This is a genomic window from Mycobacterium sp. 852002-40037_SCH5390672 (genome assembly GCF_001665875.1).
In the GTDB taxonomy this organism is placed as follows: Bacteria; Actinomycetota; Actinomycetes; order Mycobacteriales; family Mycobacteriaceae; genus Mycobacterium.
The window spans coordinates 55221-111864 of the sequence record NZ_LZTA01000108.1; the positions used below are offsets into that span (position 1 = coordinate 55221).

Consider the following 56644-nt stretch of genomic DNA (forward strand, 5'->3'; position numbering starts at 1 on the left):
TCGGATCCGTTCGGCACTCCCGACGAATTGCGTGCCGCCGCCGCGTTGATCACCGGAACGACCGCCGTCGTCGAGATCGCCAGTGCCCGACACGATCTGCGGTCCAAGACCTTGAACGTGCCGGCGTTGGCCGTCAATGCCGCTCTGCAGCTGCTTGGGCGGACATAGACAGCTGAAACTGGACAGTTTTGACTGTCTAAGTTAGAGTGGTGACGTGGATGGCATCAGCGACTCCGCGGTAGCGGCGGCACGCGACATCAGGGTGGTGTTCAGCCGGCTACGGCGCCGGTTGAAGGATGTCGCGGTCGACGGTTTGACACCGTCACAGACGGCGGTGCTCACCCGGCTGTGGAAAGAGGGCCCGTCTTCGGCCAGCGTATTGGCCGGCGCGGAACAGGTGCGTCCCCAGTCGATGGCCACCATCCTGGCCGCCCTGGGCCAACGCGGGCTCATCGAGCGCAGCCCGGATCCCAACGACGGTCGGCGCCAAGTCGTCTCGTTGACCCCGGCGGGCAAACGGCGCGCCGAAAGCGACCGTCGTGCCCGCGAAGAGTGGCTGGCGCGCGCCATCCAGGAGCGCTATACCGAGGCCGAGCGGCGCGTCATCGTCGACGCGTTGTCGCTACTCGAGCGCTTGACCGAACAATAAAGACGCGAAAGGACGGAAGCTGCAATGGAATTGGGATTGCATTTCATCGACTTTCTGCCGGGAGACCCGGCCAGGCTGGGCCCGACGCTGGCGGACGCGGCCAAGGCCGCCGAACAGGGCGGCGCCACGCTGTTCACCCTGGCCGATCATTTCTTCCAAATGGAAGCCATGGGACGGGCGGAGGATCCGTTCCTGGAGGGATACACGTCACTGGGATTTTTGGCCGGGCAGACGTCGGCCATCGACCTGAGCCTGTTGGTCACCGGAGTCACCTACCGGTATCCGGGACTGCTGGCCAAGGCGGTCACGACGCTGGACGTCTTATCGCAGGGCCGTTCGATGCTGGGGCTCGGCGCGGCCTGGTACGACCGCGAGCACGCCGCCCTGGGCTTTCCGTATCCGCCGGTGAGCCAACGCTTCGAGATGCTCGAAGAAACGCTGCAGATCTGCCGGCAGATGTGGAGCGACAACGACGGCCCGTACGAAGGCGCGCACTACCGGTTGGCCGAGACAATTTGTGAGCCACAACCGATTCGGCGCCCCCCGATTCTGATCGGCGGGGACGGCGAGAAGAAGACGCTGCGTCTGGTCGCGCAATACGCCGACATCTGGAATTCCACGGTGACCGAAGTCGACGGGATCAAGCACAAGATCGAGGTGCTGAAGCGGCATTGCGGCACCGTCGGCCGCGATCCCGGCGAGATCCGCAAGACGGTCGGCTACTTCGTCAATCCCTTCGAGGACCTCGACGGGTATTTCAAGACCGTCGAAGGTTACGCCGAACTCGGCGTCGAGATGGTCAATGCCGGCCCCTTCCCGGGTAATCCGGACCCGGTCGGGTTTGTTCGCCGCCTGGGCGACGAGGTTATCCCCCGGCTCGCCGAAATAGGTTGATCCGGTTGATGATTCGTCAGCCGGGATAGCGGGAGTAACAGGCATCCGCGTTGCCGGTCACGCCGCCGCGGAACGCGGCGATCCGGGTGAACCCGGCCGGCACGCTGGTGCCGTCCGCATCACTGGCGACCAGACGATTGGTGAGCAGGCCGGCAACCGCTTCGTCGAGATCGCCCGCGGTCAGCAGCAATTGGTTGTGCGAGGGCAGGTCGATCGGCTCGGCCATCTTGCGGTGCACCACACCGGTCAGGCATGCGGTGCGCAGCGCGGTCCACGGGCTTTGCATCGGCAGGCCGCGTTCATGCTGCACCGCCAGCGCGTATCTCGACATCACGACGGACAGGGCGGTGTCGTCGCCTTGCGGCAGGGTCTGCTCCTTCTCATCGGCGAGCGCGCCCATGGCGGCGAGTCCGGGCAGGTCGATCACGATCGTGTTGGTGCCCGGACAGTAGGACGCCGGCGGGGTGGCCTTGGCGTCCGGGCAAGCGCCCGGCTGGTAGGACAGCGCCGGCGGGTTGGTCGGGGAGAAGATCTTGCCCAGCAGTTCCATCAAATTCGACAAGGTGTCTTGGTTGATCGGCACCTCCCCGGTCTCGGGTGCGCCGGTGGTGGAGTCGACCCGTAGGGCATTCGGCAAATCGCCGCGGCGCTGCTCGATTTCGTTGCGGTTGATCGCCGCGCAGGCCGGGGCGCCATTGAGGAAACCCACCTGGAAGGCGCTGATGCGGTCCAGGGCCGACCCGTGCGCGTCGTCGTTTTCGGTCTCGCTGTCCATCACCGGGTCACGCGTGGTGATGATTCCCGCCAGCACGTGATCGAGCCCGTCGGCGGTGCTCAGCGTGAAGCGTGGCGACTTGCCGTCGGCGACCCAGTACAGATAGACACCCGCGAAGCAATCGGCCTGCTGCTCGCGAACGATGGTCGCGTCTCGTCTGGTCACCAGCTTCGCCATCTGCTGCAGCGCATGCCCGAATTCGTGTGCCAGCACACCGGTGACGGACATGTCACCGAAGTACTTCTGCGCGGTGGGCATGAATACGCCGCGGTCCCAGGCGATCAGATTGCACTTGCCGGTGTAGAAGGCGTTGACGAGTTTGTAGGTGTCGTTGTGGCACACGATCGGGCTGCTCGGATCGGTGGAGTTGTAGGACACCATCTTGCTGAGCGGAACGAACCTGCCCTTCAGCGATTGGTCGTACACCGATTGCCAGTAGTCCTCGATGTCGTTGACCGACAGCAATGCCAGGGTGTCCATCGGCCCGTTGTCGGTGTTGAGCACCTTGCCGGTGGGACTGGGCGCATTCGACCGGATTCCGCTGGGCCCATTGGTCGCGGGCAGCCCCCCGACCAGAAAGGGGTCGTTGAGCATCGACAGCGCGCGTCCGTCGACGAACGTCGTGCAACCGGCGACCACCAGTACCGTCGCCGCCCACATGAGTGCCGACCTGAGCGCATGGCTATTCATGACCAACCTCATCCCGACCGGCTACAGGGCAGCATCAAGGAAAACTCATTCTAGAGGCATTGACCGTACACGGCAGCAGAAATCGAGGGACCCAGCAAACATAGACATTGCCGGAAGCCTTGCGACCGTCGCCACCGACAAACCCCGCCGTCACGGCACTCGGGTGCGATGCCTCTTGTTGTGCGGCGGCACGCCGTTGACCCCACCGATGGACTCCGCGTAGCTGCCGACGACGAAGCCGACGCCAGAACCCATGACCGCCAGCGCTTCCCGGTTGATGTTGTCGACGGTGTCACGAGGACCCTGGAAGTTCGGGTCGAACGCCACGCCGGCCTGCCCGCCCCATAATCGGGCCTGCACGGTGGTTTTCGGCTGCGAAGCGCCGGTGGTCATGCCCCCGACCGGCACGCCCGCAACCATGAACGGGTGGTAGTCGGCCCTGGTGTCCAACGGCATGTCCGCGGGACGCCTGCCGGCGAGGTTCAGATAGCCGGACAGGGTGCGTTCGATGCCGGCCGAGCCTTCGGGCACGTCCGCGGCGGAGACGCCGGGTCCGGGTGGGCCGGACTGATCGCCGTCGTCGGTGAAGAATCCCGCGTTGGGCGAACCCAGCATGGCGAAGTTCAAGTACAGCGCGATGTCATTGAGTTGGTCGCGATCCATGCCGAAAACGTAGTCCATGACGCCGCCCCGCCCGTCCTCGTCGGCGCCCCAGAACACGAACCGCACCGCGTTGTTCACCGGAGCCAGCGGACCCAACTGCAGCGCCGTCTCCAACACGGCGGCCACCCCGGAACCGTCGTCGTTGATCCCGGGTCCGGCACGTGAGCCGTCCAGATGCGCACCGACCACGACGACGTCATGGGCAGAGCCGGTCTTGGTCTGCGCCACGACATTTCGGGACGTGATCTTCATGTTCTGCGCATCCAGCACCAGACGTATCGGTGCGGTGGAGCCGGTCAGCGCGGCGGCTCCGTAGGAACCCAGCACGGCGACGGGCACGGTCAGCTGCTTGAAGTAGCCGGGGGTGAACAACGTGGGTGGCGCTCCCCGGCCGGTAGGGGAACTGAGCACGATCAGGGCGCTCGCGCCCTTGGCCACCGCGCTGTTCTGTTTGTCGACCACCGAACAGTGCGCGTCGTCGACGATGGCGATCGCACCCCTGGGCACGGCCGCCGGGTAATCGTTGGCCGTGCAACCCGACGGCTGCGCCGGCCGGATCGGCTGGCCGGTCAGTCCGCCGGGCGGCGTCTGGACCAGCAGCGAGGCTTGGTCGACGGAATAGGTGCGGCCCCCGACGGTGAGCGCGGGCTTACCCAGGGACAGGGTGTAGAGCCGGTCGAACTGCGGCGTCTGAACGTCGAAACCCTTGTCGCGCAAGGTCTTAGCCACGTAGTCCACGCTGGCGTTGAAGCCCGGCGTCCCGTCCGCGCGATTGCCGCCGTTGGCGTTGGCGATGTTCTGCAAGGCGCGCAGGTGGGTCAGCATGCCCTCGCCGTTGACCTTTTTGGCCAGGGTGTGCCCAAGGTCGGGTGTCGCCGTCGGCAGCCCGGGTCGGGTCGACGAACAGCCGGCCACCAGCGCGGCGATCAGCAGCAGGGCCGCACCCAGCCGGGAGATCATGATTTGACGAGTACGTGCCGGGTGCGGTCCGCCATGGCGGGGACGCCGTTATGCCCGCTGAGGTCTTGCCCGTAGAGACCGATCGCGTAAGCCACACCCCCACCGTTGATTCCCAGTGCGGTGCGGTCGACGTGGTCGAGGGTGTCGGTCTTCTGGTGGTAGTTGGGGTCGAACGGTTGATCGGCGGTCCCGCCCCACAACTTGGCCTGGTCGGCGGACATCTTCCCCTCGGCGCCCGAGAACAGGCCGCCGGCGGGAATCCCCGCCAGGGTGAATCCGTCGTAGTCGGACCGGCCGTCGAACGATGTGTCCTGCGCGGTCTTTCCGGCCGATTTCAGGTAGGCGACCAACGTGCGCTCGATACCGGCCGAGCCCTCGGGCACCACCGGCCGTCCGCGAGCGTCCACGGGCAGCGACTGGTCGCCGTCGTAGGTGAAGTAGCCGGGGTTCGGCGACGCGAGCATGTCGAAGTTGAGGTACAGCGCAATGTTTTTCAGCGCCGTCAGGTCCAGTGACTCGACGTAGTTGCGCGACCCTATCAGTCCGAGCTCCTCTGCACCCCAGAAGCCGAACCGCAGCGCGTTTCGTACCGAGGGCGAACTCCCTAGCCGCACAGCGGTTTCCAATACCGCGGCCACGCCCGATCCGTTGTCGTTGATACCCGGCCCCTCGGGCACGCTGTCCAAGTGCGCCCCGGCCATCACCACGTCGCTCGCGGATCCGGTTTTGGTCTGCGCAATCACGTTGCGGGCCCGAAAACTTTGGGCGCCGGCGTTGAGCTTGATCGTGGTGGGCCCGGGTTGCCCGCGCAACTGCACCCCCACCGACCTGGTCACGCTCAGCACCGGAATCTTGACTTCGGTGGCCGGCCCGAGCGTGCCGCCCATCTCTTGTTCGTCGACGTTGTCGGCGATGATCATCGCCACGGCGCCGCGCTGTGCCGCGGCGTCTTCCTTCTGAGCGAACGGGCACGTGCCGCGATCCACCAGCACGACGGCACCCTGCAGCGGCAGGTTGGCGTAGTCGGAGGGCGCGCAACCCAAGTTGTTCGTCGGTGCGGCGACGAGCGACCCGCTCACTCCGTCCGGCGGGGTGCCCAGGCTGAAGTCCAGTGCGCGCGCCTCCACCGACCTGCCCCCGACGGTGAGCACCGGCTTCTCGGCGTGAAACACGCGCGCCGAGAATTCGGGGGTCTGTACGTCAAATCCACTGCCGCGCAAGACATTAACCACGTAATCGACACTGGCTTCGTACCCGGGGGTACCCACCGACCGAGTGCCGTTGTTCGCGTTGGCGATGTCCTGCAGCTTGGACAGGTGGGCCATCATCGCATCGGCGGTGACCTTGTCACGCAGACTAGCGGCAAATTCGGCCGCGGCGGGATTACCGGTTGTTTGCTGCGAGTGAGACGACCGATGGAAGCAGCCGGTCGAGAATGCGGTCAGGGCGATCGCGGCGAGCAACGCCGGCATCGTCGTGGATTTGTTCACCATCGCGCCCCAGGTTAGACCGCTGCCCAACCGCCGCCGATCAGGACACGGCGGTATCAGACATGCAGTGCGCTGAAGGGCGCAAAGGGGATGTTGCGCACCACGAACCAGGTCAGCACCAGTGACAGTGTCAGGACGGCGGCCCAGCGTCGGTGCTGCCAACTGCGGATCCGCCGGCCCACCAGGCGCCCGTAGGTCCAGGAAAAGTACGCCCACACCAACAGCGCGACAGCCGCCAGGCCCAAAGCATTGAACCTGGCGGCCGCCAACAGATTGCCGTGCATGAGCGAATACAGCATGCGTAGGCTGCCGCATCCGGGACAGTCGATCCCCAACAACGCTTTGGTGGGGCATACCGGTAGCGGGCCGTTCGGCGTGGTCGGGTCGCCCGCCCAGATGGCGGCGCACATCAGCGTCGTGGATGCGGCCACCACCAGTGGTGCACCCAGATTCGCGTGCGCCGCCCCCCAGCGGGTCACCATGATCGGACCCAGCGGCTCTAGAACATCGCGGCGAGTGCCGCGTTGGTGTTCGTGTTCAGCGCACCGAGCGCCATCAAGATGGCGTAGATGACGCCCACGACGACGCCGATGACCGCCGACCAGATCACCCATTTCTTGGCGCTGTCGGCCGACGCCTGCGCCTCGGCGTAGCGGCCCTGCGCCCACAACCCATTGACCTGGCTCGACTTGACGATCGCCACGATCCCGAAGGGAAGACAGCAGAACAGGGTCACCAGAATCGACCACACCAGATAGTTATTCGGCGCTTGGCCGGCCGGCTGCTGGGGCGGATATCCGGGCGGAGGCGGCGGCGGGTAACCGGGCGGCGGAGGAGGGGGTTGTGTCATGGATTCTCCAGTCAAGGGGAGTTAGCTGGCGTGAAGCGGTGCTAACCATACCCGAGCGGACTCTGATCGGCACTAGCAATGAAAGAACTGGTTTTAGGCAACCCGGGCACAACGCGTCGGCGACATCACCGCGTGCGCCGAAAGGCTGGATTACAGCCGTGCCTCAACATAATTCAAGATCCGGCGCGACGACTGGTGCACCACTACCATTTGCCTGGGCCTCTGCGGGTTGAACCGAAAAAGGATGCCCACACAGACAATTGCCTGCAGAACGTATTGCTTTATCACGACATAGCCCTACTATCCGTGTTTAGAAGCGGCCGTTAAGGAGCCATTCATGTCTGATTTCAGCAACATGCTGCGGGCGGTGACGGCAACGGCACTCACGGGCGGTGTGGCCTTAGCGGGCGACATCTCGGCGAGCGCGGATCCCGCCACCACCGGGAGCCCGTCGGATATCAACTCGCTTGCGGCCTCACTGTCGAAGGGCTACGGCCTCAACAACTGCACCGCCCAGAACATCGACCGCAGCACGCAACTGGCGGTGCTCACCTGCGGGCAGAGCCCCGATCCGAGCGGTCCGGTTCAGGCCAAGTACGTCCTATTCACCAATGCCGACAATTTGGCCACCTCGTTCAAGGCCACCATCAAAGAGGACGTTCTGACCCCATGCGGGGACGCCGACCAGTCGCCTTCGAACTGGCACAAGGACGGTTCGGCCGGCAGCGCCGGGCAGGCGGCCTGCGGCACTTACCAAAACGGTGCCGAGATCATCTGGACCACGGACACCAAAAACACGCTGAGCTATCTGCGCGCATCCAACACCGACGTGGCGGCGCTCTACCAGTGGTGGCGGGCCAACGGGTGACGTTCCCGATGGGCCCCAACCGATTCGGTGGACAGATAACCGAGAGACGTTCGCCCCTCTTTATTTCCATCAACCGCAGGGAGTCAAAAATGTCACATCTCAGCACCGCGCTGCGAGCCGTGTCGGCAGCAGCTTTCACAGGCGGTTTGGCTTTCGCGGGTGTTGCCACCGCGAACGCCGAACCCAACACCGGTAACGCGTCAGACATGAACACGTTGGCAGCCTCACTGTCGAAGGGCTACGGCCTGAACAACTGCAAGTCACAAGAGCTGACCGAAACCGGTGAACTGGCCGAACTCATCTGCGGGCAAAGCCCCGACTCCAGCGGTCCGGGATCCGGTGTCTACGCACTGTTCTCCAACAGCACGAATCTGGGCTCCGCATTCAGTTCCACCATCAAAGACGTGTCCCTGGCCGCATGCGGGGACGCCGGGGCGTCACCGGGAACCTGGAAACAGAACGGCCAGACGGGCGGGCAGATCGCGTGCGGCACTTATAAGAACTACGCGACGTTGACCTGGACCACCGACGCCAAAAACGTGTTGGGACACCTCACCGCGGCCAATTCCGACGTCAGCGCGCTCTACCAGTGGTGGCGCACCAACGGCTGACGTTTACCGTTGAGCCGCAATTAATTCCGCTACCGCGCGCATCCCGGCGGCGTTCGGGTGCAACGGGGCCGGGCGCCCCGGCAGTGGGACACCATAGCGCGCCGGCAGCGTCGTCCAGGGGTCTTCCGACCATGCGTGGTGTTCGCGGCCGGCCGCTCCGGCGCGGATCACTTCGCAGCCGGTTGCCGCCGCGGCATCGGCCGTCATGTTTTCCAGCGTCGCGGCCACGTGCCGGCCCAGGTCGGCATCGGCGGGTGACAGCGGCGCGGCCGGCACGCCCGCGGGCGGAAGCACCGTCAGGTAGTCGACGAAGAAGACGCGTGCCCGCGGGGATCGTTGACGCAGTGCACGGCCGACCGCGCACAGCGGTTCAAACACCGCGTCCAGGGCCAGATCCCGCGCCCCGCGATCCAGCAGATCAAAGATGCGATTCCCGAGCAGCGGCAGGTGACGCAGTGGACGCGGCAGCGACGCGGCCATCAACAGCGGAATGTAGCCGACGTCGTTGCCGCCGATGGTGACCGTGACCAGACTCTCGGTGCCGTCCAGTGCGGCGATTTGGGGCGGCGCCCCGCGTTGGCTATCGGTGAGCACGTGCGCGGTGGTCGCCCCGGAGAAGGTGACGTCGACCAAGTCATGGTGGTAACGCTGCGCGATCAGATGCGCGTAGTTGCGTGCGGATCGGCCCGACCATCGCGGAGCCCCGGCGGCGCGGGGCCGGATGCCGGGACCGGCGGCCATCGAACTGCCCAGCGCGACATAACGACTCATCGGCTCAGGCTCAATTGCCCGGCTCCTCAGCGGCCCACTGCGCGGCCCGCATCGTCGCCGGACCAGGGCTCGACGCCTGCGCCCAGAACCGCTTCGGGATCCGTCCGGCGCGCCGGGCCAGATACCCGGCGGTGACGGCGGCCGCCATCGCGGCGGCCATCGCGACCGGATCGGCGGCGCGGGTGACCGCGGTGGCCAACAGCACGGCGTCGCAACCCAATTCCATTGCCAGCGCCGCGTCGCTGGCGGTTCCGATGCCGGCGTCGAGCACCACCGGAACGCCGGCCCGGGCGACGATCATCTCGATGTTGTGGGGATTGATGATGCCAAGGCCGGTGCCGATCGGCGAACCCAGCGGCATGACCGCCGCGCATCCGGCGTCCTCGAGCCGACGCGCCAGCACCGGATCATCGTTGGTGTAGGGCAGGACGACGAACCCGTCATCGACCAATTGTTCTGCGGCTCGCACCAATTCGACCGCGTCGGGCAGCAGCGTGCGTTCGTCCGCGATCACCTCGAGCTTGATCCAGTTGGTGTTCAGCGCCTCGCGCGCCAACTGTGCGGTGAGCACCGCCTCGGCCGCGCCGCGGCATCCCGCAGTGTTGGGCAGCGGGGTGATGCCCAACCGGTTGAGCAGATCGAGCAATCCGGTGCCGCCCTCGGCGTCGACCCGCCGTATCGCGACGGTGGTCAGTTCCGTGCCCGAGGCCACCAGCGCCTCTTCCAGCACCGCCAGGTTGCTCGCTCCGCCGGTCCCCATGATGAGTCGCGACGCGAAGCTGCGGTCGCCGATGGTCAGTTTGGTTCCCGCCTCCTGACGATGCGGTCCAGGATGGGCCGAGGAGGAAGGGGACAACTCAGATCTAGCCACCTTGCACCGCCGTCACTATCTCGAGGCGGGCACCGTCGAAAAGCTCGGTGGCCCACCGGGATCGCGGCAGCACCGCGTCGTCCATGGCCACCGCCACGCCGCGGTCCGGAAAACCCAGGGAATCCAGTAGCGCGGCGACGGTGATGTGCGCGTCGACATCGACCTTCTGCTCGTTGACCACGACGATCATTGGCGCCGCTCCTCCCCATCGCTTTCGCTGTGCATCGTCGCAGCGCGGATCATTGATGTGCTCCCACCGGGGCCAGTTCGGAAACGATCTGTTCTGCCGTCCAGGGCGCCAACAAAAATCCCGACCGGCCGTGGCCGGCGGCGATCAGGGTCCGTGCGTCCAGGCGATGCACCAACGGCAGATTGTCGGGTGTCATCGGGCGCAGCCCGGCGGCGCACTCGGCCAGCTCGTATTCACCCAGCGCCGGCAGCACCGCGCACGCGTCGTCGAGCAGATCGCGCACTCCCGAGACGACCGGGGCGGTATCGCGCCCGTGTTCGTACTGGGTGGCGCCGACGACGACCCCGTCCGCGCGGGGCACCAGGTATACCTGCCGTCCGTGTACACGGGCGCGAACAACCCGCTGCGGCAACGGCATACAACCTGGGCGCCATCGCAGTCGCAGCACTTCACCCTTCACCGGGCGCACCGGCAGCCCCGGCCACAACGCCGGCGCGTCAATGCCGTTGGCGATCACCACCGCGTCGGCCTCGACGCGCGACAGGTCGTGCACCGGCGGCGCCCACCGCACCCCGAGGCGCTCGCACTGCGCGCTGAGCGCGTCCAGCACCGCCCGGTTGTCCACGGCAAGCTCGGTGGGCGCCCGAAAGCCGTGCCTGATGCCCTGTGCCAGCAGCGGTTCGACGTCGCGCGCGGCCGACTCCCAAACCACCGGATGCCCTTGGGCGGACAACCACTCCGCGACGGTGCGCAGGTCGGCGACATCGGCGCGGTCGACGGCCACCACCAGCGACTCGCGTGCGGTGACCACCTCGGGCGGCAGGCCGTCCAGGAAACCGCCCTCGCGCCACAGTCGCAGCGATTCCAGGCCCAGCCGCAGCAACCGCTCTTCGCCGGGCCAGCCCTCGCTGTGCGGCGCCAGCATGCCGCCGGCGACCCAGGATGCCCCCTTCTGATCGGTGCGGTGCACCCGCACCGACCACCCGGCCTGCGCGGCGCGGCGCGCCACCGCGAGCCCGATGACGCCGCCACCGACGACGGCCAGTGACCCCAGCGGTGGTCCCGAAGGCATCCCGGTCATTCGTGAGCCTCCCTTCGCCGGCATGATCCGGATCAGGTGTGACGGTAAGGGCAAGTCCGGGTGGCCCCGGCTGTGCCCACTCTCAGCCCCGCAGTCACTCGACTACCCGGGACTCCCGTGTCTAGTGGTTCTCTTCGGCTCCACGCTAGCGCGCTAGCGTCTCGGTGTGCAGCGTCCCATTCATAGACGACTATCCGTTCTGGCCACGGCGCGGCTCTATCTGTGCACCGACGCGCGCCGTGAGCGCGGTGATTTGGCCGATTTCGCCGACGCCGCCCTGGCCGGTGGCGTGGACATCATCCAGCTGCGCGACAAGGGTTCGGCCGGTGAGCAGCGGTTCGGCCCCCTCGAGGCGCGCGACGAGCTCGCGGCGTGCCAGATCCTGGCCGAGGCGGCCCACCGACACGGCGCCTTGTTCGCCGTCAACGACCGCGCCGACATCGCCCGCGCGGCCGGCGCCGATGTGCTGCATCTCGGCCAGGGCGACCTGCCGCTGGGGATCGCGCGCGACATCGTCGGTCCGGACGTGCTGCTCGGCTCGTCCACCCACAGCGCCGACCAGGCGACCGCTGCGGCACTCAGCGATGCGGACTACTTCTGCGTCGGCCCGTGCTGGCCCACGCCCACCAAGCCGGATCGTGCGGCGCCCGGGCTGCCGCTGGTACGGGTGGCCGCCGGCCTGGGCGCCGAACACGGCGGCGATAAGCCGTGGTTCGCGATCGGCGGCATCGACGAGCAGCGGCTGCCCGAAGTGCTCGACGCCGGTGCCCGGCGCATCGTGGTGGTCCGGGCGATCACCGCGGCCGCCGACCCGCGGGCTGCGGCCCAGCGGCTCAGTTCGGCGCTGGCAGCAGCGACCTGATCCGGCGGGTCAGCTGCGAGGGCGCTTCGTCGGCCTGAACCGGAGGGCCGGGCATGCACCAGACGAAGACGCCGGTCTCGACCTCGATCGTGCGCGGCAGGTATTGCCGGCGTTCGTCGCCGTGGTCCAGCGGCAACACCGCCGGCGCGGTGCGCAGCCGCTGCCAGCTGGCCGCGAAGCCCGGATGCAGCGGCAGGTCGGCCACGTCGTTTTCGGCGACCCAGCGCATCTCGGCGCTTTCCCGGTTGGGCACGGTATGCAGCAACTCAGCGGCGTCGGCGACGACGGTGGTGTAGCTCCACCGCGTGCCGGCGATCCCGGCCACCTCGGCCGTGACCACGGTCGCGCGCACGGCGAGCCGCTCACCGAGCACCCCGGCCTCCTCGTTCGCTTCGCGCACCGCCGTCTCCTCGGGCGTTTCGTGGCTGTCCCGGGCGCCGCCCGGCAGCCCCCAGGTGCCGCCCTGATGACTCCACACCGCGCGATGCTGCAACAGCACCGCGGGCGTACCGTCGGATTGCGGGGCCCGCAGCAGCAAACCCGCCGCGCCGTAACGGCCCCAGTAATGGGCGCCGCTGTCGGAGATCACCCAGCCGTCACCGTCGCCCTGCACCGATTCAGGATATGCAGACTTGGTTGGGGCGTCGTCAATTGCGTCTGCCTCCACCCATCCAGCCGAACATGCTCTTAGACTTCGCTTATAGAGGTCCGTGCAGCGAAATCCGGTGGCCGAGAGATGAGGGCTGATAAGACGTGACGGTTGAGCTGGCGCACCCGTCGACCGAGCCGCAGGGATCGCGGTCACCGGCCGAACCAGCCCATCCACGCTGGTGGTTCATCTCGACCACGCCGGGCCGCATCTTGACCATCGGCATCGTGCTGGCCGCGCTCGGCGGCATCAGCGCCTTCGCCACGTCGACCACCATCAACCATCGGCAGCAGGTGCTCACCACGGTGCTCAACCACACCGAGCCGCTGTCGTTCGCCGCCGGGCGGCTCTACACCACCCTGTCGGTGGCCGACGCCGCGGCGGCCACCGCGTTCATCGCCGAGGCCGAGCCGCAACCCGTGCGCCAGCGCTACGAGCAGGCCATCACCGACGCGTCGGTGGCCGTCACCCGGGCCTCGAGCGGGCTCACCGACGAACCGTTGGTGCAGCTGCTGGGCCGGATCAACGCCGAGCTGGCCGTCTACACCGGCCTGATCGAAATCGCGCGAACCAACAACCGGGAGGGCAATCCGGTCGGGTCGTCGTACCTGTCGGAGGCCTCGGGGCTGATGCAATCGACGATCCTGCCCGACGCGGCGCGTCTTTATCAGGCGACGTCGGAGCGGGTGGACGCCGAAACCACGGCGTCGACCCAGATTCCGGCGCCAGTCATCATGGTGGTCGGCGCCACCGTGATCTTCGGCGCGTTCTCCCACCGCTGGCTGGCGCGGCGCACCCGGCGCCGAATCAACCCGGGCCTGGTGGTGGGCGCACTCGCTATTCTCGTCATGGTGGTTTGGGTTGGAACTGCACTGACCATTTCTACGGCGGCCAGTCGTAGTGCGAAGGACACTGCCGCGGAATCCCTCAAGACCGTCACCAATGTCGCGATCACCGCCCAGCAAGCGCGCGCCGACGAGACGCTGTCGCTGATCCGCCGCGGCGACGAAGAGAAGCGCAAGCAGTCGTTTTATCAACGCATCGATTCCATGCACCGCCAGCTCGACCAGTACATGTCCCGCAGCGATGCCGTGGACAAGCCGGACCTGGAAGGCGCCGATCAGCTGCTGCTGCGCTGGCGACAGGCCAACGACCGGATCACCTCGTACATCTCGGTGGGTAACTACCGGGCCGCGACCCAGGTGGCGCTGGGCAGCAGCGAAGAAGACTCCACCCCGGCGTTCGACAAGCTGGAAGGCGAGCTGGCCAAGGCCATGGATCAGGGCCGCATCACCCTGCGCAACGACGTCATCAACGCCCGCAGCGGGCTGTCCGGGGCCCAGGTGGGCGGCGTGGTGCTCAGCCTCGGCGCCGCCATCGCGGTGGCGCTGGGGCTGTGGCCGAGGCTGAAAGAGTATCGATAATGATCCGCCTGCCCCTGCTTCGCCGGGCGTGCACCGTGGCCGCCGCGGTGGCGATACTGGCGGGCTGCGGACACACGGAATCGCTGCAGGTGGCCAGCGTGCCGACGTTGCCGCCGCCGACGCCGGTCGGCATGGAGCAGTTGGCGCCCGAGCCGCCCCTGCCGCCCGACGGCCCGAATCAGAACTGCGATCTGACGGCCAGCCTGCGGCCCTTTGCCACCAAGGCGGAGGCCGACGCCGCGGTGGCCGACATCCGCGCCCGGGGCCGGCTGATCGTCGGGCTGGACATCGGCAGCAACCTGTTCAGCTTCCGCGACCCGATCACCGGCGAGATCAGCGGTTTCGACGTCGACATCGCCGGCGAGATCGCGCGCGACATCTTCGGGGCGCCGTCGCACGTCGAGTACCGGATCCTGGCATCCGACGAACGGGTCACCGCCCTGCAGAACTCCGAGGTCGACGTCGTGGTCAAGACCATGACCATCACCTGCGACCGGCGCAAGCTGGTCAACTTCTCGACCGTCTACCTCGACGCCAATCAGCGCATCCTGGCCCCGCGCGACTCGTCGATCGTCAAGGTCTCCGACCTGTCCGGCAAGCGCGTGTGCGTGGCCAAAGGCACGACGTCGCTGCACCGGATTCAGCAGATCGACCCACCGCCGGTCGTGGTGTCGGTGGTCAACTGGGCCGACTGCCTGGTGGCGATGCAGCAGCGCGAGATCGACGCGGTCAGCACGGATGATTCGATCCTGGCCGGGCTGGTCGAAGAGGATCCCTACCTGCACATCGTCGGACCCAATATGGCCACCCAGCCCTATGGCATCGGGATCAATTTGAACAACACGCCACTGGTGCGGTTCGTCAACGGAACCCTGGAACGGATCCGCCGCGACGGTACGTGGAACACGTTGTACCGCAAGTGGTTGACAGTGCTGGGCCCCGCGCCGGCCCCGCCCACCCCGAGGTATCTGGACTGATGACCGAGCCGGATAAGCACACCGAGCAGCCGGAAACCGGCGCGGAGGACGTCGCCCCGGGCACCCAGCCGGCCGACGTCCAGGGCGGCGCGGCGACGGGGCGGTTGCAGGCCACTCAGGCACTGTTCCGTCCCGACTTCGACGACGACGACGATGACGACGACTTTCCGCACATTTCGCTGGGTGCCTTGGACACCGATCCGCAGGACCGCTTGACGGTGGCGACGCGATCGCTGCCGGCGGTCAGACAGCTCGGCGGTGGCCTGGTCGAGATTCCCCGCGGACGCGATATCGATCCGCTCGAAGCCCTGATGACCAATCCGGTGGTACCGGAGTCGAAACGATTCTGCTGGAACTGCGGAAAGCCGGTGGGGCGGTCCAGCAAGAAAGCCAAGGGGACGTCGGAGGGGTGGTGTCCGTCCTGCGGCAGCCCGTATTCGTTTCTGCCGCAGCTCAATCCCGGCGATATCGTCGCCAACCAGTACGAGGTCAAGGGCTGCATCGCGCACGGCGGTCTGGGCTGGGTCTACCTGGCGGTCGACCACAACGTCAACGACCGGCCGGTGGTGCTCAAGGGTTTGGTGCACTCCGGCGACGCGGAGGCGCAGGCGATCGCGATGGCCGAACGACAGTTCCTGGCCGAGGTGGTCCACCCGCAGATCGTGCAGATCTTCAACTTCGTCGAGCACAAGGACCAGCACGGCAACCCGGTCGGTCTCATCGTCATGGAGTACGTCGGCGGGCAGCCGCTCAAGCACGGGAAGGGCGAGAAGCTACCCGTGGCCGAGGCCGTCGCCTACCTGCTGGAAATCCTGCCCGCGCTGAGCTATCTGCACTCCATCGGCCTGGTCTACAACGACCTGAAGCCGGAGAACATCATGCGCACCGAAGAGCAGCTCAAGTTGATCGACCTGGGCGCGGTGTCGCGGATCAATTCGTTCGGGTACCTGTATGGCACACCGGGTTTCCAGGCACCCGAGATCGTGCGGACCGGCCCTACGGTCGCCACGGACATCTACACGGTGGGCCGCACGCTGGCCGCGCTCACGCTGAACCTGCAAACCCGCAACGGTCGCTACGTCGACGGCCTGCCCGAGCACGACCCGGTGTTGACCACCTACGACTCCTTCCGCCGGTTGTTGCGCCGCGCCACCGACCCCGACCCGCGGCGCCGGTTCGCCAGCACCGAAGAGATGTCCGCCCAGTTGATGGGCGTGCTGCGCGAGGTCGTCGCCTACGACAGCGGGATGCCGCGGCCCGGCCTCTCGACGATCTTCAGCCCCAGCCGCTCAACGTTTGGGGTGGACTTGCTGGTCGCCCACACCGACGTGTACCTGGACGGTCAGGTCCACTCGGAGAAGCTGACCGCCCGTGAGATCGTGACCGCTTTGCAAGTGCCGCTGGTGGATCCGGCCGACGTCGCGGCTCCCGTCCTGCAGGCGACGGTGCTGTCCCAGCCGGTGCAGACTCTGGATTCGTTGCGCGCGGCCCGGCACGGGACGCTGGACGCCGACGGCGTCGAGTTGTCCGAGTCGGTGGAGCTGCCGCTGATGGAGGTCCGCGCGCTGCTGGATCTCGGTGACGTGGCCAAGGCCACCCGCAAGCTCGAGGACCTGGCCGAGCGGGTCGGCTGGCAGTGGCGGCTGGTGTGGTACAAGGCCGTGGCCGAGCTGCTCACCGGCGACTACGATTCGGCCACAATGCATTTCATCGAAGTGCTGGACACGTTCCCCGGTGAGCTGGCGCCCAAGCTGGCACTGGCCGCCACCGCCGAGCTGGCCGGCGACGTCGACTACCACAAGTTCTACGAGACGGTGTGGAAGACCAACGACGGCGTGATCTCGGCGGCCTTCGGGTTGGCCAGAGCGCTGTCCGCGGAAGGCGATCGGGCCGCCGCGGTGCGCACCCTGGACGAGGTGCCGGCCACCTCGAGGCACTTCACCACCGCGCGGCTGACCAGCGCGGTGACGCTGTTGTCCGGCCGGTCCAAGAGCGAGATCACCGAAGAGGACATTCGCGACGCGGCCCGTCGGGTGGAGGCGCTGCCGCCCACCGAACCCCGCGTCCTGCAGATCCGCGCCCTGGTGCTGGGTTGTGCGATGGACTGGCTGGAAGACAACAAGGCCAGCACCAACCACATCCTCGGTTTCCCGTTCACCGAGCACGGGCTGCGGCTGGGCGTCGAGGCGGCGCTGCGCAATCTGGCCCGCGTCGCGCCCACCCAGCGGCACCGCTACGCGCTGGTCGACATGGCGAACCGGGTGCGGCCCACCAGTACGTTCTGAGGCTTCGTTGCCGGGTTCGCGTCGGGCCCACCGTCGGGCCCACCGTCGAAGCCCACCTTCGGTGAGTGTGCCTCCAGGGCGGGAAATTAGCGTGGAATTCGCCCTACACGCACACTCAAAGCCCTGAACGCACACTGGAAGCCACCAGGGCGGCTCGTACACGGTGCACTACGTCGACGGGGTGGTCCTCAGCGACGACCCGGACGACGATCCAGCCCATCCGCTCGAGCTTTTCTAGCCGGCGAACGTCCTTCACGTATTGCCGTCGGTCGGTCCGGTGGTGATCGCCGTCGTATTCGACAGCCACCATTGCCTCGTCCCAGCCGAGGTCGAGGTAGGCGAAGGGGAGTCCGTCCACGCCGAGCACCGGTATCTGTGTTTGCGGCCGGGGCAGGCCGGCGTCGATAAGGAGTAGCCGCAGGTAGCTCTCCCGAGGGGATTGCGCTCCTGGGTCGAACAGTTCTAGCGCGGTTTCCAGCTGCCGCAGGCCGGGCGAATGAGGGTGGCTTCGGGCAACACTGCGCACGTCGTCGACCTTGAAGTCCGTCGCCCGCGCGAGGGCGTCGAGCCGAACAATGGCTGAGCGGATGGCCCCGCGCCTCCCGATATCGAAGGCGGTTCGCTCGGGTGTGGTGGCCGGTACGCCGTCGATGGACTGCGTCTCCCCCGCGGTCAGCGCGCAGCGGCGAGTGAGCACGCCTTGGGGCGCGCGAGGTCTGCCGCATATCAGCTCAACGGGGACATTGTCGGGTATCCACCTGGCGCCGTGCAGGAAAGCGGCTGCGGCCCCTGCGATGACGGCTTGGCCACCAGACCACAGCCACGCGGCTGCGATACGCAGCTCGAGCGAGGGCGCTGTGTCATTCGGGAGATAGACGTCGGGAAACACCGCTCGGTATCGCGTCCGCAGCTGGTGCCGGCTCAGCGTGCCATGGCGCAACGCCTCGCTGCCGACAAACGGCTCCTTCATGCCCCGCAGGGTCACACGCGTGGGCCGCATCGCGTGCACGTGCATACACAGGCGTCACAAGGAAATCGCAAGGAAGATCGGGCACAGTTATCCCATGGCAGCGCAGTCCCCGGTGTGGGTCAGCACGGCCCGCATGCTGCGCCGGGCCGGGTTCGGGGTGACCGGACCCGAGGTCGACGCTGCCGTCGGCCGGGACTGGCCCGGCCATGTGGACTCGATGCTGGCCACCGATCCCGACGCCGATCCCGGCGCGCTCGCCACCCCTTTGCCCGCCTTTGCCACACCCAGCCCGCCCGGCAAGCGCGCCACGCCGGCCGCGCACCACCACTACAACCAGCAGGTGACCGAACAGTTGGGCGTGCTGTCGAATTGGTGGATACGTCGCATGGTCGACGTGCGCCAGCCCGTCCACGAAAAGCTGACCCTATTGTGGCACAACCACTTCGCCACCTCGGCGCAGAAGGTGCGGGTCGCCGCATACATGGCCGCCCAGAATCAGAAACTGCGCGCGGGGTCGTTGGGCGACTTTCGCGCCCTGGCTTACGCGATGCTGACCGACGCCGCGATGCTGCGCTGGCTGGACGCACAGCGCAGTACAGCCAAGGCACCCAACGAAAACCTGGCCCGCGAGTTCATGGAGTTGTTCGCGTTGGGACATGGCAACGGCTACACCGAGAGCGACGTGCGCAACGGCGCCCGCGCCCTGACGGGGTGGGTGATCGAGGCGGGGGGCACCACTGCCATGACCCGCAAACGCCATGACACGAAAGCCAAGACGCTGTTCGGACAGAGCCGCAACTTCGATGCCGCCGGGTTCTGCGACGCCGTGCTGGCGCAACCCAGATCGGCCGGATACGTCGCAGGACGCCTGTGGCGGCAATTGGCGTCCGACGACCCCCCGTCATCCCCGGCGCTCGACCGGCTGGTCGCCGCGTACGGCCCCGGCCGCGACCTGCGCGCGCTGACGCGCGCGATCCTCACCGACAACGAATTCACCGCCAGCCGCGCCGCGGTGGTCAACACCCCGGCCGAATGGCTCGTCGGCGTCATCCGGGCGCTGCGGGTGCCCGTCAACGACCCCAAGCGCCTGAAGATGATCGACGCGACGCTGCGCACGCTGGGTCAACGGCCGTTTTATCCACCCAGTGTCGGCGGCTGGCCCGGCGGCCAGGTGTGGCTGTCCACCGCCAGCGCCGGGGCCCGACTGCGCGCCGCGACCGAACTGGCACACGCCGGTGACCTCTCCGGCATCGACAGCGCCGCCGCGGGTGACCGCGTCGACGCGGTCGGTTACCTGATCGGTGTCGGCGCCTGGTCGGACCGCACCGCCAAGGCACTGCAGGCCCTGGTGCGCCAACCGCCGCAGTTGGTCGCGGCCGCGGTCAACACTCCCGAATACCTGACGTCCTAGCGAGATCAGCCATGCCCGAGATGAACCGTCGCCGATTCCTGATCGCCAGCGCGGGCGTCGGGGCGGCCGGCCTGTTGTCTTCAGCCGTGGCGGTCAGTTGGCCCGACCTGATGCGCGCGGCGCAGGACCGACCGCTTGCGCAAGGTGCCGGCGTCCTGGTGATCGCCACGCTCTACGGCGGCAACGACGGCATCAACACGCTGATCCCCTACGCGGACAACGCCTATCACGACGCCCGCCCCGAACTCGCCTACGCAGCGGGCGACGTTCTCCACCTCGATGAGCAACTTGGGCTCAACCCGGCGATGAAGGGATTGGCGGGGCTGTGGAACCAACGGCAGCTCGCCATCGTGCGCGGCGCGGGCTACCCGGAGCCCGACCACAGCCACTTCCGTTCCATGGACATCTGGCAGACGGCGTCGCCCGCCGAACCGGTTTCGACCGGCTGGATCGGCCGCTGGCTCGACGCCACCGGCGAGGACCCGTTGCGGGCGGTCAACATCGGGGCCGTCCTACCACCACTGGCCGTCGGCGCAAAGTGCACGGCCGCAGCGCTTTCCCCGGGCGGCGGGCCGGGCAGGGCGGAGAAATTCGACGCGATCATGACCGCGCTGGGCAACGACGATCCCGACGACACTCCCGCGATGGCCGCGGTTTGCAAGGCCTACCGCGCGGCGCGCACCGCCGACACCGCCTTCTCCTCGGTCAAACCCGCTGCCGAGGACCACAATTCACTGGGTGCCCAGCTGGGCATGGTCGCCCAGGCCATCAAGGCCCGCGTCCCCACGAGGGTCTACACGGTGCAACTGGGTGGCTTCGACACCCATGCCGGCGAACGGGGCACCCAGCAACGTCTCCTGCAGACGTTCGACGAGGCGGTGACCGGGTTCGTTCAGGAGATGGCCGGCCGCGACGTGGTGCTGATGGCGTATTCGGAATTCGGGCGCCGGGTGCGGGCCAATGCCTCGCAGGGCACCGATCACGGCACGGCCGGCCCCGTTTTCATCGCGGGCGCGCCCGTGCAGGGCGGCTTCTATGGCGAGCAGCCCAGCCTCGCCGACCTCGACAACGGAGACCTGAAGTACACCACTGATTTTCGTGATATCTATGCCGAGCTGCTGGCGCGAACGGTCGGCGCCGATCCCACGCCGTCGGTCGGCACCGGGCGAAACAGCCTCGGATTCCTATCCGCCTAACACGTTCACGCAGTCACGGGCGATGGCCAGTTCTTCGTTGGTCGGGATGACCAGCACGGCGATCGGCGAATCGTCGGCGGAAATCTGACGGGCACCCTTGCCGCCGCCCAGGTTGCGACGCTCGTCAAGCACGATGCCCAGTTCCTCCAGGCCCGCCACCGCGTCGCGGCGCACCGCCGGGTCGTTCTCCCCGATCCCGGCGGTGAAGCTGATGACATCGGTGTGCCCGAGAACGGCCAGGTAGGCACCGATGTACTTGCGCAACCGATGGGTGAACACGCTGTACGCCAATTGCGCTGCCTCGTCGCCGGATTCGATCATCGTCCGTAACCGGCGAAAGTCGCGCTCACCGGACAGGCCCAACACCCCGGACCGCTGGTTGAGCATGGACTCGATGTCGTCGACGCCCATGTCGGCCGTGTGGGACAGATAGCCGACGACGCTGGGATCGATGTCGCCGCTGCGGGTGCCCATCACCAGCCCCTCCAGTGGCGTCAAACCCATCGAGGTGTCCAGCGGCCGGGCGCCGGCGATCGCCGAGGCGGAGCACCCGTTACCCAGGTGCAGCACAATCTGTTTCAGGCCGCCGACGGACCGGTCGAGGAAGGCGGCGGCCTGCTCGCTGACGTAGCGGTGCGAGGTGCCGTGGAACCCGTAGCGGCGAATCTGATATTGCTGCGCCAGTTCGCGGTCGATCGCATAGGTGGCCGCGGCGGGCGGCAGGTCGTGGAAGAATCCGGTGTCGAACACCGCGATGTGGGCGATGTCGGGCAGCAGTTTTCGCGCGACCTCAATTCCCTTGAGCGCGGGCGGGTTGTGCAGTGGGGCCAACTCCGACAATTCGTGCAGCCGGCCGATCACCGTATCGTCCAGCACTGTGGGGTGATAGAACGTGTTGCCGCCATGCACCACTCGGTGGCCCACCGCGACGATGCCGCTCGCCTTCAGGTCGATGCCGTCGCCGGCCAACGTGTCGAACGCGCGGCGCAGCGCTGCGTCATGGTCGGCAACCGGCGACGATTCCTCTCCGATCCGCTCGACGATGCCCGTCGTCCGGGCCGTCCCCGAATCAGGGTCGACCACTTGATATTTCAGAGATGACGAGCCGGAGTTGATCACCAGCACCAGGCGCTCGCGGTGGGTTCCCGTCACGGCTGGCCCTGCGCCTGGATCGCGGTGATGGCCACGGTGTTGACGATGTCTTCGACCAACGCGCCCCTGGACAGGTCGTTCACCGGCTTGCGCAAACCCTGCAGCACGGGCCCGATGGCAAGCGCACCGGCACTGCGCTGCACCGCTTTATAGGTGTTGTTACCGGTATTGAGGTCGGGGAAGATCAGCACCGTGGCGCGACCCGCCACCGGCGAGTCGCGCAATTTGGTGGCCGCGACGGACGGTTCGATTGCGGCGTCGTATTGGATGGGCCCCTCGACCGGCAAATCGGGATTCCGTTCCCGCACCAACGCTGTTGCGGCCCTTACCTTGTCGACGTCCGCGCCGGTGCCGGAGTCGCCGGTCGAGTACGACAGCATGGCCACCCGCGGTTCGATGCCGAACTGCGCGGCGGTGCGCGCCGACGAGATCGCGATGTCGGCCAGCTGCTCCGGTGTGGGATTCGGGATGATCGCGCAGTCGCCGTACGCCAGCACCCGATCGGGCAGACACATCAAGAAGATGCTGGACACCGTCGAGACATCCGGGACCGTCTTGATGATCTCGAAAGCCGGCCGAACGGTGTGCGCGGTGGTGTGCGCGGCGCCGGACACCATGCCGTCGACATGGGAGTTGTGCACCAGCATGGTGCCGAAATAGGTGGCGTCGCGCATGGCCTCGGTAGCCTGCTCGACGGTGACGCCCTTGGCCTTGCGCAATTCGGCGTACTGGTCGGCGAACTCGTTGCGCAGCCGGCTCGTGCGCGGATCGATCACCGTGACGTCGTCCAGGTCCACTCCGAGTTCCCCCGAACGCTGACGGATTCGGGCTTCGTCACCCAGGATGGTCAGGTCGGCGAGGCGGCGCTGCAGCACCCGTCCGGCGGACCGCAGGATACGGTCGTCGTCGCCTTCGGGAAGCACGATGTGTTTGCGATCCGAACGTGCCTGCAGTGTCAGCTGATGAATGAACATCTGCGGCGTGGTGACGGTGGGAATCGGAATGGCAAGTTGCGCAAGAAGGTCAGTGATGTCGACGTGGCTGTCCATCAACTCCAGCGCGGTGTCGATCTTGCGCTGTGAGGTCGCCGTGACCCTGCCCCGGGCCGAGGCCGCCGCGCCGGCGGTGTCGTAGGTGCCCAGTGTGGTGGCGACGATGGGCAGGCGCAACCGAAGTCCGGCGACCAGGGCGGCGATGGACGGGTGCAGCTGAAAGCCCCCATTGAGCACGATGCATGACAGCGACGGAAAGCCTTCCGCGGCATGGGCACTGGCGACGGCGAGCACCACATCGGAGCGGTCGCCGGGGGTGATGACCGCGATGCCGTCGCGCAGCCGTTCCAGGACGTGGTCGGCGGTCATCCCGGCCACCAGCACCCCGGTCACCTCGCGTTCGCGCAGTGACTCCTCGCCGCTGACCGGGGTTGCGCCGACCGCCTTTTCCAGTTCGGCCACCGTCGGCGCCGACAACAGCGGCGCGTCGGGCAGCACGTAGCTGCGCTGGGCGAACCCGCGCAGGGCCTCCGCGACGTTGGTCAGCTCGCCCGGCTCACACCGGTTGGCCACCACGGCCGCGGTGTGGGCGTGCTGGGCGTCGAGCTCGGCCAGGCAGACCTCGACGACGCTGACGACCTCCGCGGCCGTGCGTCCCTTGCCGCTGACCGTCAGCAGCAGCGGCGCACCGAGGTTGACCGCGATCCGCGCGTTGGTCGAAAGCTCCGCCGGCCGGGTCACGTCCGTGTAGTCGCTGCCGACGATCACCACCACGTCGCACGCCGCGGCCACCACGTGATAGGCGTCGACGATGCCGGCGATGGCGGCGTCGCCGTCGGCATGCAGCTGCTGATAGGTGACGCCGACGCATTGCTCGTACGACAGACCCGCGGTGGTGCGCGTCAGCAGCAATTCCAGGATGTAGTCGCGGTCCTGCCGGTCGGCTCGCGTAATGGGCCGGAACACACCGACTTTGGCGACGGTCGCGGTCAGCCGGTGCAGCAGCCCCAGCGCGATCGTCGACTTGCCGGTCTCCGGCTCGGGGGCCGCGATGTAAATCGCTGTCACTGAACGGACACGGCGCCGGAGACCATTTTGCCGCCGCTCAGGCCAGCCGCCGCAGCCGCGGCGCCAGGTCCTTCTCGAAGAGCTCCAGGAACCGGCGCTGGTCGTGTCCGGGCGCGTGGAACACCAAGTGGTTCAGACCCCAGTCGACGTAGTCCTTGACCTTGGCGACGGCCTCGTCGGGATCGGACGCCACGATCCAGCGCTTGGCGACCTGCTCGATGGGCAGCTCGTCTGCGGCCTTCTCCATCTCGAGCGGGTCGTGAATGCTGGTCTTCTGTTCGGCCGTCAGGGACAGCGGTGCCCAGAACCGGGTGTTCTCCAGCGCGAGGTCGGGATCGGTGTCGTAGGAGATCTTGATCTCGATCATCCGGTCGACGTCGTCGGGATTCTTGCCCGCCGCCTGCGCGCCCTCGCGCATGGCGGGGATGAGCTTGTCCTTGTACAGCTCCTCGCCCTTGCCGGAGGTGCAGATGAAGCCGTCCCCGGCGCGGCCCGCGTACTTGGCCACCTGCGGGCCCCCCGCGGCGATGTAGATCGGGATGCCGCCCTCGGGCACGTCGTAGATGGAGGCCCCCTTGGTGTGGTAGTACTCACCCTCGAAGTCGACCCGGTCGCCCAGCCACAGCTCGCGCATCAGCCGGACCGATTCGCGCAGCCGGGCATAGCGTTCCTTGAACTCCGGCCACTCGCCCTCGTATCCGGTGGCGATCTCGTTGAGCGACTCGCCGGTGCCGACGCCGAGGAAAATGCGATCCGGGTACAGACACCCCATCGTGGCGAATGCCTGCGCGATGACGGCGGGGTTGTAGCGGAAGGTGGGGGTGAGCACCGAGGTGCCCAGCACCAGCCTCTTGGTGCGCTCGCCGACGGCGGTCATCCAGGCCAGCGAGAACGGCGCGTGTCCGCCCTCGTGCCGCCACGGCTGGAAGTGGTCACTGACGGTTGCGCTGTCCATGCCGTGACCTTCGGCGGCGACAGCGAGTTCGACGAGCTCGCGCGGTGCAAATTGTTCAGCGGATGCTTTGTATCCGAGTTTCAGTTCAGCCACTCGTTCTTTCTACTCCTGTCTTGATGGTCGCGACCCGCCGCGCCCGGCCACTCCGCGCTTGCGATCGCTCCTCGCGGCGCTCCTACACTCGCGGGCATGGGACCGGCGCCGACTCTCGTTCAAGTGACCGACACGGTGTACCTCGCCCGGGGGGAGGCCGTTAACTGGACGCTGGTGATCGACGGCACCGGCGTGCTGCTGATCGACGCCGGATATCCCGGGGACCGCGAGGACGTGCTGTCCTCACTGCGGGAGCTGAGCTATGGCCCGGGCGACGTGCGCGCCGTCCTGCTCACGCACGCGCACATCGACCACCTGGGTTCGGCGATCTGGCTCGCCAACGAATACGGCACCGACGTGTACTGCCATGCCGAGGAAGTGGGTCACGCCAAGCGCGAATATCTGGAACAGGTATCGATTTTCGATGTCGCCCTGCGCATTTGGCGGCCGCGCTGGGCGGCGTGGGGTCTACACGTGCTGCGCAGCGGCGGCCTGATTCGCGACGGCATCCCGTCCACCCGGCCGCTGACCGCCGATGTGGCCGCCGGGCTGCCGGGCCACCCGAGGACGGTGTTCACCCCCGGGCACACCAGCGGGCATTGTTCATACGTGGTGGACGGCGTGCTGGTCAGCGGCGACGCGCTGATCACCGGGCACCCGCTACTGCGCCGTGGCGGGCCGCAGCTGCTACCCGCGGTGTTCAGCCACAGCCAGCAGAACTCGCTGCGGAGCCTGGACGCGCTGGCCCTGCTGGACACCGAGGTCTTGTTGCCCGGGCATGGCGACGTGTGGCGCGGCCCGATCCGGGAAGCGACCGCGCGGGCCGCCTCGTTGGCTGCCGGCGGATGAGTTCGGGTTGGATCGCCGCCACGACAGCCACAGCCGCCGCGTGAAAGTTCCTGGTGTGCGAACCCCACATGCGCCAGCGAAATCTGAATCCGGTCTGCCGCGAAAACCGTTGTGCCGGTTGGTGATCACCTCAGCCACTTCTCGAAGGCGATCGGAAGAAACGGGCCCCACGACGGCAGCGGATCCGGGGGTATCCGGGTATATCCCGTCGCGTCGTAGAGCGCCTCGGCCTCGGGCTGCCGATTGCCGGTGATCAAGTAGAGCCGCCGATACCCGCGCTGCAGGGTTTCGGCCTCCAATGCCGCCAGCAGCGCCCTGGCGTAGCCGCGGCGCCGATGAGCGCCGTCGGTCCAGATCCGCTTGAGCTCGGCGGTGTCGGCGTCGTAGCGGCGAAACGCACCGCCGGTCACCGGCACGCCGTCCACCACCCCGATCAGCAGTCCGCCGTCGGGCGGCGCCAACTCGGCCTCCGGCACGGGCAGCCAAGTCAGGTGGGTGCTGGGCGTGCCGCCGTAACGCTGCGCATATTCGACGGCCAGTTCGGCCAGCAGCGGTTGCGCCAGCGGGTCATCGTGAGTGGCCGACACGAACCGCAGTCGGCCGTGTGGCGGGCTTGATTCCGGCATCACGAAAGCTCAAACGCGTGTCGCGGTGACGTATTCCGGAATGAACTCCGAGTCGCCGGGCCCGGTCCGTCGCCGCCTGCCCAACCCCAGCGCACCCAGGAGTTCGGTGATGCTCCGTCCGTCTGTTTCCCAGCCATTAGACGCCAAATACTCTGGCACGTAATGATATTCGCCGGGGTAGGTCAGGCTGGCCAGCTCGACGTCCAGTCCGCGTTGCCGCCAGCCGTCGACGAAGGCGCGTTCGGCCCCGAGCTGCAACGGATTCCAGGTGGGCATGTGATCGGCGGTGAACCGGCTGCCGGGAGCGCTCGTGGCGGTGACGCCGTTCAGCAACTGATTCTGCTCCTCGGGCGGCAGATATCCGACGAGCAACTGCTCGGCGACCCAGGCCGTGGGCGCCGCGGCGTCGAACCCGACCCGGCGCAGCGCCGCAGGCCAATCCTGGTGCAGCTCAATGCCGATCGCACACCGGTGGGTTGCCAATTCGGCGTCCAGCCCATGGAGCACCTCGGATTTGAAATCGAGGACCTGCGGCCGCTCGATCTCGTAGACCGTGGTCCCCCGCGGCCACCACAGCCGGTAGGGCCGGGTGTCCAGCCCCGACGCCAGGATCACCACCTGGCGGATGCCCGCCCGGCCGGCGTCGGCCAGAAATTCGTCCACGAACCGCGTATGCGCCGCCAGCGCATCCATCAGCGCCGTCATCGCCGGGTCGTCGCCGTCGTCGGCCGCGAACACGTGATCCTCGATCGCCCGGGTGAGGTAGTCGATCCCGACGGCGCACAGCAACGGCTCGGCGAACGGATCGTTCAGCAGGCCCTTGTTGGTGGCCACGGCCCGCGCGGCCGCGCCGAAAGTTGCGGTCACCGCCACGTCGGCCGTCTGCGCCATGGTCGTCTCAGACGCCGGAGCGGCGCCGCAGGACCAGCCCGGCGGCTACTCGCCAGCCCAGCAACAACAACGCGGTGACCGTCGTGGCCACCACCACGAAACTTGCCGCCACGCCCGCCGAGCTCGCCTTGCGCAACAGCATGCCGATCACCACGGTGGACAACCACACGACAATCCCGGTCGGCAGCAAGGCGGTCGGCTGCCGCCACCCGCGCGAGGCCAACCACCCGACGACGGTGCCGGTGAGAAACGGCCATGCCGTCACGGCGACCCCGGTGACGTTGAGACCTTCGTCGTGGCTGCGGCGCCCCACGGCGCAGAACACCAGCACACCGACGACATCCACCGCGAGCCAGGCCGGCTTCTGGAGCCTAAGCATGCAGCGAGACTACCGGGACGCTCGGCGATCCTTGACCGCGCAGCCGGTGTGAACCTAAATTCGTCAGGAATGAATACCCATTCACCGGCCGGCTTGGCGCTGGTGACCGGAGCCGGTTCCGGCATCGGCAAGGCGATAGCGATGGGGCTTGCCGCGCCGGGCGAGCGGGTGGTCGCCGCGGACCTGCACTGGACGACGGCACGCATCCGAGGCCGCCTCGCACATCACCGGACAAGTGACCAGTGTGAGCGGCGCCCTGACGATGGCAGGCTGATCACATGAGTACTCAGAGACCACCCGCCTTCGACCGCGACGACCCGCTGGGCCTGGATGCGTCGCTGTCCAGCGACGAGCTCGCGGTGCGCGACACCGTCAGGGAATTCTGCGCCGAGCATGTCCTCCCGCACGTCGCGGAGTGGTTCGAGATCGGCGACCTTCCGGTCCGCGAACTGGCCAAGGGCTTCGGCCAGCTCGGCCTGCTCGGCATGCACCTGGACGGGTACGGCTGCGGTGGCGCCTCGGCCGTGCACTACGGGCTGGCCTGCGTGGAGCTGGAGGCCGCCGACTCGGGTCTTCGGTCGATGGTCTCGGTGCAGGGTTCGCTGGCGATGTTCGCGATCTGGAATTTCGGGTCGGAGGAGCAAAAGCAGGAATGGCTGCCCGGCATGGCCACCGGCGAGCTGCTCGGTTGCTTCGGGTTGACCGAACCCGACGTCGGCTCCGATCCCGCCGCGATGAAAACCAGGGCGCGCCAAGATGGTTCGGACTGGGTGCTGGACGGCCGCAAGTTGTGGATCACCAACGGCTCGGTCGCCGATGTAGCGGTCGTCTGGGCCGCCACGGACGACGGGATCCGCGGTTTTATCGTGCCCACCAAGTCACCGGGATTCAGCGCCAACACGATTCACCACAAGCTGTCGCTGCGGGCCTCGATCACCAGTGAGCTGGTGCTCGACGGCGTGCGGGTGCCCGCCGAGGCGATGCTGCCGGAGGCCAAGGGGCTGCGCGGGCCGCTGTCGTGTCTGTCCGAGGCCCGTTACGGAATCGTCTGGGGCTCCATGGGAGCGGCCCGCTCGGCCTGGCAGGCCGCGCTGGATTACTCGATGCAGCGCACCCAGTTCGGCCGCCCCATCGCCGGCTTCCAGTTGACCCAGGCCAAGCTCGTCGACATGGCGGTCGAGCTGCACAAGGGCCAGCTGTTGTCGCTACACCTCGGCCGCCTCAAGGACAGCGTGGGGCTGCGTCCGGAGCAGGTCAGCTTCGGCAAGCTCAACAACACCCGTGAGGCGATCAAGATCTGCCGGGCCGCGCGAACCATACTGGGCGGCAACGGAATATCGCTGGAATACCCCGTCATCCGGCACATGGTCAACCTGGAATCGGTGCTGACGTACGAGGGCACACCGGAGATGCATCAGCTCATCCTCGGCCAGGCGTTCACCGGCAGCGACGCCTTCCGCTGACAGGAGCACCGATGGCCGCACGCCTGGAGTACGCGCAAGAACATCACCAGTTCCGGGAACTGGTACGCGATTTCGTGCAACGGACCGTCGTGCCCAATCACGAAAATTGGGAACGGGACGGCCAGTGGGATCGCTCGCTGTTCATCGAAGCCGGCAAACTCGGGCTGCTGGGCTTTACGGTGCCCGAGCATCTGGGCGGCCCGGGCGTGGCCGACTTCCGCTACAACGCGATCGTGATCGACGAGTTACAGCGGGCCGGTGCGGCCGCCGAAGCCATCGCCTTCACGCTGCAAAACGACGTGGTGCTGCCCTATCTCACCGATCTGACCACGCCAGAGCAGCAACAGCGCTGGCTACCCGGTGTGGTCACCGGCGAGACGGTGCTGGCCATCGCGATGACCGAGCCCGGCACCGGCAGCGATCTGGCCGGGATCCGCACCACGGCGGTGCGCGACGGTGACGACTACGTCGTCAACGGCGCCAAGACGTTCATCTCCAACGGACAGATCGGCGATCTCTTCGTCGTCGCGGTCCGCACCTCGCCGGATCGCCACCACGGGCTGTCGCTTCTGGTCGTCGACCCCGCCACACCGGGCTTTGCCCGCGGCCGCAACCTGGAAAAGATCGGCCTGCACGCCCAGGACACCAGCGAACTGACCTTCACCGATATGCGGGTGCCGAACACAAATCTGCTCGAGGAGGAGGGCAAGGGGTTCTATCAGCTGATGAAAAACCTGCCCCAGGAGCGGCTCGCGCTCGGGGTGGGTGCGGTGGCCGCCGCGGAAGGCATTCTCGCCGAGACCCTGGACTACGTGCGTGACCGCACGGCATTCGGCTCGCCGATCGCCGGCTTCCAGAACAGCCAATTCGTCCTCGCCGAGCTCGCGACCGAAATCGACATCGGCCGTACCTATCTCGACGACTGCCTGGCCGAGCACCTGGCGGGTGAGTTGACCGCCGCGCGCGCCGCGCGGTTGAAGTGGTGGACCACCGACCTGCAGGTGCGCACCGCCGACCGCTGCCTGCAGTTGCACGGCGGGTACGGGTACATGCGGGAATACAGCGTGGCGCGCGCCTTCGTCGACGCCCGCATTCAGACCATCTACGGCGGCACCAACGAGATCATGAAGACGATCATCGCCAAGGATCTGGGCATCTGAGCTTTGATGGCCACCGATTTCAGCGAACTGCCCGTCGAGGAGGCAGTGCGCGCGGCCCGGGCCAGCTCGCGGCGCCGCCAGGTACTCGATGCCGCGGTCAAAGTCATGGGCCGCAACGGGTTTCACCAGATGTCCATGCAGGATCTGGCAACCGAGGCCAAGGTCAGCGTCGGCCTGATCTACAAGTACTTCGGCGGCAAGGAGGACCTGCTGCTCGCGACGATTGTGCGGATTTTGGACGTGTTCCGTGATCAACTGACGCCGGTCATCCAAGCCGCCGGCGACGACGTCGTCGACCAGCTGACCGCGGGCGTTCGCCGCTATATCGAAATCGTCGACGAGAATCTCGACGGCGTGGTGCTGACCTACCGGGAGAGCCGCACCCTCGGGGTACCCGGTCGCACCCAGATCAAGGATCTCGAAATCGCCACCGCCGCACCGCTGCACGCGGTGATCGAAGCCGGTATCGCCCAGGGCGTCTTTCGCGGTGTCGACGTCGACCTCACCGTGTTCGACATCATGCTGCTCGCCCACGGCTGGGCGCTCAAGCACTGGCACTTCGGCCCGATCTACAGCGTCGATCAGTACATCGCGCTGCAGACCAGCCACGTACTGACCGGATTGATTGCCGGCGACCGCCGCGCCGACTACGCACACGTGCTGAAATAAGAGTCATGAGACTCACCGCGCGCCGGATTCGCAGCACCATCGCGCTGCTGGCCCTGGGCGCCGCCGCCGGTATGCCCGCGGCGGGCGCCGATCCCACCGCAGCACTGCCCGCAATGACGTCCACCGGCAGCGGGCCGATCATCGGCGGCTCGACGGCTGGGCAGGGAATCTCCCAGCAACTCTTTAGCTTTGGCAACCCTAACGTCGTCCAGGAGGTGGACGGCTCGGACGCGGCGCAATTCATCACGGCCGCGGCCGGGGCCGCCAACCAGCAGCTCGCGGGGCCCTTCTCGCTGCTGCGCCGGGCGTTGACCTGCCAGACCAACAACGCCGGATTCGGCGCACGCGCCTACCGTCGCAACGACGGGCAATGGGGAGGCGCGATGTTGGTCGCGGCCAAGAGCGCGACACCGAACGTCGACGACCTGATCGGCTGCGCCAAGACCAATTGGCGCAGGACGGCGGCCGGCGGTGAAGCCGCGATGTGCAACAACGGCTGGACCACCCCCACCGCCTACGAAAGCCGCCGTGGCGAGACCTATTACATCCTGCTCGCCGGCACCGCCGCCGACTTCTGTAGCGACCTCAACGCCAAGTACAAGAGCGATGCCAACGCGTGGCCGTTCTAGACCGACCGCAGGCGCCGCCGAGCGACCGTGAAACAGTTGCCGGCTTGACGGTTTCGCCGCGACGCGGCCGTCACCAGTTCGGACGTCTATTTGAATTCATATCCAGCGCGCGCATACCGCCCGCGAGCAGCGGATAAATAGCGTCCCAATATAGCCTCGCCCCAGCGCCCGCGCAGGATATTTCCATTTCTGCCCGGCGGTGGATTTTACTGAAATTCTATTCGCGACAAGGCGCTCATATACCGCCGGTGATCGCGCATCATCCGTTTGGCGAATCGAGCGACAATATTCGCGAAATCCCTTAGTTACGAGCGATTGACCCCGTAAACTCCCTCGCGTCGGGCATCAGACAATCGTCTCCCAGACGAAGGGGGTTCTTATGTCACGTCGTACCGGCAAAATCGTCCTCGCTTTGGTCCTCGCTTTCGCAGCACCAATGACCTCGGCTTGTACGGTTCCGCTAGTTATCGACTGCGGACCCGGTTTGACCTGCACCGGATAGCAATGCAGTAACCGAACGGGCCACAAAACAATTTTCGGCGTTTCGTTCGGATTAACCTTCGCGTAGCGAAGACCAACAGGTGACCGGCCGGAGCCGTGATATGGGTCGCTGACCCAGCGCGGTTCCGGCCGGGATCTTGGACCACACAAGGCATTTCAGGGCGCTGTTAATCCTCAGCGGCACCTGGCCAGCCGGGTGTTGTCCAGATCCGGTTCTAGGCAACGACTTTCGCATGGCGTGGTTGCTTCTGCTGCCGTCGGGATGTCGCGTGCGTCCGCTGGTCTTCGCGGATGCCTCGCCTTTCTGCGTGGTGGCGTCGTACGGTGGAATGCGCTGGGGATTGACACCCAGGCCCACGCGTGAAGAAGGGACAGGCATGTCGCGCCATCGTGTCGTCATCATCGGAAGTGGCTTCGGCGGCCTGTCCGCGGCTAAGGCGCTCAAACGCACCGACGTCGACATCACCGTGATCTCGAAAACCACCACGCACCTTTTTCAGCCGCTGCTGTATCAGGTGGCCACCGGGATCCTGTCCGAGGGCGACATCGCGCCGACGACCAGACTCATCCTGCGCCGCCAGCGCAACGTGCGGGTGTTGTGGGGAGAAGTCTCGGCCATCGACCTCACCGCGAAGACGGTCACATCCCACCTGATGGGCATGGAGACGGTAACGACCTACGACAGTCTGATCGTGGCCGCCGGCGCGCAGCAGTCCTACTTCGGCCATGACGAGTACGCCGCCTTCGCGCCCGGGATGAAGAGCATCGACGACGCCCTGGAGTTGCGTGGCCGCATCCTGGGCGCATTCGAGGCGGCCGAGGTCGCCACGGATCCTGCCGAGCGCAAACGCCGCCTGACCTTCGTGGTGGTCGGGGCCGGGCCTACCGGTGTCGAGCTGGCGGGCGAGATCGTCCAGCTGGCCGAGCGCACCCTGGCCGGGGCATTCCGGACGATCACCCCCAGCGAATGCCGCGTCATCCTGCTGGACGCGGCGCCCGCGGTGCTCCCGCCGATGGGTCGCAAACTCGGCCTCAAGGCGCAACGGCGGCTGGAGAAGATGGACGTCGAGGTCCAACTCAACGCAATGGTGACCGCGGTGGACTACATGGGCATCACCGTCAAGGAGGAGGACGGCGGCGAGCGCCGCATCGAATGCGCGTGCAAGGTATGGGCGGCGGGGGTGCAAGCCAGCTCCCTGGGCGCGATGCTCGCCGAACAGTCCGACGGAACCGAAACCGACCGCGCCGGAAGGGTGATCGTCGAGCCCGACCTCACCGTCAAGGGACATCCGTACGTCTTCGTGGTCGGCGACCTGATGTCGGTGCCCGACGTCCCGGGCATGGCGCAGGGCGCGATCCAGGGAGCCAAATACGCCGCCACCGTCATCAAGCACGCGGTCAAGGGTGACGACAATCCGGCCGAACGCAAGCCGTTCAAGTACGTCAACAAGGGCAGCATGGCCCTGATCTCCCGCTACAGCGCCGTCGCACAAGTGGGCAAGGTGGAGTTCGCCGGATTCATCGCCTGGCTGGCGTGGCTGGTGCTGCACCTGTACTACCTGATCGGCCACCGCAACCGCCTTGCCGCCATGTTCGCGTGGGGTATCTCGTTCCTGGGCCGCACTCGCGGCCAGATGGCCATCACCAGCCAGATGATTTACGCCCGGCCCGTGGTGGATTGGCTGGAGCGCCAGGCGCAGGACGGGACACTGGCGGCGGCCGAGCACGTCGACTCGGCCGAAAAACAGGCCGGCTAGCTGTACTGCTAGCTCAACGCCCGATCGATGTCGGCGATCAGGTCGTCGGTGCCTTCCAGCCCGACGGAGATGCGCACCACGCCGTCACCAAGCCCGATCGCCGCGCGACCCTCCGGCCCCATCGCCCGGTGCGTGGTGGTCGCGGGGTGTGTGACAAGGGATTTGGCGTCGCCGAGATTGTTCGAGATGTCGATCAGCGCCAGCTTGTCCAGCACCTCGAAGGCGCGGCGTTTGGCCGCACTGTCCGGGCAGTCGAGCGCGAAGGTGATCACCGTTCCCCCGCCGGACATCTGACGCTTGGCCAAGTCGTATTGCGGGTGCGAGGACAGATATGGGTAGCGGACCCAACTCACCGCCGGATGGCCCTCCAGGAATTCGGCGATCCGGAAGGCCGATGAATTGCTGTGTTCCACCCGGACCGCCAGTGTTTCAAGGCCTTTGACCAACACCCAGGCGTTGAATGCGCTCATCGCCGGGCCGGTGTGCCGCATCAGCTTCTGCACCGGACCGTCGATGTACTCCTTGTCGCCCAGGATGGCCCCGCCGAGTACCCGGCCCTGACCGTCGATGTGCTTGGTGCCGGAGTACACCACCACATCCACGCCGAGCGGGATGCCCTGCTGCAAAAGTGGTGTGGCAAAAACGTTGTCCAACACCACTTTTGCGCCTGCGGCGTGGGCAAGCTCGCTCACCGCGGCGATATCCACCAGCGACTGCATCGGATTCGACGGCGTCTCGAAGAACACCGCCGTGGTGGGGACCGACAACGCCTGCTCCCACTGCGCCAGGTCGTCGCCGTCGACGAAGACCGTTTCGACCCCCCACCGCGGCAGGATCTCGTTGCACACCACGAAACACGACCCGAACAGGCTGCGCGAGGCGACCAACCGGTCCCCCGCGCCCAGCAGCGCACCAAGCGAGGTGAACACCGCCGCCATGCCGCTCGCGGTGGCGAAGGCCGCAGGCGCCCCTTCCAGCAGCCGTAACCGCTCCTCGAACATCGTCACGGTCGGGTTGCCGTAGCGCGAATAGACGAAGTGATCCACCTCGCCGGTGAACGACTGCTCCGCCACCGCCGCCGTCTCGTAGACGTACCCCGACGTCAGATACATCGCCTCGGCGGTCTCGGCGAATCCCGAACGCAACAGTCCGCCGCGCACGCCGATGGTCGCCTGGCTGACTCCCTCGGGCAGCGGCGCGGGCACGCGAATGGAGTCGTCGTCGGCCGGGGTCATCGCCGGTTCAGCCCTGTTTCCAGGGCAATCCGATGGCCCGCCATCCCGTTTCGCCGCGGTGACCGTAGGCGTCGAGTTGGCCCTCGAAGCCGTCCAGGATGTTGTAGGCCGGCGTGATGCCCAGCTCGGTGGCGACCTCGGCGGCACCGATGGATCGGTTTCCGGAGCGGCACAAGAACAGGACCGGACGCTGCTCGTCGGTGTCCGCCGGTGCAACCTGCTCGCGCAGCTGGTCGGCGAAACTCTCGTTGCGCCGTCCGTCGGACGAATTCCACTCCAGGAACAACACCTCACGGCCGAGGCTGGACAGATCGGGCACACCGACGAATCGCCATTCGGCGTCGGTCCGCACGTCGACCAGCACGGCGTTGGGGTTGTCGCTGAGCAACTTCCATGCCTCCAGGGGAGAGATGTCCCCCGCGTAGGAGTGTGCGCGTTCTGTGCTCATGCTCGTTTCCCTCGTTTTCGTACGCGTTGTCAGCCACACTATCCGCGCGGGGGCAGTCAAGCCCCCGACCGGATCGCCCCCGGACCCGCAGCGATTACCTGATCTGCGATGGTATCGAGGCCGCCGAGCCGCCCGTCTCCGGGCGTGGGTTCGCGCGAAATACCGCCCGGTCTCAGCCGGGTGAGCCCGGTCCGGGCAGGCGGCCGGCGACCTGGCCGGCGCGCTCACGTGCGGCCGTCACCTCCGGCGCGGTCGCCAGGGCCCGGTAACCGCGCCCGACCACGCGCAGGTCACTTTCGGGCACGCTGAGCGCGTCCCGAAGCGCGGCGCGGTCATGGGAGTCGACCGGGTCGATCGCGCGGGTGGCGGCCGGCGAAACCATCATGGTGTCCACGGGCAGACTCAGGATGGTGCGGGCCTGCAGTTCGAATGCGGAGAGCCGTTGACTGCGCAGCGTCACCCAGGCGCTCTCGGTCGGGTGTGACGTGACGTCGGCGAAGTACACCTCGTCGCCGTTGACCATCAATTCGACAGCGAACACGCCGCGTCCGCCCAGCGCCTTGACGATCCGCGCGGCGATCGACTTCGCGGCGTCCGTCGCGGCCGCACTCAGCTTCTGGGGTTGCCAGGATTCCAGCACCTGCCCGCCGGAGCCGCGATGACCGATGGGCGAGCAGAATTCGATCACCGGGCCCGCCGGGCCTTCGCTGCGCACCGCCAGCAGCGTCACGTAAAACTCGACCTCGACCACGGTTTCGGCCAGCACCCGTGGCTGTCCGGGGCCCGCGTGACCGCTGATCGCCCGGTGCCAGGCCGGCGCGAGGTCTTCGCGCCGCGCCACCACCGACTGCCCCGAACCGGCCGGCCCGACCACCGGCTTGACCAACAACGGATATCCGGCGTGCGCACCCACCGCCTCGAGTTCGCCCAGCGCCCCGACGAACCAGAACGGCGCGGTGGGCAGCCCCAATTCGTCGGCGGCCAGCCGGCGCAACCCCTCGCGGTCGGTGCTGAGCCGCACGGCGCGGGCGCTGGGCACCAGCTCGGTGTGGTTGCCGCCCGATCCGGCGGCAACGGCGTCGAGGGCCCCGACGGCAACGGTGTCGGTCGCGGTCACCACGAAGTCGGGTTGCAGGCGCTGCAGCGTCGCGGACAGCTCGGCGGCGTCGCTCATCGGGAGCACCAGCGCCTGGTCGGCCACGGCGTGAGCGGGCGCGTGCGGGTGCGCCTCGACGGCGATCACCCGGGCTCCGAGGCGCCCCAGGTCGATCGCCAGCTCCCGGCTGATCTCGCCGGAACCCAGCAGCACCACCGTCGGCCTGCCGTCGGGGGGCTGGGCTTCGGCGCGCGCGGATGCTTGCTGGGGCACGACGAGTGTCGTCGTTTCGTCGTCTCGCCCGTCGCTCACGCCGTCAGTCACGGCTCAAGGATAGGTCGGTTCCCGATGTGCAGGGCCGAGCTCAGGGCTGGCCCGGGAGTAACTGCACCATCAGCCCGGTGGCCTGGGCCAGCAGCGCGCCGTCGGCGTCCACCAATTCCGCGGACACGAACGCTTTGCGCCCCTCGGTGCCGGTGACCCGTCCGCGCACCACCAACGGCGCATCGATCGGGGTGATCTTGCGGTAGTCGACGTGCAGGAACGCCGTCCGGCTGATCGGGCGCCCCGAGGCGTGAGAGACCATCCCGAACATGTGGTCAAACAACAGCGGCAGCACGCCGCCGTGCACGGCGTAGTTGCCTCCGACGTGAAATCGGGTGAAGCGGCCCTGCATCTCGCAGCCGTCAGGCTCGTATCGCGTCAACGTCCACGGTGGCAACAGCAGGCTGCCCATGCCGGGCAGGTCGGGTGTGCGCCCCGCGGGCGCCTGACCTTCCACCTCGGCCTGAAACGGCCCCAGCAGCTCGGTCAGCGCGGTGACACGTTCGGCCGCGTCGTCCCACACGTCGTCGTCGGGGTCGGCCGACACGGCCAGGTCCTGCAGGCGGCGCATAGCCGCCACGAATCGTCCGAAGCCCGGCCCCGGACTGGCCACCCCGTATTCGGGAAAGCCGCCGTGGTGTTCGTATTCGGGGTCGAGGTCTTTGGGATTCTGAGCGGCATCCGTCACGGGCGGGCTGCCAGGACGTCGCGGCGCACGATGGTTTGTTCGCGTCCGGGGCCGACGCCGATGCATGAAATGTGCGCTCCGGCAAGCTCTTCCAGCCGCAGCACGTAGTCACGCGCCTTCGCGGGCAGGTCGTCGAATTCCCGTGCGTGCGAGATGTCCTCCCACCAGCCGGGCAGTTCTTCATAAATGGGTTCGGCGCGCGCCAGGTCGCTTTGGGTCATCGGCATTTCGTGAATGCGTGCCCCGTCGATCTGGTAGCCGACACACACCGGAACCGTGTCCAGGCTGGACAGCACGTCGAGCTTGGTCAGGAAGAAGTCGGTGATGCCGTTGACCCGGGTGGCGTAGCGGGCGATGACGGCGTCGAACCAGCCGCAGCGACGGCGCCGTCCGGTGGTGACGCCGAATTCGCCGCCCGTCTTCGACAGGTATTCGCCGTTCTCGTCGAACAGCTCGGTGGGGAACGGGCCCGAGCCCACCCGGGTGGTGTAGGCCTTGAGGATTCCCAGCACGGTGGTGATGCGGGTGGGGCCGATTCCCGAACCCACGGCCGCGCCGCCCGCCGTCGGATTCGACGACGTCACATAGGGATAGGTGCCGTGGTCGACGTCGAGCAGCGTGCCCTGCGAGCCTTCCAGCAGGACGGCTTCACCGGACTCCAGCGCGGTGTTGAGCAGCAGCCTGGTGTCGGCGATGCGGTGCCGGAAACCCTCGGCCTGTTCCAGCAGGGCTTCTACCACCTGATGCGCGTCCAGCGCCTTGCGGTTGTAGATCTTGACCAGGATCTGGTTTTTCAGTTCCAGAGCGGCTTCGACCTTGTGCGTCAACACCTCTCGGTCGAGCACGTCGGCGACCCGGATACCGATCCGCGCGATCTTGTCCTGGTAGCACGGCCCGATGCCGCGGCCGGTGGTGCCGATCTTCTTGTTCCCCATGTAGCGCTCGGTGACCTTGTCGATCGCCACGTGGTAGGGCAACAGCAGGTGCGCGTCGGCGGAGATGAGCAGCTTGGAGGTGTCGACGCCGCGGTCCTGCAGGCCTTTGAGCTCGTCCAGCAGCACTCCTGGATCGACCACCACACCGTTGCCGATGACGTTGGTCACGCCGGGCGTGAGCACCCCCGACGGGATCAGGTGCAGCGCGAAGTTCTCGCCGGTGGGCAAGACGACGGTGTGCCCGGCGTTGTTGCCGCCCTGGTAACGCACCACCCACTGAACGCGCCCACCGAGCAAATCGGTGGCCTTACCTTTGCCCTCGTCGCCCCATTGGGCGCCGATGAGGACGATTGCCGGCATGACTTTACTCCCGCCTGCTTACTGTGGTTCCGCTGGCAAAACGCCAGGTCTTGCACCGCTGCAACGGGTTTCGGCATCGCCCAGTGGCTCGCACTGCCGTCTCGTGACAGCGCCTCGGTTAGCCGCGTTGTGACCCTGCCCGTAGCCCCACGCGCCTTTGCTTGCCGCGCTCACGTGGCGATCCTAATCGTCGGGCAACGACGGACTTGCCCCAAGGCCCGTTTGATCCCGGCTCGTGTCGCACGAAGAACCCCGGCGCGCCCCCGCAGGAGGGTGCCGGGAGGACGGCCTCATCCGAACGGCGCCGCGGGGGACGCACCTGTCTGCGCGGCCGGCTTGGCCGCACAGACACCGTTGCCCGTCCGCGCGTCCAACATCAGGCACAAGCCCTTCGCCTCACGAATGTTTCTCGAGGCCGACCAACCTGGATGCACTGGTTTCCCGTTCCAGCTGACCAGCGTCCAGCCATCGTGGGGGCTGCCCTGGACCACGACGATGCCGGTGTTGGGCAGCGGGTCGAAAAGCAGAAGCAACGGGTCGGGGTTTTTGACGCTCATCATCGTCCCGACGCCGATGGCGAATTCGCTGGAGAACGCCACCTCGGTGATCCTGCCGTTCGCGGCGCGGACCGGGTTGGCAAGGGCAGTGGCATACATCGTCTGGAATGTGTCATTGAAGCGGCCGACATTGGCCGCGGCATTGCCGTACACGGTTTGCAGGGCGCCGTTGAAACGCCTGCGGAACTCGAACCCGTTGGGATCTGTGGAGCCGGGAGCCAGCATCGGCACGATCCGTAGCCCGAGCATCCACGCGACCGGGGCCAGAAGGTATGCGAGCCCGCCAAGGCTGACCTGCGGCTGGCCATTGAAAGCGCCTGCGTCGATTTCGTTGAGCCCCGGCAGTATCTGCGCACTCGTCCCCAATGCGGAAGCCAACGGCGCCGCGGTCTGCTGCGTCCTGACCAACTGTGACGCGAAGATCGCGGCGACCGGGCCGTTCGACGCGAGCACGTTGGCGACGCTCTGCGCCTGTTGCTGGCCCAGCGCGGTGAGTGACGCTCCCGGCGCCGCCGTGTCGATCAGGTTCGCCGCATTGGCTTCCGATTGCCCATGCCGCACCAAGTCGATCACGATCGATTCGTCGGCCGAGGCCCTCGCCGGTCCGGTGCACAGCAGGAGAGCCGAAAGCAACAGGGCGCCAACGCCGCGAAGTTGCCGCGTCAACGATGGACGCGCGCGGAGCCGGCACCAGACAGAGGTGACGCGGTTCGCGCGGCCGAGAAGATGACGGTGAGTCGGCGAATGGCAGTTCTCCGTTCTCTTAACCACTCGTTGGCGGGATTCCGCGCAACATCGGCCCTGTGGCAGGAGTAAAGTATCCCGGTGTTTCCAGGCAGCGGCGCAACAACTTTCGCAGTCCGACACCATGTTGTGACTGTGTCGTTATGGCGAGAACTTTCGAGGCCGAAGCCATCGTCGACCTTCGATCGGACCAGAGTCGTTGAAAGCAAACGGCATTGGACCTTATTGATTGGATAGCTTGTGACACAGGAAGATCGAGCAGTGGCGGTCCTACTGTTCGGGAATTCGCCCAACTACGGGCCGTTGCAAGGCATGCGCGCCCACCGCATCGCCGGTGAAACCGATATCGACGCCGCCATCGGGCCGTACCGGCGGCTGGCCGTGGTGGGCGCCGATGCCGAGCTGGCCGCGGTCCTGACGCGGCTGCTGCGTGCCGAGCGGCTCGACATCGAGGTGGCCTACGTGCCGCGCCGCCGCAGCCGGGCGACCCGGATCTACCGCCTGCCGACCGGAAGCCGCGCGGCGCGGCGGGCCAGGCGCGGTTCGGCGCGGCGCGTGACGCTGATTCGCGACGAGACCGGGTCGGTGATCGTCGGGCGGGCCGCCTGGGTGCCGCCGGATGACGCGCCGTCCATTCACGGCGAGGCGGTGATCGACGACACCACGCTGTTCGACGGCGAGGTCGCCGGCGTGTGGATCGAGCCGATGCTGGCCGCGCCGGGCCTGCGGGCGGCGGTGAAAACCGGCGGTCTGTGGCCCCGCTGGATCACCGGCCGCGCCGCCCAGCTGGGCAGTACGGGAGTCGCCGTGTTGCGCGACGGTGTTCGGGCGCCGCGCGCGGCGCGCCGTTCGGCGTTCTACCGCAACATCGAGGGCTGGCTGCTGGTCCGCTAGTTTCGACCGGTGAGCTTCCGTGCTTCTCAGCATGAATCGGTACGGCCCAGCCCGATCTTCCTGGGCCTGATCGGGCTGACGGGCGTCGGCGCCGCGCTGGCCTGGTCGGCCGGGGTCAGCACCCGGCCGCTCGCTTATGCCGGGGTGTTCATCTTCGTGATCGCCGGCTGGCTGGTGTCGTTGTGCCTGCACGAATTCGGGCACGCGGTGACCGCCTGGCGGTTCGGCGATCACGATGACGCCGTGCGCGGCTACCTGACGCTGGATCCGCGCCGCTACGCCCATCCGGCGCTGTCGCTGCTGCTGCCGATGGTGGTCATCCTGCTGGGCGGGATCGGCCTGCCCGGCGCGGCGGTCTACGTACGGACCTGGTTCATGACGCCCGCCCGGCGGACCATGGTCAGCCTAGCGGGTCCGGCGGCCAACCTCGTGCTGGCGGTGCTGCTGCTGGCGGCGACGCGGTTGTTTTTCGATCCGATGCATGTGGTGCTGTGGGCCGGGGTGGCGTTCCTGGCGTTCCTTCAGCTCACCGCCGTGTTGCTGAACCTGCTGCCCATCCCGGGCCTGGACGGATACGACGCCCTGGAACCGCATCTGAGTCGCGAGACCCAGCGCGCGCTGGCGCCGGCCAAGCAGTGGGGCTTCGTCATCCTGCTGTTCTTGCTGCTGGCACCGGTGCTCAACCAATGGTTCTTCGGGGTCGTGTTGTCTTTGTTCGACGTGTCCGGTGTGCCGGACGTGCTGGTGGGCTGGGGCAACGCCCTGACGCGCTTCTGGAGCCGCTGGTTCTGACCCTTGCCATATATGCGCCATTGCGCATATATTTCGCGGATGGGCGCAGGCCACAACCACACACCCGCCGAGACGGACGACGCTCGGCTGATCCCCCGCATGATCATGGCCGCGGCGATTCTCGCGGCATTCTTCGTGGTGGAGCTGGTCACCTCGTTGCTGATCAACTCCATCGCACTGCTGGCCGATGCCGGCCACATGCTGACCGACGTCGTCGCCGTCTTCATGGGGCTCGCCGCCGTCACACTCGCCCGCCGCGGCAGTTCGTCGCCCGCCCGCACGTACGGCTGGCATCGCGCCGAGGTGTTCACCGCCGTCGCCAACGCGGGGCTGCTGATCGGCGTCGCGCTGTTCATCCTCTCCGAGGCCATCCGGCGGCTCAGCGAAGCTCCCGCCGTCCCCGGCGTGCCGATGATCGTGGTCGCGCTGGCCGGGCTGACCGCCAACTTCGTCGTCGCGCTGCTGTTGCGTTCCCACTCGTCGGGCAGCCTGGCGGTCAAGGGCGCCTACATGGAGGTCGTCGCCGACACGGTGGGCAGCCTGGGCGTGCTGATCGCCGGTGTGGTGACCGTGACGACGCACTGGCCCTACGCCGACGTGGTGGTGGCCGTGCTGGTCGCGCTTTGGGTGCTGCCCCGGGCCGTCTCGCTGGCCCGCGCGGCGCTGCGGATTCTGTCCGAATCGTCGCCCACCCATATCGACGTGGCGGAACTGCGGTCCGCGCTCGGTGCCGTCGACGGGGTGATTGACGTGCACGACCTGCACGTGTGGACGCTGTCACCCGGCAAGGACATGTGCACCGCACACTTGATCAGCGGCGGCGACTCCGCCCGGGTTCTTCAGGACGCGCGCGCGGTGTTGTCGGCCCGCGGGCTCGAGCACGCAACCGTTCAGATCGACTGCCCGGACGACAGCGATTGTTCGGACAGCTTCTAAGGCGTCAAAGCCCCAGCGCTTTGCGCGCTTCGGGGTCGCAATCGTCGAGCAGGTCCAGGCAACGTGAGTACTCGTCGGTTTCGCCGATCGTGTCGGCGGCGTGCGCCAGGGCCGCCACACACCGCAGGAACCCGCGGTTGGGTTCGTGCGAGTACGGCACCGGGCCGAAGCCCTTCCAGCCGTTTCTGCGCAACTGATCCAGGCCGCGGTGGTAGCCGGTGCGGGCGTAGGCGTAGGCGGTGATGGCCTGATCGTCGGCCAACGCCTGCTCGGCCAGCGCCGCCCAGGCCACCGACGCCGTCGGATGCGCGGCGGCGACGATGCCCGGCTTCTCGCCGGCAAGCAGTTCCGCCTCGGCATCCGTGTCTTCGGGCAGCAGGATCGGGTCGGGCCCGAGAAGATCTCCCATCGGCGTCATGACTCTATTCTGCAGCTCGCTCGTTTTGCCCGCGTGACGCACCTCGGCCAACGCCGTAACCCGGGCACTCGGTCGCTAAGCTCTGCAACTACCCCACGAAGCGGGAGGACAGTAGTACTCATGCCCAACCCATCCGAACCCGACCGCGGCGGCACGCCGAAACGGCCCGGGTTCGACCCACGCGATTCGCGCACCGAACCGAGCGACGAGTGGGGGGCCGAGTCCGGCTTCGAAACCGGAGAAGACGCCACCGAGAGCGTCCCCATGGTCCCCAACGACTCCGAGACCGAGACCGTGGTGATCAACAGGCCCGACCCGCAGAGCAGGCCCGAAGAAATACCGGACGGGCCGCAGCGCGAACGTCGCTTCACCGCGCCGGGCTTCGACGCCAAAGAAACCGCGATCATCGCCACCACGCCGGAACCCGCCACCGAGGTCTTCACCACGGCGCCCGGACAGGACAGCACCGCGCAGTTCGGCGTCCCGGCCAAACCCGCTGTCCCGCAATCGATCCCACCTCGACTCGGCGGGAAGCTGCGGACCTCCCGGCAAATCAACTGGGGCTGGGTACTGGCGCTGGTCGTGATCGTGCTGGCGCTCGCGGCGATCGCGATCCTGGGCACGGTGCTGCTCACCCGGGGCAAACACGCAAGCGTTTCGCAGGAGGACCAGGTTCGGCACACCATCGAGAACTTCGACGTCGCGATCCAGCGGGGTGATCTGACCACGCTGCGCACCATCACCTGCGGCACCACCCGCGACGGCTACGCCGATTACGACGAGCACGCGTGGGGCGAGACCTACCGGCGGGTGTCGGCGGCCAAGCAGTACCCGGTGATCGCCAGCATCGATCAGGTGGTGGTCAACGGCCAGCACGCCGAGGCGAACGTCACCACGTTCATGGCCTACGACCCGCAGCTGCGTTCGACGCGCAGCCTGGATCTGCAGTATCGCGACGACCAGTGGAAGGTCTGCCAGTCCGCCAGCGGCTAGCCTGTGCCCTCACGCGCCGAGTGACTTTCCGGCGCAATGCAGGTCGGTGCAGGCCTGGACCACCCGCTCGGCCATCGACGCCTCGGCCTTCTTGAGGTAGCTGCGGGGGTCGTAGACCTTCTTGATGCCGACCTCGCCGTCGACCTTGAGCACGCCGTCGTAGTTGGCGAACATGTGACCGGCGATCGGCCGGGTGAACGCGTACTGCGCGTCGGTGTCGACATTCATCTTCACCACGCCGTAGCCCAGCGCCTCCTCGATCTCCGACTTCAGCGAACCCGAGCCGCCGTGGAACACGAAGTCGAACGGCTTGGATCCGTCGGGCAGCCCGAGCTTGGCCGACGCCACCTTCTGGCCCTGGTCCAGGATGTCCGGACGCAGCTTGACGTTGCCCGGCTTGTAGACGCCGTGCACGTTGCCGAAGGTGGCGGCCAACAGGTACTTGCCGTGCTCACCGTGGCCCAGCGCGTCGATGGTCTTCTCGAAGTCCTCCGGGGTGGTGTACAGCTTGTCGTTGATCTCGGCCTCCACACCGTCCTCTTCACCGCCGACCACGCCGATCTCGATCTCCAAGATGATCTTGGCGGCGGCCGCGGCCTTCAGCAGCTCCTTGGCGATGACGAGGTTCTCGTCGATCGGGACGGCCGAGCCGTCCCACATGTGCGACCCGAACAGCGGATCCTCCCCCGCCGCCACGCGCTTGGCCGAGATCGCCAGCAGCGGGCGAACATAGGTGTCCAGCTTGTCCTTGGGGCAATGGTCGGTGTGCAGCGCGACGTTGACCGGGTATCTGTCCGCGACACAACGGGTGAACTCGGCCAGCGCCACCGCGCCGGCCACCATGTCCTTGACGCCCAGCCCCGACGCGAATTCCGCACCCCCGGTGGAGAACTGGATGATCCCGTCGCTGCCCGCGTCGGCGAAGCCCTTGATGGCCGCGTTCACCGTCTCCGACGAGGTGCAGTTGATCGCCGGGAAGGCGTACGCGTGTTCCTTGGCGCGTCGCAGCATCTCCGCGTAGACCTCGGGCGTGGCGATGGGCATGAGAACTCCTCTGCAGAGGTCGGATGCCCTCAGTATCGTCCAGGACGGTCAGGAGCTCACCCGGAAGCCGGTATGTTGAGGGATCATGAGCACCGCCGTGACGGCCCTGCCCGACATCTTCGACCCGATGTATTGGTTGGGCGCCAACGGCGTCTTCGGGTCCGCGGTGCTGCCCGGCATCCTGATCATCGTCTTCATCGAGACCGGGCTGCTGTTTCCGCTGCTGCCGGGCGAGTCGCTGCTGTTCACCGGCGGATTGCTGGCCGCGCACCCGAACCCGCCGGCCAGCATCTGGGTGCTGGCCCCCGCCGTCGCCACCGTGGCGATACTGGGCGATCAGACCGGGTATTTCATCGGCCGGCGGATCGGCCCGGCCCTGTTCAAGAAGGAAGATTCGCGGTTCTTCAAGAAGCACCACGTGACCGAGTCGCACGCGTTCTTCGAGAAGTACGGGCCCTGGGCGATCGTCCTGGCCCGATTCGCGCCGTTCATACGGACGTTCACCCCGGTGGTGGCCGGGGTGTCCTACATGCGCTATCCCGTGTTTCTGGGGTTCGACATCGTGGGCGGCACCCTCTGGGGCGGCGGTGTGACGCTGGCCGGATACTTCCTGGGCAACGTGCCGTTCGTGCACCACAACCTGCAGAAAATCCTGCTTTGCATCCTGCTCATCTCCCTGATGCCGGCGTTCATCGCCGCCTGGCGAAGCTATCGGGGACGACGGAACGCGCAGAGCACCGACGACCGGGAGCCCGAGCGGCTGCCGGCAGCCGAGTAGCCGGCCGCTTCCGGCGGGGGATCAGACCGCGACGTTGAAGTCGCAGCCGGTCTTGGCGCGGACTTCCTCGACCGTCACACCGGGCTGCAATTCGGTGAGCGTCAGTCCCCGTCCCGCCTCGACGTCGAAGACGCACAGGTTGGTGATGATCATGTCGACCACGTTCTTGCCGGTCAGCGGCAGCGTGCATTGGCTGAGAATCTTCGGGCTGCCGTCTTTCGCGGTGTGATCCATCAGCACGATCACGCGCTTGACACCCGACACCAGATCCATTGCGCCGCCAGGTCCTTTGACCATCTTGCCCGGCACCATCCAGTTGGCGAGGTCCCCGTTCTCCGCGACCTCCAGGGCCCCCAGGATGGAGAGATCGATGTGGCCGCCCCGGATCATCGCGAAGGAATCGGCACTGCTGAAGAAGCTGGACCCGGGCAGGCTGGTGATGGTCTGCTTGCCGGCGTTGATGAGGTCGGGGTCGACGGTGTCCTCGCTCGGGTAGGCCCCGATGCCGAGCAAGCCGTTCTCCGATTGCAGCGTGACCTTGATGCCGTCGGGAATGAAGTTGGCCACCAACGTCGGAATGCCGATGCCCAGGTTCACGTAGTAGCCGTCGCGCAATTCCTGGGCGGCGCGCTGGGCCATCCGCTCGCGAATGGGGCTGTCGTTCTTCAGCGCGGCACCACCGCTGGTGGTGCGGAACTCGATGCGCTTCTCGTAACCGGTGCCCACGATGATGCGGTCCACGTAGATGCCGGGGGTGTGGATCAGGTCGGGGTCCAGCTCGCCGACCTCGACCAGCTCTTCCACCTCGGCCACGGTGATCGTGCCGCAGGTGGCGATCATGGGGTTGAAGTTGCGCGCCGTCTTGCGGTAGACGAGGTTGCCGGCGGTGTCGCCCTTCCATGCCTTGACGATCGCCACGTCGGCCCGAATGCCTTCTTCCAGAACGTATTCGGTGCCGTCGAAGACCCTGGTGTCCTTGCCTTCGGCGAGGTTGGTGCCGAACGCGGTGCGGGTGTAGAAGCCGGGAATGCCCGCCCCGCCGGCGCGTAACTTCTCCGCGAGCGTGCCCTGCGGCGTCAGCACCAGATCCAGCTCACCGCTCAGCACCTGGCGCTCGAACTCCTTGTTCTCGCCGACATAGGAGGCGATCACCTTCTTCACCTGCCGGCCCTTGAGCAGCAGTCCCATGCCGAAATCGTCTACGCCGGCGTTGTTTCCGACGATGGTGAGGTCCTTGATGCCGCTGTCGACCAGAGCCTGGATCAGCTTCTCCGGGATGCCGCACAGACCGAAGCCGCCCGCGGCGATGGTGATGCCGTCCTTCAGCAGGCCGTGCAGGGCCGACTCTGCGTCGGGGTGGACCTTGTTGCTCACAGGGTGCTCCTGTTCTTCGACTCGGCGGAGACGTTACAGGCGGCCTCCATGAGCATCCACCCCGACAGCTGCACCGACAGGTCTCGTTCGGCCACCTCGGAAGCCATCACCGCCCCCTCGACGAACTCCGCCTGTTTGCCGCCCGCCGTGGGCAGCTGGGCGTCGCGGTCCCAAAACGGGCCGAACACCGGCAGGCCGTCCACCGTTTGCCTGTTGTCCCAGGCCGACTTCGCGCTGGCCAGCACGATCTGCCGGGCGGTGTCGCGGGCCAGCACGTCGTCGGCCGTCTCCCCCGGCAGGGTGGTGGCGACCAGCGCCAGGTATCGCGCGGTCACCCCGGCGAACAGGCCGCCGTCCCCGCCGCCGGAGCCGGCCAGCACACCCGCCGGCGCCATGTGTTCGTGCACGGCCGCGACCAGCCGATGCACCCGGGCGGCGTGGCGCTGCCTGATCTCGACAGCGGTGCGCGCGGCCAGCTCGGTCTCCAGCCCGAGCACCACACCCTGGCAGTAGGTGTACTGGGCGCGCACCAGCGAGCCGGCTTTGATGCCGTCGAACACCAGGTGCGTCTGGGGGTCGATCAGCGTCTGGTCGATCCAATTCCCCATCTGCTCAGCCCGTTTGAGGTGGTCCCCGTAGCGCGCGAGGAAGATCCCCGCGGGGCCGTTGGCCGGGGCGTTGAAGAACTGGTCCTGCTTGCGCCACGGGATGCCGCCGCCGTCCTCGGGCACCCATGCATTGACGAATTGGCTTGCGAGCTTGGGCAATGCGCGCCGGCGCTCGACGCCGGCGATCCGGGCGGCACGTTCAAGCGCCAGCGCCAGCCAGGCCATGTCGTCGTAGTAGTTGTTGATCCACGAGAAGTTGTTGCGTAGCCGGTGCGAGCGGACCTGCCGGTTGATCTCGGTATGCCGGTGCGGCTGCGGATCGCGTTGCTGGGCGTCCAGGAGACAATCCAGCAGATGTGCCTGCCACCAGTAGTGCCAGGTGCCGAACCAGCGGTCGCGCCGCGTCGCCGGCCAGGCCACCACCCCCAGCTGAGTTGCGGGCAGTCCCCACAACCGCTTCAGGTGTCGTTGTGTGACAGCGGCTTCGCAGCTCGCCGCGCGGTTGACCCAGAGCTGATCCATCCTGTCGATCCTGCCCCACGCGGTTGAGTGTGCGGGTGGGGCCTTCAGGGTGAAGGCTCACCAGGCGCGGGACAGGTCGGCGTGCTGCTCGACCCAGGTGTGCATGGCGATCCCGGCGGCGACGCCGGCGTTGATGCTGCGCGTGGAGCCGAACTGGGCGATGGACACCGTCATCCTCGCGCCGCTTCGGGTGTCGTCGGTGATGCCGGGTCCCTCCTGGCCGAACACCAGCAGGCACTCGCGCGGCAGCGCGGCCTCCTCCAGCCGCGCCGCGCCGGGGACGTTGTCCACGGCGACCACCGTCAGACCGGCGTCCGCGGCGAAGTCCAGCAGTTCGGCGGTGCTGTCGTGGTGGCACAACCGCTGATAGCGGTCGGTCACCATGGCGCCGCGGCGATTCCACCGCCGCCGCCCCACGATGTGCACGGTGTGCACCGCGAAGGCGTTGGCGGTGCGCACCACCGAACCGATGTTGGCGTCGTGACCGAAGTTCTCGATCGCCACGTGCAGAGGATGCCGACGCCGGTCGATGTCGGCGATGATCGCTTCCCGGGTCCAGTACCGGTAGGCGTCGACGACATTGCGAGCGTCGCCCTCCCGCAACAGAACTGGGTCATACCGCGGGTCGTCGGGCGTCTCGCCCCGCCATGGACCGACCCCGGCGGGCGGTGTCGCCGCCCATTCGGTGGGCCCGGGTCCGCTCATCGCTGCGTCCACACACCGGCGTGCGTGCCGTCGATGGCCAGCGTCGCGTACAGCAACGCGTCGTTGATCTCGCCCTGGGTGCACAGCGAGGCGTTGACGTGCACCGCGTCCAATGACGCATCCGGCAGGATCAGCACCGACGACCCGTACGTCGCGCAGGCCGGGTTCAGTCCCGGGGCGGGCAGCGTCGGCGACGCCAGCAGCATCATCGGGCCGCCGCGCTTGACGGACTCGTCGCGGTAGCGGGCCGCGATGGCGGTGGCCTCCAGCCCCAGCAGCATGTAGCCGTTGCCGGTGAACGCCCCGGGATCACCCAGCTGCATCTTGGTCACCGGGGTGCCGTCGGCCCGCCACGCCGACAGGCTGGCGGTCTTGACCGCCAAGCCGCCGCTGTCGTTGGCGTTGGTCGGCAACAGGCCCACCGGGAAGGCGACCGGATAGGCCGACGAACTGTCCGGGATCCGGTCGCGCGGCGAGTAGCCGTAGATACCGCGCACCTGGCTCCGATCCTTCAGCGGTCCAAGGCAAATCGTGCCGGTGAGCCGGTCGCGCGGTGCCGACAGCGGCGCGGGGACGTCACGCACGCCGGTCTTCGCGTTGTCGCAGCTGCCCAGGCCGGCGACCTCCATGGGGTGGGCCAGCGCGCCGTAGAGCCCGAAGCGGATGTCCTCGGGCTTGGCGTGCGGGTCCTTGGCCGAGGCCGGGCTCGCGTCGACGTCGACCAGCACGTAGTCGCCGTCCCAGCGCAGGTTCGACACCGACATGTTCCAACCGAGCAAGGCCAGCGACTCGCCGAGCCGCGCGCCCTGGGCACCGTAGGGACGCACGGGTGGGCTCGAGGACGAGCAGCCGGCTAGGCAGGCCACCACGCAAGCGACTATCGCAAGGACGGTACGCATGATTCAGCGGCTCGAGGTCAAGCCGAGGTGCCCCTGCCGCGTCCGTCCCACGCGGCACAGCAGTCCCTGCCGGAAGGGATGGACGAATTGCCCGCCTTCGAGCGACAACTCGGCCGTCCTCGCGGTGTGAGGTTCTTGTCGCGGTGAGGCGGGCACCACGAACATCGCCCGCGCCGGGGACTCTTGCGGCATATGTGACAACTGGTGCCAATGCAAAACCACCTGCAACTAGCTCAGCCCCAGATCGGCGAGCCCGAGCACACTTCGGTAGGGCAGCCCCTCGGCCTCGATGGCCTCGGCGGCGCCGGTGGCGCGGTCCACCACGGTCGCCACCCCCACCACGTCGCCGCCGGCCTGCTGGACGGCACGTACCGCCGTGAGCGCCGAGTTGCCGGTGGTGCTGGTGTCCTCGACCACCAGCACCCGCTTACCGGAAACCTCCGAACCTTCGATAAGACGTTGCAGCCCATGGGTTTTCGCAGACTTACGCACGACGAAGGCGTCGATCGGGCGGCCCGACGCGTGCATGACGGCGGTGGCCACCGGGTCGGCGCCCAATGTCAGGCCGCCGACCACGGCGTAGTCCCAGTCGCTGGTCAATTCGCGCATCAGCGCGCCGATCAACGCCGAGGCGCGGTGATGCAGGGTGGCCCGGCGCAGGTCGACGTAGTAATCGGCCTCCTTGCCGGAGGACAGCGTGACCCGTCCGTGCACCACTGACAGGCGACGCACCAGCTCCGCCAACTCTTTGAGGTCAGGTCCGGCCACGGCCACTCCCGATTCGTTTGGTGACCGCCCGCATCAGGGTCCGCGGCATCAGCCGCTCGGCGGCGATGATGGCCTTGTACTGCAGACCCGGAATGCTGATCACCTTGCCGCGGGCGATATCGGCCAGGCTCTGGCTGACCACGTCGTCGACCTCGAGCCACATGAACGACGGCGATTTGGCCATGTCGATCCCGGCGCGGTCGTGAAATTCGGTGCGCACGTAGCCCGGGCACACGGCGTGCACGGAAACTCCGGTGCCCTGCAGGCCGACGGCCAGGCCCTCGCTGAACGAGATCACCCACGCCTTGGACGCCGAGTACGTCGACCCGCGCCCGGGCACCAGCCCGGCGACGCTGGCGAGGTTGATGACGGTGCCGGCGCCGGACTCGATCATGGCCGGCAGGGCCGCCCGGGTCAGGTGCATGACCGCGGTGACGTTGACGTCGAGCTGGGACTGCAGCAGCGCGGGATCGCTGTACCAGAAGTCGCCGGAGGTGGCGAAGCCGGCGTTGTTCACCAGGACGCGCACGCCTCCGTCGGCGAGCCGGTCACAGACCCGCTGACGGCCGGCGGGATCGGCCAGGTCGGCAGGCAGGATCTCGACGGCGCCGGAGTGTTCCTGCAATTCGCCCGACAGCCTGGTCAAGCGGTCGACGTCGCGGGCGACCAGAACCAGGTCGTAGCCGTCGCCGGCGTAGCGTCGCGCGAACCCCGCACCGATTCCGGACGTAGGCCCGGTGATCAGGGCTACGGGGCGAGGCATGAGCGACATCTTAATGACGGCGGTCGCACCGGCCCTGTGGCTACCCGCGGTCCGCCGTCAGCGCTGATAGTTGCTGGCCTGCTGGCCGTTGCGGCCGGCGGGCGGTGGACGGCGGATGGTTTCCGGGCGGCCCTCGGGTCGAGGCTGGTCCCGGCGCAGCGGCTCGGGGGCGCGGCGACCCGCCTGAAGATCGGGGCCGAGCAGCCCGGCCACATCCTGCTGCGCGCGCCGGGGCGGCAGCTCGGCGCGGCCCGCGGGCGCCAACGGCCGGCTGGGCGAGGCGTTGCGCAGGCCCGACGGCGCCCCGGTCTCCTGCGGGGCCTCCTCGGGCAGCGGCGGCAACACCCGCAACAGGTCGTTGAACTGGCGTACGGTGCGCAGACCTTCGTCCCACTCGGTGCGGGTGCTGGTGATCGGCAGGGCGACGAGCGTCCAGTTCTGCTCGTTCCACATGATCTCGGCGCTGTCCGGTGCGGTGTGCGCAAAGGTGACCATGCGGCGGTCGCAGGCCCGGCGGGCGGCATCGAGATTGGTCGAGTAGACCATTCGCGGACCGATCGCGCCCAACAGCCAAATGTCGCTCTCCCGTGGCTCTTTGAGTCCCTTGAGCCGCAGGTCCACCACGACGTTGGTGCCCACCTTGCGGTGCAGCGCGATGACGGTGGCGACCTCTTCGAGGTCGAAGATGTAGACGGCCTCGCCGCGGATCTGGCCCAGCACCACGTTCTGGGCGGCCACGTCTCCCACCGTCGACATCACACCGCGCTTCCAGCGCTTGAGTATGTCGGTCGATTCCGGCTCGTAGTCGAAGCCGTGCGATCGCGCCCACGACTTGCGGCGCCTGCTGCGCCCGCGCCGCCGATCGATGTCGACGTACAGCAACACCCCCGCACCGACAAAGCACAGCGCGGAGAGCGTGAACCAGAGGGGGACCATCCAAAACAGGGTATCTGCTATTGGCCCGGAACACAGAAGGCGACCAGGTCACAACCCAATCACAGCTGGCGATAGCTGCGTGTCGCCGGAACGCCGGGTGGTCCCCCTACAGTCTCGGCTCAATGGTGGCGACCCGCTCCGCCCGGCTGCGCCGCGCTTGCGATCGCCACTAGGCTCAATGGTGGCGACCCGCTTCGCCCGGCTGCGCCGCGCTTGCGATCGCCACTAGCCCAGGATCAGCGAGTCGCCGTCGGGGCTGACGTTCACCGGAACGGTGTCGCCGTCGTGCACGTCACCGGCCAACAACATCTTGGCCAGCTGGTCGCCGATGGCCTGCTGCACCAGCCGACGCAACGGCCGCGCGCCGTAGACGGGGTCGAATCCGCGTTGCGCCAGCCACTGCTTGGCCGGCAGCGACACCTCCAGCGTGAGGCGGCGCTGGGCCAGCCGCTTCTGCAGCTGGGCCAACTGGATGTCGACGATCTGCACCAGCTCACCGGGCTCCAGGCCGTGGAAGATGATCACGTCGTCGAGCCGGTTGATGAACTCCGGCTTGAACGCCGAGCGCACCGCGGCCATCACCTGCTCCTCGCTGCCGCCCGACCCCAGGTTTGACGTCAGGATCAGGATGGTGTTGCGGAAGTCGACGGTGCGGCCCTGCCCGTCGGTCAGCCGGCCCTCGTCGAGCACCTGCAACAGCACGTCGAACACGTCCGGGTGAGCCTTTTCGATCTCGTCGAACAGGATCACCGTGTACGGACGCCGCCGCACCGCCTCGGTCAGCTGACCGCCCTGGTCGTAGCCGATGTATCCGGGCGGGGCGCCGACCAGCCGGGCCACCGAGTGCTTCTCGCCGTACTCGCTCATATCGATGCGGACCATCGCGCGTTCGTCGTCGAACAGGAATTCCGCCAACGCCTTGGCCAGCTCGGTCTTCCCGACGCCGGTCGGCCCGAGGAACATGAACGAGCCGGTGGGCCGGTTCGGGTCGGCGACGCCGGCCCGGGAACGCCGCACGGCGTCCGAGACGGCCGTCACGGCCCTCCTCTGACCGATGACGCGCTGACCCAGCTCGTCCTCCATGCGCAGCAGCTTGGCCGTCTCGCCCTCGAGCATCCGTCCGGCCGGGATTCCGGTCCAGGCCGACACCACCTCGGCGATGTCGTCGGGACCGACCTCCTCCTTGAGCATCATGTTCTCGCGGGCCTCGGCCTGCGGCAGCGCCGCGTCGAGTTTCTTCTCGATTTCGGGGATGCGCCCGTAGCGCAGCTCGGCGGCCTTGGCCAGGTCGCCGTCGCGCTCGGCGCGCTCGGACTCGCCGCGCAACGTGTCCAGCTGTTCCTTGAGCTCGCGGACGACGTCGATGGCGTTCTTCTCGTTCTGCCAGCGGGTGGTGAGCTCGGCCAGCTTCTCCTTCTGGTCGGCCAGCTCGGAGCGCAGCTTCTCCAGCCGCTCCTTGGACGCCTCGTCGGATTCCTTGGCCAGCGCCATCTCCTCGATCTCGAGGCGGCGCACCAGGCGCTCGACCTCGTCGATCTCGACGGGCCGGGAGTCGATCTCCATCTTCAGCCGGCTGGCGGCCTCGTCGACGAGGTCGATGGCCTTGTCCGGCAGGAAGCGGGCGGTGATGTAGCGGTCGGACAGCGTGGCCGCGGCCACCAGCGCCGAGTCGGTGATGCGCACCCCGTGGTGCACCTCGTAACGGTCCTTCAGCCCGCGCAGGATGCCGACGGTGTCCTCCACCGACGGTTCGCCGACCAGCACCTGCTGGAAGCGCCGTTCCAGCGCGGCGTCCTTCTCGATGTACTTGCGGTACTCGTCGAGCGTGGTGGCGCCGACCAGCCGCAGCTCGCCGCGCGCCAGCATCGGCTTGATCATGTTGCCGGCGTCCATCGCGCCCTCGCCGGTCGCGCCGGCGCCGACGATGGTGTGCAGCTCGTCGATGAAGGTGATGATCTGACCGGCGGAGTTCTTGATGTCGTCGAGCACGGCCTTGAGACGTTCCTCGAACTCGCCGCGGTACTTGGCGCCGGCCACCATCGATCCCAGGTCCAGGCTGATGACGGTCTTGTCGCGCAGGCTCTCGGGCACGTCGCCGGCCACGATGCGCTGGGCCAGGCCCTCCACGATCGCCGTCTTGCCGACGCCGGGTTCGCCGATCAGCACCGGGTTGTTCTTGGTGCGACGGGACAGCACCTGCACGACGCGGCGAATCTCGTTGTCCCGCCCGATAACCGGGTCGAGTTTGCCTTCGCGGGCAAGCCCCGTCAGGTCGGTGGAGTACTTCTCCAGCGCCTGATAGGTGGCCTCCGGCTCGGGGCTGGTGACCCGGCCGCTGCCGCGCACCTTGACGAAGCCCTCGCGCAACGCCTGGGGCGAGGCCCCGTGGCCGGTCAATAGCTTGGCGACGTCGGAGTCGCCGGTGGCCAGGCCCACCAGCAGGTGCTCGGTCGAGACGTACTCGTCGTTCATCTCGGTGGCCAGTTGCTGGGCGGTGGTGACGGCGGCCAACGATTCACGCGACAGCTGCGGTTGCGAGCTGGCGCCGCTGGCCTGCGGCAGCCGCTCGAGCACCCGCTCGGTCTCCGCGCGAATGGTGGCCGGGTCGACGCCGACGGCCTCCAGCAGCGGCGCGGCGATGCCGTCCGCCTGCGTCAGCAGGGCCATCAGCAGGTGCGCGGGCCGGATCTCGGGGTTACCGGCGGCCGAGGCCGCCTGCAGCGCCGAGGTCAGCGCCGCTTGGGTCTTGGTGGTCGGGTTGAAAGAGTCCACGACGAGCTCCGTTTCGGGTACAAAAGGTTGGCAAAAATGCTTGTCCGCTTGTTCAACGTCGTCAAGGTTGAGTCTGTTCCGCTCAACTCTATCGAGTTTTGGGCAATCTGGCCTACGGGGTACCCCCGTATCGATGACGCAGACGATGCAGCACCCCGATCAGGCCGGCGCCGAGCTCGCCCCGGCGCCGCGCCGCGTTCCCGTGACCTTCTGGCTCGCCGAACTTGTTCCGTTCCGCTGGTGGTACGTCTGGACCCTGCTGGCGGTCGGGGTGGCACCGATCGCGTTGTGGGTGCAGCTGCCTAAAGTGTTCGCCGCGGTCGCCGTGCTGACCGTGGCCGGGATCTACGGCGTGCAGCTGCGCGACGCGCGGACCCGGATCGCGCTACTGCGGTGGGGGCGGGTCGCCACCGTCAACGGCACCGAAACCCAGCGCCCCGCAACGCATTCGACCGCAAGGACGTGGTACAACGTCTATCTGCCGGTGGCGCACCGATGGACCGTCACCCGCGGCCGCTTCAGCGGTAAGAACACCACGACGAAGGTTCACTACACGCTCGATGGTCGCCGGGGCGACCTGGTGGTGCGCGGGCGTGAATACGTCGACGGGGTGATCCTGGCCGACGAACGCCATCCCGCGCGGGCACGCTGCGTGACGTCGTTCGCCTACGACCTCGACCGCGACGCGACGGGTAACTGGGTGGGCGCGTTGCGGCCACGGCTGCGCATGGGAA

The 56644-nt window shown here is 67.5% G+C and carries 56 protein-coding genes, 1 pseudogene and 1 riboswitch (2 of these 58 only partly in view); of the genes and pseudogenes, 24 read left to right on the forward strand and 33 right to left on the reverse strand.

The genetic code is table 11. The features are described 5' to 3' along the window. The 3 genes in view from A5782_RS20750 to A5782_RS20760 are tightly spaced (at most 46 nt apart) and all read left to right on the forward strand, a layout consistent with a single transcriptional unit that may run on beyond the window. A protein-coding gene (locus A5782_RS20750; protein WP_067103966.1) for an alpha/beta family hydrolase crosses the window boundary here: on the forward strand, positions 1–168 show its 3' portion. 456 nt of this gene lie to the left of the window's left edge; the window shows 168 of its 624 coding nt (coding positions 457–624); its start codon lies beyond the left edge, outside the window; its stop codon occupies positions 166–168. A 46-nt stretch (positions 169–214) separates the two neighbouring features. Then, positions 215–649 carry a MarR family winged helix-turn-helix transcriptional regulator gene (locus tag A5782_RS20755; protein ID WP_067103967.1) on the forward strand — a complete coding sequence of 145 codons (435 nt, stop codon included), beginning with the start codon at positions 215–217 and terminating at the stop codon, positions 647–649. Between the two features lie 24 nt (positions 650–673). After that, positions 674–1543, forward strand: a complete 870-nt coding sequence (locus A5782_RS20760) for an LLM class F420-dependent oxidoreductase (protein WP_067103968.1) — start codon at positions 674–676, stop codon at positions 1541–1543. Positions 1544–1559: 16 nt separating this feature from the next. Here the strand turns inward: A5782_RS20760 and A5782_RS20765 are convergent, their stop codons facing one another. The 5 genes from A5782_RS20765 to A5782_RS20785 all read right to left on the reverse strand — a co-directional run bounded on the left by A5782_RS20765 (position 1560) and on the right by A5782_RS20785 (position 6971). Next, the gene (locus tag A5782_RS20765) at positions 1560–3008 is read right to left on the reverse strand and encodes a neutral zinc metallopeptidase (RefSeq protein WP_067103969.1); all 1449 of its coding nucleotides are present in this window, start codon (positions 3006–3008) and stop codon (positions 1560–1562) included. Positions 3009–3158: 150 nt separating this feature from the next. Continuing rightward, on the reverse strand, positions 3159–4631 hold the full coding sequence (locus tag A5782_RS20770; RefSeq protein WP_067103970.1) for a M28 family peptidase: 1473 nt from the start codon (positions 4629–4631) through the stop codon (positions 3159–3161). After that, positions 4628–6124, reverse strand: a complete 1497-nt coding sequence (locus tag A5782_RS20775) for a M28 family metallopeptidase (RefSeq protein ID WP_067103971.1) — start codon at positions 6122–6124, stop codon at positions 4628–4630. The genes A5782_RS20770 and A5782_RS20775 overlap by 4 nt, the downstream gene beginning before the upstream one ends. Before the next feature lie 53 nt (positions 6125–6177). Next, entirely contained in the window at positions 6178–6603 is a 426-nt protein-coding gene (locus A5782_RS20780; protein WP_067103972.1) for a DUF2752 domain-containing protein, read from the reverse strand. A 17-nt stretch (positions 6604–6620) separates the two neighbouring features. Further along, positions 6621–6971 carry a CD225/dispanin family protein gene (locus A5782_RS20785; RefSeq protein WP_067103973.1) on the reverse strand — a complete coding sequence of 117 codons (351 nt, stop codon included), beginning with the start codon at positions 6969–6971 and terminating at the stop codon, positions 6621–6623. 337 nt (positions 6972–7308) lie between these two features. Here A5782_RS20785 and A5782_RS20790 point away from each other — a divergent pair, with 337 nt between their 5' ends. Further along, entirely contained in the window at positions 7309–7839 is a 531-nt protein-coding gene (locus A5782_RS20790; protein WP_067103974.1) for a serine/threonine protein kinase, read from the forward strand. An 89-nt stretch (positions 7840–7928) separates the two neighbouring features. Next, the gene (locus A5782_RS20795; RefSeq protein ID WP_067103975.1) at positions 7929–8450 is read left to right on the forward strand and encodes a serine/threonine protein kinase; all 522 of its coding nucleotides are present in this window, start codon (positions 7929–7931) and stop codon (positions 8448–8450) included. A 3-nt stretch (positions 8451–8453) separates the two neighbouring features. Here the strand turns inward: A5782_RS20795 and A5782_RS20800 are convergent, their stop codons facing one another. The 4 genes from A5782_RS20800 to thiO are packed head-to-tail and all read right to left on the reverse strand — an operon-like array spanning position 8454 to position 11354. Next, the gene (locus tag A5782_RS20800) at positions 8454–9221 is read right to left on the reverse strand and encodes an SGNH/GDSL hydrolase family protein (protein WP_067103976.1); all 768 of its coding nucleotides are present in this window, start codon (positions 9219–9221) and stop codon (positions 8454–8456) included. Positions 9222–9231: 10 nt separating this feature from the next. Beyond that, positions 9232–10077, reverse strand: a complete 846-nt coding sequence (locus tag A5782_RS20805) for a thiazole synthase (protein ID WP_255360786.1) — start codon at positions 10075–10077, stop codon at positions 9232–9234. Between the two features lie 7 nt (positions 10078–10084). Continuing rightward, complete coding sequence (thiS, locus tag A5782_RS20810) at positions 10085–10282, reverse strand: sulfur carrier protein ThiS (protein WP_067103978.1); 198 nt, start codon at positions 10280–10282, stop codon at positions 10085–10087. Positions 10283–10331: 49 nt separating this feature from the next. Next, entirely contained in the window at positions 10332–11354 is a 1023-nt protein-coding gene (gene thiO / locus A5782_RS20815; protein WP_067104037.1) for a glycine oxidase ThiO, read from the reverse strand. 1 nt (position 11355) lies between these two features. Next, positions 11356–11492: riboswitch (TPP riboswitch) on the reverse strand. Between the two features lie 49 nt (positions 11493–11541). On the opposite strand from thiO, the gene thiE reads away from it, so the two are divergent. Next, on the forward strand, positions 11542–12225 hold the full coding sequence (gene thiE, locus A5782_RS20820) for a thiamine phosphate synthase (protein ID WP_067104038.1): 684 nt from the start codon (positions 11542–11544) through the stop codon (positions 12223–12225). Here the strand turns inward: thiE and A5782_RS20825 are convergent. Continuing rightward, positions 12197–12838, reverse strand: a complete 642-nt coding sequence (locus A5782_RS20825) for an NUDIX hydrolase (protein ID WP_067103979.1) — start codon at positions 12836–12838, stop codon at positions 12197–12199. The two genes, thiE and A5782_RS20825, sit on opposite strands and share 29 nt — an antisense overlap. 140 nt (positions 12839–12978) lie before the next feature. Here A5782_RS20825 and glnX point away from each other — a divergent pair, with 140 nt between their 5' ends. The 3 genes from glnX to A5782_RS20840 are packed head-to-tail and all read left to right on the forward strand — an operon-like array spanning position 12979 to position 17560. Continuing rightward, complete coding sequence (gene glnX, locus A5782_RS20830) at positions 12979–14298, forward strand: protein kinase G-activating protein GlnX (RefSeq protein ID WP_067103980.1); 1320 nt, start codon at positions 12979–12981, stop codon at positions 14296–14298. After that, complete coding sequence (locus A5782_RS20835) at positions 14298–15275, forward strand: glutamate ABC transporter substrate-binding protein (protein ID WP_067103981.1); 978 nt, start codon at positions 14298–14300, stop codon at positions 15273–15275. Before glnX ends, A5782_RS20835 begins: the two co-directional genes overlap by 1 nt. Beyond that, entirely contained in the window at positions 15275–17560 is a 2286-nt protein-coding gene (locus tag A5782_RS20840; RefSeq protein ID WP_067103982.1) for a serine/threonine-protein kinase PknG, read from the forward strand. Before A5782_RS20835 ends, A5782_RS20840 begins: the two co-directional genes overlap by 1 nt. A 115-nt stretch (positions 17561–17675) precedes the next feature. Here the strand turns inward: A5782_RS20840 and A5782_RS20845 are convergent, their stop codons facing one another. Further along, positions 17676–18530 carry a hypothetical protein gene (locus A5782_RS20845; RefSeq protein WP_067104039.1) on the reverse strand — a complete coding sequence of 285 codons (855 nt, stop codon included), beginning with the start codon at positions 18528–18530 and terminating at the stop codon, positions 17676–17678. A 94-nt stretch (positions 18531–18624) separates the two neighbouring features. On the opposite strand from A5782_RS20845, the gene A5782_RS20850 reads away from it, so the two are divergent. Next, entirely contained in the window at positions 18625–19941 is a 1317-nt protein-coding gene (locus A5782_RS20850) for a DUF1800 domain-containing protein (protein ID WP_067103983.1), read from the forward strand. Between the two features lie 11 nt (positions 19942–19952). Continuing rightward, positions 19953–21137 (forward strand): DUF1501 domain-containing protein, encoded by a 1185-nt coding sequence (locus A5782_RS20855; protein ID WP_067103984.1) that lies wholly within the window; start codon positions 19953–19955, stop codon positions 21135–21137. Here A5782_RS20855 and A5782_RS20860 read toward each other — a convergent pair. From A5782_RS20860 to fgd, 3 genes are read right to left on the reverse strand one after another with little or no spacing between them, the layout of a single operon-like run. Beyond that, positions 21126–22262 carry an acetate kinase gene (locus A5782_RS20860; protein ID WP_156624040.1) on the reverse strand — a complete coding sequence of 379 codons (1137 nt, stop codon included), beginning with the start codon at positions 22260–22262 and terminating at the stop codon, positions 21126–21128. The two genes, A5782_RS20855 and A5782_RS20860, sit on opposite strands and share 12 nt — an antisense overlap. Before the next feature lie 23 nt (positions 22263–22285). Then, positions 22286–24349 (reverse strand): phosphate acetyltransferase, encoded by a 2064-nt coding sequence (gene pta, locus A5782_RS20865; protein WP_067103986.1) that lies wholly within the window; start codon positions 24347–24349, stop codon positions 22286–22288. 37 nt (positions 24350–24386) lie between these two features. Beyond that, on the reverse strand, positions 24387–25397 hold the full coding sequence (fgd, locus tag A5782_RS20870) for a glucose-6-phosphate dehydrogenase (coenzyme-F420) (protein WP_067103987.1): 1011 nt from the start codon (positions 25395–25397) through the stop codon (positions 24387–24389). 96 nt (positions 25398–25493) lie between these two features. On the opposite strand from fgd, the gene A5782_RS20875 reads away from it, so the two are divergent. Continuing rightward, complete coding sequence (locus A5782_RS20875) at positions 25494–26246, forward strand: MBL fold metallo-hydrolase (protein WP_067103988.1); 753 nt, start codon at positions 25494–25496, stop codon at positions 26244–26246. Between the two features lie 125 nt (positions 26247–26371). On the opposite strand, the gene A5782_RS20880 is transcribed toward A5782_RS20875, so the two are convergent. From A5782_RS20880 to A5782_RS20890, 3 genes are read right to left on the reverse strand one after another with little or no spacing between them, the layout of a single operon-like run. Next, positions 26372–26875: a GNAT family N-acetyltransferase gene (locus tag A5782_RS20880; protein WP_067103989.1), complete on the reverse strand. Its 504-nt coding sequence runs from the start codon at positions 26873–26875 to the stop codon at positions 26372–26374. 6 nt (positions 26876–26881) lie between these two features. Further along, a complete protein-coding gene (locus A5782_RS20885) occupies positions 26882–27763 on the reverse strand; it encodes an SAM-dependent methyltransferase (protein WP_067103990.1) in 882 nt (293 codons plus the stop codon). A gap of 7 nt (positions 27764–27770) precedes the next feature. Beyond that, positions 27771–28142 (reverse strand): DUF3054 domain-containing protein, encoded by a 372-nt coding sequence (locus A5782_RS20890; protein ID WP_067103991.1) that lies wholly within the window; start codon positions 28140–28142, stop codon positions 27771–27773. Positions 28143–28211: 69 nt separating this feature from the next. Here A5782_RS20890 and A5782_RS26290 point away from each other — a divergent pair. The 6 genes and pseudogenes from A5782_RS26290 to A5782_RS20920 all read left to right on the forward strand — a co-directional run. After that, positions 28212–28343 (forward strand): annotated as a pseudogene (locus A5782_RS26290) (SDR family NAD(P)-dependent oxidoreductase); the annotation flags it as partial. A 77-nt stretch (positions 28344–28420) separates the two neighbouring features. Continuing rightward, positions 28421–29605: an acyl-CoA dehydrogenase family protein gene (locus A5782_RS20900; protein ID WP_067103993.1), complete on the forward strand. Its 1185-nt coding sequence runs from the start codon at positions 28421–28423 to the stop codon at positions 29603–29605. A gap of 11 nt (positions 29606–29616) precedes the next feature. Beyond that, entirely contained in the window at positions 29617–30765 is a 1149-nt protein-coding gene (locus tag A5782_RS20905) for an acyl-CoA dehydrogenase family protein (RefSeq protein ID WP_067103994.1), read from the forward strand. 6 nt (positions 30766–30771) lie between these two features. Beyond that, positions 30772–31434 (forward strand): TetR/AcrR family transcriptional regulator, encoded by a 663-nt coding sequence (locus tag A5782_RS20910; protein WP_067103995.1) that lies wholly within the window; start codon positions 30772–30774, stop codon positions 31432–31434. A gap of 5 nt (positions 31435–31439) precedes the next feature. Then, the gene (locus A5782_RS20915; RefSeq protein ID WP_067103996.1) at positions 31440–32063 is read left to right on the forward strand and encodes a hypothetical protein; all 624 of its coding nucleotides are present in this window, start codon (positions 31440–31442) and stop codon (positions 32061–32063) included. 878 nt (positions 32064–32941) lie between these two features. After that, positions 32942–34321, forward strand: coding sequence for an NAD(P)/FAD-dependent oxidoreductase (locus A5782_RS20920; RefSeq protein ID WP_067103997.1), 1380 nt, complete (start codon positions 32942–32944; stop codon positions 34319–34321). Between the two features lie 8 nt (positions 34322–34329). On the opposite strand, the gene A5782_RS20925 is transcribed toward A5782_RS20920, so the two are convergent. The 6 genes from A5782_RS20925 to A5782_RS20950 all read right to left on the reverse strand — a co-directional run bounded on the left by A5782_RS20925 (position 34330) and on the right by A5782_RS20950 (position 40600). Then, positions 34330–35556 (reverse strand): O-succinylhomoserine sulfhydrylase, encoded by a 1227-nt coding sequence (locus A5782_RS20925; RefSeq protein WP_067103998.1) that lies wholly within the window; start codon positions 35554–35556, stop codon positions 34330–34332. Between the two features lie 7 nt (positions 35557–35563). Next, positions 35564–36004 carry a rhodanese-like domain-containing protein gene (locus A5782_RS20930; protein WP_067103999.1) on the reverse strand — a complete coding sequence of 147 codons (441 nt, stop codon included), beginning with the start codon at positions 36002–36004 and terminating at the stop codon, positions 35564–35566. Positions 36005–36176: 172 nt separating this feature from the next. Then, a complete protein-coding gene (gene purT / locus A5782_RS20935; protein ID WP_067104000.1) occupies positions 36177–37424 on the reverse strand; it encodes a formate-dependent phosphoribosylglycinamide formyltransferase in 1248 nt (415 codons plus the stop codon). A 40-nt stretch (positions 37425–37464) separates the two neighbouring features. After that, the gene (locus A5782_RS20940) at positions 37465–38112 is read right to left on the reverse strand and encodes a PaaI family thioesterase (RefSeq protein WP_067104001.1); all 648 of its coding nucleotides are present in this window, start codon (positions 38110–38112) and stop codon (positions 37465–37467) included. Beyond that, positions 38109–39407 carry an adenylosuccinate synthase gene (locus tag A5782_RS20945; RefSeq protein WP_067104002.1) on the reverse strand — a complete coding sequence of 433 codons (1299 nt, stop codon included), beginning with the start codon at positions 39405–39407 and terminating at the stop codon, positions 38109–38111. Before A5782_RS20945 ends, A5782_RS20940 begins: the two co-directional genes overlap by 4 nt. 290 nt (positions 39408–39697) lie before the next feature. Further along, positions 39698–40600, reverse strand: a complete 903-nt coding sequence (locus A5782_RS20950; protein ID WP_067104040.1) for a histidine phosphatase family protein — start codon at positions 40598–40600, stop codon at positions 39698–39700. 420 nt (positions 40601–41020) lie between these two features. On the opposite strand from A5782_RS20950, the gene A5782_RS20955 reads away from it, so the two are divergent. The 3 genes from A5782_RS20955 to A5782_RS20965 are packed head-to-tail and all read left to right on the forward strand — an operon-like array spanning position 41021 to position 43330. Beyond that, positions 41021–41602, forward strand: coding sequence for a peptidase M50 (locus A5782_RS20955; protein WP_231986745.1), 582 nt, complete (start codon positions 41021–41023; stop codon positions 41600–41602). A gap of 9 nt (positions 41603–41611) precedes the next feature. Next, positions 41612–42394 carry a site-2 protease family protein gene (locus tag A5782_RS20960; RefSeq protein ID WP_067104004.1) on the forward strand — a complete coding sequence of 261 codons (783 nt, stop codon included), beginning with the start codon at positions 41612–41614 and terminating at the stop codon, positions 42392–42394. Positions 42395–42433: 39 nt separating this feature from the next. After that, positions 42434–43330 carry a cation diffusion facilitator family transporter gene (locus tag A5782_RS20965; protein WP_067104005.1) on the forward strand — a complete coding sequence of 299 codons (897 nt, stop codon included), beginning with the start codon at positions 42434–42436 and terminating at the stop codon, positions 43328–43330. Positions 43331–43334: 4 nt separating this feature from the next. Here A5782_RS20965 and A5782_RS20970 read toward each other — a convergent pair whose 3' ends face one another. Further along, positions 43335–43748 carry a DUF3151 domain-containing protein gene (locus A5782_RS20970; RefSeq protein WP_067104041.1) on the reverse strand — a complete coding sequence of 138 codons (414 nt, stop codon included), beginning with the start codon at positions 43746–43748 and terminating at the stop codon, positions 43335–43337. A gap of 120 nt (positions 43749–43868) precedes the next feature. Between A5782_RS20970 and A5782_RS20975 the strand changes: the two genes are divergently transcribed. Continuing rightward, complete coding sequence (locus A5782_RS20975) at positions 43869–44741, forward strand: hypothetical protein (protein ID WP_067104006.1); 873 nt, start codon at positions 43869–43871, stop codon at positions 44739–44741. A gap of 9 nt (positions 44742–44750) precedes the next feature. On the opposite strand, the gene fbaA is transcribed toward A5782_RS20975, so the two are convergent. Continuing rightward, a complete protein-coding gene (fbaA, locus tag A5782_RS20980) occupies positions 44751–45785 on the reverse strand; it encodes a class II fructose-bisphosphate aldolase (protein WP_067104007.1) in 1035 nt (344 codons plus the stop codon). Between the two features lie 85 nt (positions 45786–45870). Here fbaA and A5782_RS20985 point away from each other — a divergent pair, with 85 nt between their 5' ends. Continuing rightward, positions 45871–46563 carry a DedA family protein gene (locus tag A5782_RS20985; RefSeq protein ID WP_067104008.1) on the forward strand — a complete coding sequence of 231 codons (693 nt, stop codon included), beginning with the start codon at positions 45871–45873 and terminating at the stop codon, positions 46561–46563. Between the two features lie 21 nt (positions 46564–46584). Here A5782_RS20985 and A5782_RS27130 read toward each other — a convergent pair whose 3' ends face one another. The 8 genes from A5782_RS27130 to clpB all read right to left on the reverse strand — a co-directional run bounded on the left by A5782_RS27130 (position 46585) and on the right by clpB (position 55910). After that, on the reverse strand, positions 46585–47937 hold the full coding sequence (locus A5782_RS27130) for a 3-oxoacid CoA-transferase (RefSeq protein WP_067104009.1): 1353 nt from the start codon (positions 47935–47937) through the stop codon (positions 46585–46587). Then, positions 47934–49067, reverse strand: a complete 1134-nt coding sequence (locus tag A5782_RS20995; protein WP_067104010.1) for a glycoside hydrolase family 76 protein — start codon at positions 49065–49067, stop codon at positions 47934–47936. Before A5782_RS20995 ends, A5782_RS27130 begins: the two co-directional genes overlap by 4 nt. A gap of 57 nt (positions 49068–49124) precedes the next feature. Then, on the reverse strand, positions 49125–49772 hold the full coding sequence (locus A5782_RS21000; protein ID WP_067104011.1) for an RNA methyltransferase: 648 nt from the start codon (positions 49770–49772) through the stop codon (positions 49125–49127). Further along, on the reverse strand, positions 49769–50671 hold the full coding sequence (locus tag A5782_RS21005; protein WP_067104012.1) for a hypothetical protein: 903 nt from the start codon (positions 50669–50671) through the stop codon (positions 49769–49771). The genes A5782_RS21000 and A5782_RS21005 overlap by 4 nt, the downstream gene beginning before the upstream one ends. Positions 50672–50899: 228 nt before the next feature. Further along, positions 50900–51439 carry an orotate phosphoribosyltransferase gene (gene pyrE / locus A5782_RS21010; RefSeq protein ID WP_067104043.1) on the reverse strand — a complete coding sequence of 180 codons (540 nt, stop codon included), beginning with the start codon at positions 51437–51439 and terminating at the stop codon, positions 50900–50902. Next, complete coding sequence (locus A5782_RS21015) at positions 51426–52202, reverse strand: SDR family oxidoreductase (RefSeq protein ID WP_067104042.1); 777 nt, start codon at positions 52200–52202, stop codon at positions 51426–51428. Before A5782_RS21015 ends, pyrE begins: the two co-directional genes overlap by 14 nt. 57 nt (positions 52203–52259) lie before the next feature. Continuing rightward, positions 52260–53138, reverse strand: coding sequence for a trehalose monomycolate transport factor TtfA (gene ttfA, locus A5782_RS21020; RefSeq protein ID WP_067104013.1), 879 nt, complete (start codon positions 53136–53138; stop codon positions 52260–52262). Between the two features lie 225 nt (positions 53139–53363). Then, the gene (gene clpB, locus A5782_RS21025) at positions 53364–55910 is read right to left on the reverse strand and encodes an ATP-dependent chaperone ClpB (RefSeq protein WP_067104014.1); all 2547 of its coding nucleotides are present in this window, start codon (positions 55908–55910) and stop codon (positions 53364–53366) included. Positions 55911–56637: 727 nt separating this feature from the next. Here clpB and A5782_RS27340 point away from each other — a divergent pair. Continuing rightward, positions 56638–56644 carry the 5' portion of a DUF3060 domain-containing protein gene (locus A5782_RS27340; protein ID WP_067104044.1) on the forward strand. The gene runs 386 nt beyond the window's last position, so only the first 7 of its 393 coding nucleotides appear in the window; the start codon lies at positions 56638–56640; its stop codon lies off the right edge, out of view.

Bases quoted from the DNA above. Each gene is read 5' to 3' on its own strand.
- A5782_RS20915 (WP_067103996.1), top strand. From the start codon at position 31,440: ATGAGACTCACCGCGCGCCGGATTCGCAGCACCATCGCGCTGCTGGCC.
- A5782_RS21015 (WP_067104042.1), bottom strand. From the start codon at position 52,202: ATGCCTCGCCCCGTAGCCCTGATCACCGGGCCTACGTCCGGAATCGGT.
- A5782_RS20760 (WP_067103968.1), top strand. From the start codon at position 674: ATGGAATTGGGATTGCATTTCATCGACTTTCTGCCGGGAGACCCGGCC.
- A5782_RS20885 (WP_067103990.1), bottom strand. From the start codon at position 27,763: ATGGCGCAGACGGCCGACGTGGCGGTGACCGCAACTTTCGGCGCGGCC.
- A5782_RS20875 (WP_067103988.1), top strand. From the start codon at position 25,494: ATGGGACCGGCGCCGACTCTCGTTCAAGTGACCGACACGGTGTACCTC.
- A5782_RS20955 (WP_231986745.1), top strand. From the start codon at position 41,021: ATGCGCGCCCACCGCATCGCCGGTGAAACCGATATCGACGCCGCCATC.
- A5782_RS20785 (WP_067103973.1), bottom strand. From the start codon at position 6,971: ATGACACAACCCCCTCCTCCGCCGCCCGGTTACCCGCCGCCGCCTCCG.
- A5782_RS20920 (WP_067103997.1), top strand. From the start codon at position 32,942: ATGTCGCGCCATCGTGTCGTCATCATCGGAAGTGGCTTCGGCGGCCTG.
- A5782_RS20800 (WP_067103976.1), bottom strand. From the start codon at position 9,221: ATGAGTCGTTATGTCGCGCTGGGCAGTTCGATGGCCGCCGGTCCCGGC.
- thiS (WP_067103978.1), bottom strand. From the start codon at position 10,282: ATGATCGTCGTGGTCAACGAGCAGAAGGTCGATGTCGACGCGCACATC.
- fbaA (WP_067104007.1), bottom strand. From the start codon at position 45,785: ATGCCCATCGCCACGCCCGAGGTCTACGCGGAGATGCTGCGACGCGCC.
- A5782_RS20835 (WP_067103981.1), top strand. From the start codon at position 14,298: ATGATCCGCCTGCCCCTGCTTCGCCGGGCGTGCACCGTGGCCGCCGCG.
- A5782_RS20900 (WP_067103993.1), top strand. From the start codon at position 28,421: ATGAGTACTCAGAGACCACCCGCCTTCGACCGCGACGACCCGCTGGGC.
- A5782_RS20995 (WP_067104010.1), bottom strand. From the start codon at position 49,067: ATGGATCAGCTCTGGGTCAACCGCGCGGCGAGCTGCGAAGCCGCTGTC.
- A5782_RS20770 (WP_067103970.1), bottom strand. From the start codon at position 4,631: ATGATCTCCCGGCTGGGTGCGGCCCTGCTGCTGATCGCCGCGCTGGTG.
- A5782_RS20965 (WP_067104005.1), top strand. From the start codon at position 42,434: ATGGGCGCAGGCCACAACCACACACCCGCCGAGACGGACGACGCTCGG.
- A5782_RS21005 (WP_067104012.1), bottom strand. From the start codon at position 50,671: ATGCGTACCGTCCTTGCGATAGTCGCTTGCGTGGTGGCCTGCCTAGCC.
- A5782_RS20905 (WP_067103994.1), top strand. From the start codon at position 29,617: ATGGCCGCACGCCTGGAGTACGCGCAAGAACATCACCAGTTCCGGGAA.
- A5782_RS20845 (WP_067104039.1), bottom strand. From the start codon at position 18,530: ATGAAGGAGCCGTTTGTCGGCAGCGAGGCGTTGCGCCATGGCACGCTG.
- A5782_RS20775 (WP_067103971.1), bottom strand. From the start codon at position 6,124: ATGGTGAACAAATCCACGACGATGCCGGCGTTGCTCGCCGCGATCGCC.
- A5782_RS20795 (WP_067103975.1), top strand. From the start codon at position 7,929: ATGTCACATCTCAGCACCGCGCTGCGAGCCGTGTCGGCAGCAGCTTTC.
- A5782_RS20945 (WP_067104002.1), bottom strand. From the start codon at position 39,407: ATGCCGGCAATCGTCCTCATCGGCGCCCAATGGGGCGACGAGGGCAAA.
- A5782_RS20790 (WP_067103974.1), top strand. From the start codon at position 7,309: ATGTCTGATTTCAGCAACATGCTGCGGGCGGTGACGGCAACGGCACTC.
- A5782_RS20890 (WP_067103991.1), bottom strand. From the start codon at position 28,142: ATGCTTAGGCTCCAGAAGCCGGCCTGGCTCGCGGTGGATGTCGTCGGT.
- A5782_RS20910 (WP_067103995.1), top strand. From the start codon at position 30,772: ATGGCCACCGATTTCAGCGAACTGCCCGTCGAGGAGGCAGTGCGCGCG.
- A5782_RS20975 (WP_067104006.1), top strand. From the start codon at position 43,869: ATGCCCAACCCATCCGAACCCGACCGCGGCGGCACGCCGAAACGGCCC.
- A5782_RS20850 (WP_067103983.1), top strand. From the start codon at position 18,625: ATGGCAGCGCAGTCCCCGGTGTGGGTCAGCACGGCCCGCATGCTGCGC.
- A5782_RS20840 (WP_067103982.1), top strand. From the start codon at position 15,275: ATGACCGAGCCGGATAAGCACACCGAGCAGCCGGAAACCGGCGCGGAG.
- ttfA (WP_067104013.1), bottom strand. From the start codon at position 53,138: ATGGTCCCCCTCTGGTTCACGCTCTCCGCGCTGTGCTTTGTCGGTGCG.
- A5782_RS20985 (WP_067104008.1), top strand. From the start codon at position 45,871: ATGAGCACCGCCGTGACGGCCCTGCCCGACATCTTCGACCCGATGTAT.
- A5782_RS20780 (WP_067103972.1), bottom strand. From the start codon at position 6,603: ATGGTGACCCGCTGGGGGGCGGCGCACGCGAATCTGGGTGCACCACTG.
- A5782_RS21000 (WP_067104011.1), bottom strand. From the start codon at position 49,772: ATGAGCGGACCCGGGCCCACCGAATGGGCGGCGACACCGCCCGCCGGG.
- A5782_RS20970 (WP_067104041.1), bottom strand. From the start codon at position 43,748: ATGACGCCGATGGGAGATCTTCTCGGGCCCGACCCGATCCTGCTGCCC.
- A5782_RS20930 (WP_067103999.1), bottom strand. From the start codon at position 36,004: ATGAGCACAGAACGCGCACACTCCTACGCGGGGGACATCTCTCCCCTG.
- thiO (WP_067104037.1), bottom strand. From the start codon at position 11,354: ATGCCTTCGGGACCACCGCTGGGGTCACTGGCCGTCGTCGGTGGCGGC.
- A5782_RS20765 (WP_067103969.1), bottom strand. From the start codon at position 3,008: ATGAATAGCCATGCGCTCAGGTCGGCACTCATGTGGGCGGCGACGGTA.
- A5782_RS20925 (WP_067103998.1), bottom strand. From the start codon at position 35,556: ATGACCCCGGCCGACGACGACTCCATTCGCGTGCCCGCGCCGCTGCCC.
- A5782_RS20855 (WP_067103984.1), top strand. From the start codon at position 19,953: ATGCCCGAGATGAACCGTCGCCGATTCCTGATCGCCAGCGCGGGCGTC.